This is a genomic window from Chitinophagales bacterium (assembly GCA_017303835.1).
Classification (GTDB): Bacteria; Bacteroidota; Bacteroidia; order Chitinophagales; family Chitinophagaceae; genus JAFLBI01.
The window spans coordinates 1-57,671 of record JAFLBI010000001.1; the positions used below are offsets into that span (position 1 = coordinate 1).

General features: G+C 42.7%; 48 protein-coding genes, 2 tRNA genes, 2 rRNA genes and 1 riboswitch (1 of these 53 running past the window's edge). Of the genes, 30 read left to right on the forward strand and 22 right to left on the reverse strand.

Translation table 11 applies throughout. The features are described 5' to 3' along the window. Both J0L83_00005 and rrf read left to right on the forward strand, forming a co-directional pair. A 23S ribosomal RNA gene (locus J0L83_00005) occupies positions 1-386 on the forward strand; the annotation flags it as partial. A 75-nt stretch (positions 387-461) separates the two neighbouring features. After that, positions 462-574: ribosomal RNA gene (gene rrf / locus J0L83_00010) — 5S ribosomal RNA — on the forward strand. Between the two features lie 406 nt (positions 575-980). Here rrf and J0L83_00015 read toward each other — a convergent pair. From J0L83_00015 to J0L83_00040, 6 genes are read right to left on the reverse strand one after another with little or no spacing between them, the layout of a single operon-like run. Further along, entirely contained in the window at positions 981-1,247 is a 267-nt protein-coding gene (locus J0L83_00015) for a SemiSWEET transporter (protein MBN8662929.1), read from the reverse strand. A gap of 47 nt (positions 1,248-1,294) precedes the next feature. Beyond that, complete coding sequence (locus J0L83_00020; GenBank protein MBN8662930.1) at positions 1,295-2,110, reverse strand: SDR family oxidoreductase; 816 nt, start codon at positions 2,108-2,110, stop codon at positions 1,295-1,297. 44 nt (positions 2,111-2,154) lie between these two features. Further along, positions 2,155-3,810, reverse strand: a complete 1,656-nt coding sequence (gene recN / locus J0L83_00025; GenBank protein ID MBN8662931.1) for a DNA repair protein RecN — start codon at positions 3,808-3,810, stop codon at positions 2,155-2,157. A 44-nt stretch (positions 3,811-3,854) separates the two neighbouring features. Continuing rightward, entirely contained in the window at positions 3,855-5,342 is a 1,488-nt protein-coding gene (locus J0L83_00030; protein ID MBN8662932.1) for a tetratricopeptide repeat protein, read from the reverse strand. A gap of 57 nt (positions 5,343-5,399) precedes the next feature. After that, entirely contained in the window at positions 5,400-6,155 is a 756-nt protein-coding gene (locus tag J0L83_00035) for a hypothetical protein (protein MBN8662933.1), read from the reverse strand. 27 nt (positions 6,156-6,182) lie between these two features. Further along, on the reverse strand, positions 6,183-7,280 hold the full coding sequence (locus tag J0L83_00040) for a Nif3-like dinuclear metal center hexameric protein (protein ID MBN8662934.1): 1,098 nt from the start codon (positions 7,278-7,280) through the stop codon (positions 6,183-6,185). A 42-nt stretch (positions 7,281-7,322) separates the two neighbouring features. Here J0L83_00040 and J0L83_00045 point away from each other — a divergent pair, with 42 nt between their 5' ends. Further along, entirely contained in the window at positions 7,323-8,174 is an 852-nt protein-coding gene (locus J0L83_00045; protein MBN8662935.1) for an aminotransferase class IV, read from the forward strand. Between the two features lie 39 nt (positions 8,175-8,213). Beyond that, the gene (locus J0L83_00050; protein MBN8662936.1) at positions 8,214-9,530 is read left to right on the forward strand and encodes a deoxyribodipyrimidine photo-lyase; all 1,317 of its coding nucleotides are present in this window, start codon (positions 8,214-8,216) and stop codon (positions 9,528-9,530) included. Here J0L83_00050 and J0L83_00055 read toward each other — a convergent pair. After that, positions 9,517-10,356: a 1,4-dihydroxy-6-naphthoate synthase gene (locus tag J0L83_00055; GenBank protein MBN8662937.1), complete on the reverse strand. Its 840-nt coding sequence runs from the start codon at positions 10,354-10,356 to the stop codon at positions 9,517-9,519. The genes J0L83_00050 and J0L83_00055 overlap by 14 nt on opposite strands. A gap of 10 nt (positions 10,357-10,366) precedes the next feature. Beyond that, positions 10,367-11,035: a futalosine hydrolase gene (gene mqnB / locus J0L83_00060; protein ID MBN8662938.1), complete on the reverse strand. Its 669-nt coding sequence runs from the start codon at positions 11,033-11,035 to the stop codon at positions 10,367-10,369. A gap of 90 nt (positions 11,036-11,125) precedes the next feature. On the opposite strand from mqnB, the gene J0L83_00065 reads away from it, so the two are divergent. From J0L83_00065 to fabD, 5 genes are all read left to right on the forward strand, one after another. Beyond that, complete coding sequence (locus J0L83_00065; protein MBN8662939.1) at positions 11,126-11,536, forward strand: 6-carboxytetrahydropterin synthase; 411 nt, start codon at positions 11,126-11,128, stop codon at positions 11,534-11,536. 319 nt (positions 11,537-11,855) lie between these two features. After that, positions 11,856-12,278, forward strand: a complete 423-nt coding sequence (locus J0L83_00070; protein MBN8662940.1) for a 6-carboxytetrahydropterin synthase — start codon at positions 11,856-11,858, stop codon at positions 12,276-12,278. Continuing rightward, entirely contained in the window at positions 12,241-13,005 is a 765-nt protein-coding gene (folE, locus tag J0L83_00075; GenBank protein ID MBN8662941.1) for a GTP cyclohydrolase I FolE, read from the forward strand. Before J0L83_00070 ends, folE begins: the two co-directional genes overlap by 38 nt. 66 nt (positions 13,006-13,071) lie before the next feature. Next, positions 13,072-13,569 carry a TlpA family protein disulfide reductase gene (locus J0L83_00080; protein ID MBN8662942.1) on the forward strand — a complete coding sequence of 166 codons (498 nt, stop codon included), beginning with the start codon at positions 13,072-13,074 and terminating at the stop codon, positions 13,567-13,569. Positions 13,570-13,609: 40 nt separating this feature from the next. Next, entirely contained in the window at positions 13,610-14,491 is an 882-nt protein-coding gene (gene fabD, locus J0L83_00085; GenBank protein ID MBN8662943.1) for an ACP S-malonyltransferase, read from the forward strand. Between the two features lie 10 nt (positions 14,492-14,501). On the opposite strand, the gene J0L83_00090 is transcribed toward fabD, so the two are convergent. From J0L83_00090 to J0L83_00100, 3 genes are read right to left on the reverse strand one after another with little or no spacing between them, the layout of a single operon-like run. Further along, the gene (locus J0L83_00090) at positions 14,502-14,957 is read right to left on the reverse strand and encodes a GNAT family N-acetyltransferase (protein MBN8662944.1); all 456 of its coding nucleotides are present in this window, start codon (positions 14,955-14,957) and stop codon (positions 14,502-14,504) included. Between the two features lie 60 nt (positions 14,958-15,017). Further along, positions 15,018-16,847 carry a serine hydrolase gene (locus tag J0L83_00095; GenBank protein MBN8662945.1) on the reverse strand — a complete coding sequence of 610 codons (1,830 nt, stop codon included), beginning with the start codon at positions 16,845-16,847 and terminating at the stop codon, positions 15,018-15,020. A 52-nt stretch (positions 16,848-16,899) separates the two neighbouring features. Next, a complete protein-coding gene (locus tag J0L83_00100; GenBank protein MBN8662946.1) occupies positions 16,900-18,117 on the reverse strand; it encodes an aminotransferase class I/II-fold pyridoxal phosphate-dependent enzyme in 1,218 nt (405 codons plus the stop codon). Positions 18,118-18,179: 62 nt separating this feature from the next. Here J0L83_00100 and J0L83_00105 point away from each other — a divergent pair, with 62 nt between their 5' ends. From J0L83_00105 to J0L83_00135, 7 genes are all read left to right on the forward strand, one after another. Then, on the forward strand, positions 18,180-18,668 hold the full coding sequence (locus J0L83_00105; GenBank protein MBN8662947.1) for a hypothetical protein: 489 nt from the start codon (positions 18,180-18,182) through the stop codon (positions 18,666-18,668). A gap of 48 nt (positions 18,669-18,716) precedes the next feature. Next, a complete protein-coding gene (locus J0L83_00110) occupies positions 18,717-20,387 on the forward strand; it encodes a formate--tetrahydrofolate ligase (GenBank protein MBN8662948.1) in 1,671 nt (556 codons plus the stop codon). Positions 20,388-20,773: 386 nt separating this feature from the next. After that, the gene (locus J0L83_00115) at positions 20,774-21,307 is read left to right on the forward strand and encodes a hypothetical protein (protein ID MBN8662949.1); all 534 of its coding nucleotides are present in this window, start codon (positions 20,774-20,776) and stop codon (positions 21,305-21,307) included. A gap of 260 nt (positions 21,308-21,567) precedes the next feature. Continuing rightward, a complete protein-coding gene (locus J0L83_00120; GenBank protein MBN8662950.1) occupies positions 21,568-22,143 on the forward strand; it encodes a hypothetical protein in 576 nt (191 codons plus the stop codon). 233 nt (positions 22,144-22,376) lie between these two features. Beyond that, positions 22,377-22,868: a hypothetical protein gene (locus J0L83_00125; GenBank protein ID MBN8662951.1), complete on the forward strand. Its 492-nt coding sequence runs from the start codon at positions 22,377-22,379 to the stop codon at positions 22,866-22,868. A gap of 362 nt (positions 22,869-23,230) precedes the next feature. Then, positions 23,231-23,806: a hypothetical protein gene (locus J0L83_00130; GenBank protein MBN8662952.1), complete on the forward strand. Its 576-nt coding sequence runs from the start codon at positions 23,231-23,233 to the stop codon at positions 23,804-23,806. Positions 23,807-23,996: 190 nt separating this feature from the next. Continuing rightward, the gene (locus J0L83_00135; GenBank protein MBN8662953.1) at positions 23,997-24,644 is read left to right on the forward strand and encodes a hypothetical protein; all 648 of its coding nucleotides are present in this window, start codon (positions 23,997-23,999) and stop codon (positions 24,642-24,644) included. Positions 24,645-24,891: 247 nt separating this feature from the next. Here the strand turns inward: J0L83_00135 and J0L83_00140 are convergent, their stop codons facing one another. Then, positions 24,892-25,878, reverse strand: coding sequence for a ketoacyl-ACP synthase III (locus tag J0L83_00140; GenBank protein ID MBN8662954.1), 987 nt, complete (start codon positions 25,876-25,878; stop codon positions 24,892-24,894). A 120-nt stretch (positions 25,879-25,998) separates the two neighbouring features. On the opposite strand from J0L83_00140, the gene ruvA reads away from it, so the two are divergent. Both ruvA and sprA read left to right on the forward strand, forming a co-directional pair. Continuing rightward, positions 25,999-26,589, forward strand: a complete 591-nt coding sequence (gene ruvA, locus J0L83_00145) for a Holliday junction branch migration protein RuvA (GenBank protein ID MBN8662955.1) — start codon at positions 25,999-26,001, stop codon at positions 26,587-26,589. 37 nt (positions 26,590-26,626) lie between these two features. Further along, positions 26,627-33,943 (forward strand): cell surface protein SprA, encoded by a 7,317-nt coding sequence (gene sprA / locus J0L83_00150; GenBank protein MBN8662956.1) that lies wholly within the window; start codon positions 26,627-26,629, stop codon positions 33,941-33,943. Positions 33,944-33,986: 43 nt separating this feature from the next. Here the strand turns inward: sprA and J0L83_00155 are convergent, their stop codons facing one another. From J0L83_00155 to J0L83_00165, 3 genes are all read right to left on the reverse strand, one after another. Next, positions 33,987-34,541 (reverse strand): transposase, encoded by a 555-nt coding sequence (locus tag J0L83_00155; protein MBN8662957.1) that lies wholly within the window; start codon positions 34,539-34,541, stop codon positions 33,987-33,989. Positions 34,542-34,623: 82 nt separating this feature from the next. Further along, positions 34,624-35,955, reverse strand: a complete 1,332-nt coding sequence (locus tag J0L83_00160; GenBank protein MBN8662958.1) for an ABC transporter permease — start codon at positions 35,953-35,955, stop codon at positions 34,624-34,626. A gap of 17 nt (positions 35,956-35,972) precedes the next feature. After that, entirely contained in the window at positions 35,973-36,908 is a 936-nt protein-coding gene (locus J0L83_00165) for an ATP-binding cassette domain-containing protein (protein ID MBN8662959.1), read from the reverse strand. A gap of 114 nt (positions 36,909-37,022) precedes the next feature. Here J0L83_00165 and J0L83_00170 point away from each other — a divergent pair, with 114 nt between their 5' ends. Further along, positions 37,023-38,012: a hypothetical protein gene (locus tag J0L83_00170; GenBank protein MBN8662960.1), complete on the forward strand. Its 990-nt coding sequence runs from the start codon at positions 37,023-37,025 to the stop codon at positions 38,010-38,012. A gap of 1 nt (position 38,013) precedes the next feature. Here the strand turns inward: J0L83_00170 and J0L83_00175 are convergent, their stop codons facing one another. Both J0L83_00175 and J0L83_00180 read right to left on the reverse strand, forming a co-directional pair. After that, on the reverse strand, positions 38,014-39,603 hold the full coding sequence (locus tag J0L83_00175; protein ID MBN8662961.1) for an FAD-dependent monooxygenase: 1,590 nt from the start codon (positions 39,601-39,603) through the stop codon (positions 38,014-38,016). A gap of 32 nt (positions 39,604-39,635) precedes the next feature. Next, positions 39,636-40,016, reverse strand: a complete 381-nt coding sequence (locus tag J0L83_00180) for a DUF3127 domain-containing protein (protein MBN8662962.1) — start codon at positions 40,014-40,016, stop codon at positions 39,636-39,638. Between the two features lie 350 nt (positions 40,017-40,366). Here J0L83_00180 and dnaA point away from each other — a divergent pair, with 350 nt between their 5' ends. The 4 genes from dnaA (at position 40,367) to J0L83_00200 (ending at position 42,868) form a co-directional block, all read left to right on the forward strand. After that, on the forward strand, positions 40,367-41,791 hold the full coding sequence (gene dnaA / locus J0L83_00185; GenBank protein ID MBN8662963.1) for a chromosomal replication initiator protein DnaA: 1,425 nt from the start codon (positions 40,367-40,369) through the stop codon (positions 41,789-41,791). Between the two features lie 160 nt (positions 41,792-41,951). Then, positions 41,952-42,040, forward strand: a tRNA-Ser gene (locus tag J0L83_00190). An 11-nt stretch (positions 42,041-42,051) separates the two neighbouring features. Next, positions 42,052-42,126 (forward strand) — tRNA-Pro (locus J0L83_00195). 91 nt (positions 42,127-42,217) lie between these two features. Continuing rightward, entirely contained in the window at positions 42,218-42,868 is a 651-nt protein-coding gene (locus J0L83_00200; protein MBN8662964.1) for an HAD family phosphatase, read from the forward strand. On the opposite strand, the gene J0L83_00205 is transcribed toward J0L83_00200, so the two are convergent. From J0L83_00205 to J0L83_00225, 5 genes are all read right to left on the reverse strand, one after another. Continuing rightward, complete coding sequence (locus J0L83_00205; GenBank protein MBN8662965.1) at positions 42,852-43,472, reverse strand: phosphatase PAP2 family protein; 621 nt, start codon at positions 43,470-43,472, stop codon at positions 42,852-42,854. The two genes, J0L83_00200 and J0L83_00205, sit on opposite strands and share 17 nt — an antisense overlap. A gap of 80 nt (positions 43,473-43,552) precedes the next feature. Beyond that, positions 43,553-44,809, reverse strand: coding sequence for a homoserine dehydrogenase (locus J0L83_00210; GenBank protein MBN8662966.1), 1,257 nt, complete (start codon positions 44,807-44,809; stop codon positions 43,553-43,555). Between the two features lie 5 nt (positions 44,810-44,814). Beyond that, positions 44,815-45,852: a homoserine O-acetyltransferase gene (gene metX / locus J0L83_00215; protein ID MBN8662967.1), complete on the reverse strand. Its 1,038-nt coding sequence runs from the start codon at positions 45,850-45,852 to the stop codon at positions 44,815-44,817. Between the two features lies 1 nt (position 45,853). Continuing rightward, a complete protein-coding gene (locus J0L83_00220) occupies positions 45,854-47,182 on the reverse strand; it encodes an O-acetylhomoserine aminocarboxypropyltransferase/cysteine synthase (protein ID MBN8662968.1) in 1,329 nt (442 codons plus the stop codon). 169 nt (positions 47,183-47,351) lie between these two features. After that, positions 47,352-47,467, reverse strand: a riboswitch (SAM riboswitch). Between the two features lie 122 nt (positions 47,468-47,589). Further along, positions 47,590-48,198: a hypothetical protein gene (locus tag J0L83_00225; GenBank protein ID MBN8662969.1), complete on the reverse strand. Its 609-nt coding sequence runs from the start codon at positions 48,196-48,198 to the stop codon at positions 47,590-47,592. Positions 48,199-48,645: 447 nt separating this feature from the next. On the opposite strand from J0L83_00225, the gene uvrA reads away from it, so the two are divergent. From uvrA to J0L83_00260, 7 genes are all read left to right on the forward strand, one after another. Continuing rightward, positions 48,646-51,513, forward strand: a complete 2,868-nt coding sequence (gene uvrA / locus J0L83_00230) for an excinuclease ABC subunit UvrA (GenBank protein MBN8662970.1) — start codon at positions 48,646-48,648, stop codon at positions 51,511-51,513. Between the two features lie 265 nt (positions 51,514-51,778). Then, positions 51,779-52,357, forward strand: a complete 579-nt coding sequence (locus tag J0L83_00235) for a Crp/Fnr family transcriptional regulator (GenBank protein MBN8662971.1) — start codon at positions 51,779-51,781, stop codon at positions 52,355-52,357. A gap of 53 nt (positions 52,358-52,410) precedes the next feature. After that, positions 52,411-53,682, forward strand: coding sequence for a glycosyltransferase family 1 protein (locus J0L83_00240; GenBank protein ID MBN8662972.1), 1,272 nt, complete (start codon positions 52,411-52,413; stop codon positions 53,680-53,682). 511 nt (positions 53,683-54,193) lie between these two features. Beyond that, on the forward strand, positions 54,194-54,853 hold the full coding sequence (locus tag J0L83_00245) for an ATP-binding cassette domain-containing protein (GenBank protein ID MBN8662973.1): 660 nt from the start codon (positions 54,194-54,196) through the stop codon (positions 54,851-54,853). Positions 54,854-54,959: 106 nt separating this feature from the next. Further along, complete coding sequence (locus tag J0L83_00250; GenBank protein ID MBN8662974.1) at positions 54,960-55,583, forward strand: Crp/Fnr family transcriptional regulator; 624 nt, start codon at positions 54,960-54,962, stop codon at positions 55,581-55,583. Positions 55,584-55,648: 65 nt separating this feature from the next. Next, on the forward strand, positions 55,649-56,488 hold the full coding sequence (locus J0L83_00255) for a hypothetical protein (protein ID MBN8662975.1): 840 nt from the start codon (positions 55,649-55,651) through the stop codon (positions 56,486-56,488). A 321-nt stretch (positions 56,489-56,809) separates the two neighbouring features. Continuing rightward, positions 56,810-57,671, forward strand: the 5' portion of a protein-coding gene (locus J0L83_00260) for a hypothetical protein (GenBank protein ID MBN8662976.1). The gene runs 32 nt beyond the window's last position; 862 of the gene's 894 nt are visible here — the first part of the coding sequence; the start codon lies at positions 56,810-56,812; the stop codon falls past the right edge of the window.

Here is a 57,671-nt window from a genome sequence, read left to right on the forward strand (position 1 = left end):
CGATGTCGGTTCGTCACATCCTGGGGCTGGAGAAGGTCCCAAGGGTTCGGCTGTTCGCCGATTAAAGTGGCACGTGAACTGGGTTCAGAACGTCGCAAGACAGTTCGGTCCCTATCTGTGGTGGGCGCTAGTAAATTGAGTGGACATGCTCTTAGTACGAGAGGACCGGAGCGTACGTACCGCTGGTGTATCTGTTGTGCCGCCAGGTGCAATGCAGAGTAGCTATGTACGGCCAGGATAAACGCTGAAAGCATCTAAGCGTGAAACCTTCCACGAGATGAGTTTACTTTTAAGGGTCGTCAAAGACGATGACGTTGATAGGCTATAGATGTAAATGTGGTAACACGTTAGTCGAGTAGTACTAATTACCCGTATGCTTTATTTTTTACTTCGGTTTTTCCGAATAGCTTTTGATGATAGCTTTCCCAATATGACAATATTCGAGCATAGCTCAACCTTCTTATGGTGGTTTTGCCGAGGGTGTTCACCTCTTCCCATTCCGAACAGAGTAGTTAAGTCCCTCATGGCCGATGGTACTTGGTCCTTGACCTGGGAGAGTAGGTAGCCGCCATATTTATTGAAAGCCTCAACTTGTGTTGAGGTTTTTTTTTGCTTATAACTGAGCATTAAAAGGTTTTCTAGAAGCGTATAAAAAGTTATAAGACTTGTGAGAATATCCCGAAGAGTCGGGACAGGGTCCGCCGCCATATTTATTGAAAGCCTTCCCGTACTTACGGGATGGCTTTTTTTTGCCTATAACTGAGCATTGAAGGTTTTCTAGAAGTGTATAAAAAGTTATAAGACTTGTGAGAATATCCCGAAGAGTCGGGACAGGGTCCGCCGACATATTTATTGAAAGCCTTCCCGTACTTACGGGATGGCTTTTTTGCTCGTAACTGATTAATTACAAATTGAAACTACTGTAGAAAATGAAAAAGCCCGTCCGAAGACAGGCTTTTGTAATTTGTATAGGATCGTGACTAGTTCTTAAAAGTGAATTTGAAATAGAGTAAGATCAAACTCAAAAAGAATATCACACCATTGGCAATAATCACCGGCCAAAGCATCAGATAGATACCATAAACCAGCCAAACGATTACGCTGGTAAACACAATCAATAGCATACCCAGACTAAGGTCTTTTACACTCTTAGTTTTCCAAGCCTGCCATACTTGTGGAATGAAAGTGATGGCACTCAGAAAAGCACCGAAATGCCCGATAAAATTGACCCACATTGGAACTTCCATAGTTGTCTAATTAAAAAGGCTGGCAAAGCCAGCCTGAGATGAATGATTTATTTTTCCATTTGTTCAATTACCGCCTGAGTAACACCGGTAAAGCTGAAGCCTCCATCATGGAATAGGTTCTGCATGGTAACCATTCTGGTCATATCGCTGAACATAACCGCACAATAATTGGCGCAATCTTCTGCAGAAGCATTACCCAGCGGACTCATTTTCTCCGCATAATTGATGAAACCATCAAAACCCTTCACGCCGCTACCGGCAGTAGTTCTGGTGGGCGATTGAGAAATGGTATTGATACGTACTTTTTTCTTCACGCCATAGTGGTAACCAAAGCTGCGTGCAATGCTTTCCAGCAAAGCTTTCGCATCAGCCATTTCATTGTAATCAGGAAATACGCGCTGTGCAGCGATATAGGTTAAGGCTACAATACTGCCCCACTCACTCATCGCATCCAGTTCATAAGCTACCTGGCATACACGATGCAAGCTCATGGCTGAAATATCAAATGTCTTATGCTGGAAATCATGGTTCAGTCCGGTGTACATATTGCCCTTGCGGATATTCATACTCATACCCACGCTATGTAATACAAAATCGATGGTGCCACCGAAATGTTCCATGGACTTTTCAAAGAGATTTTTCAGGTCGTCCATATTCGTAACATCTGCACCAATTACCGGTGCATTGCCACAGGCTTCAGCCAATTTATTGATCTCGCCCATACGCAAAGCGATAGGCGCATTGGTTAATACAATCTGTGCGCCTTGCTGGTAGCAGATCTCTGCTGTTTTCCAGGCAATGGACTGATCATTGAGTGCACCGAAAATGATGCCTTTCTTTCCTTTCAAGAGGTTTTGACTCATGGTATTCAATTATGAAACGTAAATGTAAAACTTCAAAACGAGAATCAGTTCATGATCATTTCACGGGCATTGGCCAATGCGGCAGCAGTTGGTTTTTCTCCGCTGAGCATTTGGGCAATGGTGGTAATGCGCTCGTCTTCAGTCAATAAGCGAATATTGGTTTTGATGCGATCGCCCTCAGCGGCTTTGTACACAAAGAAATGGGCATGGGCTTTACCTGCAATCTGCGGCTGATGTGTGATACAGATAATTTGTCTTTTGGCTGCCATCTGCTTCATGATCATGCCTACCTGCTTGGCCGCTTCTCCCGATATGCCTGTATCGATTTCATCGAAGATCATGGTAGGTAAGTCGATATGTGCTGCTACCAATGATTTAATACACAACATCAGCCTGCTTAATTCTCCACCACTCGCCACTTTACGGATGGATTCAAAACGTCCGCTTTTATTTGCATCGAACAAGTATGCAATATTATCTGCCCCGTCTTCCTGTAAATCAGTTGGCGTGATATTCACTTGAATAGCTGCATTGGGCATACCAACCTGATGCAGTCTGGTATTGACTTCTGATACAAAATTCTTTACAACCGACTGACGCTGCTTGGTGAGTTGTTTTGCTAATTCAGTTGCGGCAGCAAGTAATCTTGCAGCTTCTTTTTCTGCAGCGTTGATTTCATCATCAATTGCCAATACTGCTTGCAGTTTATCTGATAAGTTTTGCTGAATATTGAGTAATTCTTCAGTGGTTTGTACCTGGTGTTTCTTCAGCAGCTTATATCCTGCAGCCATACGATCATTGATAACTTGCATACGCTGCTCATCCATGTGTACAGAATCATTGATGGAATCAAGCTCATCAGCGATATCCTGTAATTCAATCTGGCTAGCTTGTAGTCGGCTAATGAGTTCAGGTAATTGCGTATGTAGTTCGCGGTAAGCTTGGAGTTGATGCACGAGTTGTTTGAGTTGCTGTACCAAAGGGGTATCGCTATTGCTCAGCACATTAGTTACCTGACCTAATGCAGTTTTAATATTTTCTGCATTGCTGAGTAATTGCAACTCTTGTTCTATGTTTTCTAGTTCGTTTGGTTGCAGACGTATTTCGTCCAACTCATCAAACAAAAACTGATGATAGTCTTTCTCCTTTTGGAATTGCTGTTGTTGTGCTTTCAAATCAGCTAAATGCTGGCGTGTGTTTTGCAAAGCATGAAAGAGATCGCGGTATTGTTTTAACAAAGCTTGATTACTTGCTAAAGCATCCAAGACTTCTCTTTGAAAATCTGCTTCGCCTAATTCCAGTGTATCAAACTGCTGATGCAGATCAACCAAAAGGCTGGCCAATTGCTTTAGCTGTTGTAAGGTTACCGGCGTATCGTTGATGAAGGCCCTCGTCTTACCATTAGGTGCAATCTCTCTGCGTAAAACCAGTTCTAAGTCCGCATCAATATCCTGTTCTTTCAGAAACAGGTTAACAGCTTCGTTCTGGCTTACTTCAAAAAAACCCTCAATCACACATTTCTTGCTATTATTCAATAACACACTGGTGTCAGCGCGCTCACCCAAAATCAAGCTGAGTGCGCCCATCAGAATACTTTTACCCGCACCGGTTTCGCCGGTGATGATATTGAGGGCAACCGAAAAATCTATCCCCAGTTCCTCTATGATGGCATAATTCTGTATGTGAAGTTTACGAAGCATGTTCTGACAGCAAAATACTGAAAAGCATGGTTGAACTGAATGCTTTAATCATTAGTTTTTTTGCAACGGGCAATACCAGCTTTTGCGCGCTGATCCAATGAATTCTTATAACTATGGCCTTCCATGCTTAAGCATTCCTCATAAGCGCTGATGGCTTTGTCTTTTTGCCCCTTTTTCTCGTATATCATACCGGTTTGCAGGGCCGCTCTAGCTGCAAAATATTCAGGTCTGTTTCTGCCCATATCGATAACCATTCCATAATACTTGATGGCTTGATCATCTTGTTCCAAATCATCGAGAATACGTGCATATCGGTAGATGAATTCCAGTTTCTCCGTTGTGGAGGTAAAATCATTACTGCTTTTGCCGGCCATCAATGCAAGTGCTTCTTTGTGGTAACCACCATCATTCAGTATTCTGGCTTTTAAGAGTAATGGATTGGGCCAAGCTTGTTTTGCTTCTCGTACAGCTTGTTTATCTGCATCACTATCTGTACTGCCCTTACTTAGGACGAGTTGCTTAGTTTGTTCTGCGAGTTGTTGTTTGCCTTGCAAATAATAACACCAGCTCAGTTTGAGTAAAACATCCTTTCGATAAAAATTGCCTTTGAAGTTTGCTAAATATGTTTCAAAGTATTTAGCAGCTTCTGACAGATTGAGTTTGTGTAAATGAATAAAGCCTAATTGGAAATCCCAGATTGATGTAGCGAAGTATTGTGTTGATTTGTCTCTGTTCTGTACAACAGATAGGGCGTAATCATTTCTTTTATGCTGGATTGCAAGATTGGCCGCCATAAAAGTGAAGACTTGCGTATGAACCAGATCCAGATTTTTCGATTGCATAAATTGGAAAGCGGCATCCTTATTATTGCCGATATAGAACTGCAGATAGCAATAAATGAATGCCGCATCGTTCTGCATCAGCTTCTGCCAGAATCCATTCCCATTGGCAAAATTGGATACTCTTTGTAAGCCCTTTTGCAGATTGCCTTTGATGCCAAAGATGCCAGCCAACCATTGGTAACCTTTTGGGATGGTTCCGGCTACAGCCTGCATGCTTCCATACAATAAATCATTAGGTGGAAAGCCCGGGAATTTATCTTCATTCTCTTTCAATAAACGATATGCTTTCCATCCATCAAAACCGGCACTGCGCATGGCGCCGAACCTAACCTGAATAGCTGCTCGCTGCAGATACATGGCTGCTTGTGCTATTCGATGAAAAGCGTGGTTATCCGGACCTTCTTCAATTAGATCCAGCCTTTTGCTGATAAGCGCTTTGTGTTGTTGATAATAGTTAGGATCCTCATTTAGAAATAGGACAAAGAAGTCGGCATAGTTCTCCAGTAAAACTGGGATCAGGTTATCCGGCTTTTCCTGCTTGGCTTTTCTGATTAGTTGTAATCCATTGTTGATTCGCAGCGAAAAAATTTCCTGATAAGCTTGCTGACAGGTGGCATCAAAATCATATACTTTTTCAGCCTTTGTACAAAGACTGATCAGTATGGCTACCACCAGCAAGAGTTTTTTCATCGCCCTAAAATAAGAAAGGGCAACCATTGGTTGCCCTTTAGATGAAATACTTATCAATTATTTTGCTTCTACACTGTCGTTCAGATCGCTGTCAACCAGAATACGACCGCAGTTTTCGCAAACAATAATCTTCTTGTGTAAACGAATTTCGCTCTGACGCTGAGGCGGAATAGAGTTAAAACAACCACCACAAGCATCACGCTCAACAGGTACTACAGCCAAACCATTGCGGTAGCTCTTGCGGATTCTGTCGTAGCTGTACAGCAGACGCTCGTCAATAGCACCACGCGCATTATTGCTCATTTCACCGAAATGCTTTTCTTCTTTCTCGGTGTCAGCAATAATTTTTTCCAGTTCACTCTTCTTGTGGTTGAGTACACCTTCTTTGGTAGCGATGGTTTTCTTAGCGGCTTCCAGCACTTTTACTTTTTCAGCTAGTTCTTCGTTCGCATCACGGATGTGCTTTTCAGCCAGTTTGATTTCCAGCTGCTGCATTTCCATCTCTTTGTTGATGGCTTCGAACTCGCGGTTATTCTTTACATCAGTGCTTTGCTTTTCATACTTCTGCACCAATGCCTCAGATTCCTTGATGGCATTTTTTCTTTCCTCGATATACTGTGTGATACCGTTGATCTCTTCTTCAACACGGGTTAATCTGCTTTGCAGACCCAGCAATTCATCTTCCAGATCTTTTACTTCCAGCGGTAATTCACCTTTGAGAATCTGAAACTCATCCAGTTTGCTGTCAATCTTTTGTAAACGAAGGAGGTTTACCAGTTTTTCCTCAACAGAGAAGTCTTTCACTGTGGCCATAAATTGAGATAGATTTGAATGGATTCCTCAACTGTAGTAATAAACCGGATTGGTTCTTACTCTTGATTGGAGGACGGCAAAGGTAGGGAATTTAGCCTGTAAAATGTACACCAGCAAATCGATTGTATACTGTTCTGATTCCCAATGCCCAATATCTGCCAAAAGCAGCTTGTTTTCCGCATCAAAAAACTCATGGTACTTGATATCAGCCGTTACATAGGCATCCGCACCTGCTGCAATAGCGGCTTTGGTTAGAAAGCTACCGGCGCCCCCACATAAAGCAATGGTTGTCAATGTCTTTTGGGGTATTTGGGTGTGGCGAATGACCTCCAGTCCAAAGCTGGTCTTGAGCATGGATAGAAAGCCTTCCGCCGTCATAGGTTCTGGTAACTGGCCAATCAATCCGCTGCCAACTTCTTGATAATCATTGTTTAAGGGGTAGATATCGTAGGCCACTTCCTCGTAGGGGTGTGCCTGTTTCATGGCAGCGATAATCCTGCCCTCCAACCAAACAGGGTAGATTACTTCCACCTTATTTTCAGGTTCCAAGTGGCGCTTGTCTTGTTCTCCTACAAAGGGATTGGTGCCTTCACCAGCCTTAAAGCTTCCAGTACCAGGGCTTGTAAAACTGCATTCGCTGTACTGACCAATATGGCCGGCGCCTGCTGCAAAAAGGGCCGATTGTACTGCTTCGGTTTGTGCGTGGGGCACAAAAACACTGAGTTTGCGTAACTGCCCGCCCTTTGGTGCGAGAATTTTTCTATTGATCAAGCCCAGCTTATCGGCCATCATGGCATTGACGCCATGGAGCACATTGTCCAGATTGGTATGGATGGCATAAATAGCGATATCATTTTTGATAGCAGCGATCACGGCGCGCTCTACATAGTTCTTACCGTTGATTTTTTTCAAGCCACCAAATACAATGGGGTGGTGGGCAACCACCAGATTGCAGCCTTTTTCTTTTGCTTCCAGCATCACCGCTTCAGTAGCATCCAATGTGCATAACACACCTGTGCAATCCCAGCTTGCATCACCTGTAATCAATCCTACATTGTCGTAAGATTCCTGTAATGCCGGTGGGGCTTGTGCTTCTAATTCGCGAATGAGTTCGGCTATTTTCATGATGGACTCTTGAACGGCTAAATTAGCATCTATCTTTGTGAAATGTCTGCAGGCGCATTTGTTTTCCTTGATGGTCAATTATTGAAGGCTGATAAAGCTAGTGTTTCAGTGAACAACCGCTCTTTTCGTTATGGGGATGGCTGTTTTGAAACGATGAAAGTGGTAAAGGGAAAACTGGTCTTGTCGAAATTCCACATGGAACGATTGTTTACAACATTGCATAGGCTGCAATTTGATCTACCCGGTTATTTTACGGCTGAGTATTTGGAAGATTGGGTGATCAAATTGGTAGAGAAGAACCAACAGCAAAAATTAGCGAGAATTCGCTTGATGGTTTTCCGCGGTGATGGTGGTTTGTATGATCCGGTGAATCATTTTCCGCATTGTTTGATACAGACCTGGAGTTTACAACCGGCTCAGCAAGCCTGGAATGAAAATGGTTTGGTGACCGATATCTATCGAGATGCAGTGAAAGCAGTAGATAGTTTTTCATCGCTTAAACACAACAATTATTTGCCTTATGCTATGGCTGCTTTGTGGGTGAAACAGCAACAATTGAATGAAGCCATTCTGATGAATCCATCAGGCAATCTTGCAGATGCCACCATTCACAATGTATGGATCATGCAGGGCGGTGTATTGAAAACACCAGCTTTATCTGAAGGCGCTGTGGATGGCGTAATGCGTCGTTACCTGTTGGAACAATTTCAACAAGCAGGACTGCCTGTAGAAACCAACAGTATTTCTTTGGAGATGCTGGAACAGGCAGATGGCTTATTCTTCACCAATAGTATCCACGGCATCCGCTGGGCTAGGTCATGTGGCAACACACAATACAGTGTACATCGTTTGCAGGAATTGTTTCAAGATTTTATATCGCCATTGTGGCGATGAACTTTTCCGAAAGGCCATTGTTATCATCAAAAATTTTCCATGCAGGCTGTTAGCATCATTTGGTTTAGAAGGGATCTGCGTTTACACGATAATGCCGCTTTGTACCACGCATTGAAAAGCGGTGCGCCTGTATTGCCCATCTTTATTTTCGATCAACATATTCTAGATAAACTGGAGGACAAAGCCGATCGTCGCGTAGAGTTCATTCATTTGGCTTTGCAGCAGATGCAACAGCAATTGGTGGAAATGGGCAGCACGATGGAAGTGCATTATGGAATACCTGAAAAAGTATTTGCTGACCTGCTTAGCAACTATACCGTTCAAACTGTTTATACCAATCATGATTATGAGCAATACGCCATCGATCGCGATGCACGCATTGCGTCAATGCTCCAAGAAAAAGGTATTGGCTTTCACACATTCAAAGATCATGTGCTGCAAGAGAAAGGCGAGGTATTGAAAGACGATGGCAAACCCTATACGGTCTTCACACCTTATAGCAGAAAATGGCGTGCTTGTCTAACGGAAGACAAGCTGCAGTCTTATCCAACAGAAAAATTGTTCAGTCAATTTCTGAAACAGCCTGCTAAAGCCCTGCCTAGTTTGGCATCCATGGGCTTTCAGGAAATCGGTCAGGCTTTTCCTGCTGCAACACCTGATGAACTGATTATCAAACATTATAGCGAGCAGCGCGATTACCCTGCCATCAACGGCACATCCAGACTAGGTGTGCATTTGCGTTTTGGCACCATCAGTATCCGCGACCTCGCCAAAAATGCCATGCAATTGAACCAGACTTTTTTGAACGAATTGATCTGGCGTGATTTTTACCACATGATCCTTTGGCATTTTCCGCATGTGCGTGTGGGCAAAGCCTTTCGCTCGGAATACGATTTGATTCCTTGGCGCAATGATGAAAAAGACTTTGCAGCATGGTGTGCAGGCAAAACCGGTTATCCCATTGTGGATGCAGGTATGCGTGAGTTGAATGCAACTGGCTTTATGCACAATCGTGTGCGCATGATTGTGGCTTCTTTCTTAACCAAGCATTTACTGATAGATTGGCGATTGGGTGAAGCCTATTTTGCTGCTAAGCTGCTCGATTTTGATTATGCTGCGAATAATGGTGGCTGGCAATGGGCCGCAGGTTCTGGTTGCGATGCAGCACCTTATTTCCGAGTGTTCAATCCTAGTTTGCAGACAGAAAAATTCGATAAGCAACTCAAGTATACCCAACACTGGGTACCTGAGCTCAATACATTTAACTATCCCAAGCCCATTGTGCCACATGATGCAGCTAGAAAACGTGCATTGGAAGTCTATGGCTCAGTACTGAAAAGCGTTAAAGCTTCGTAAGAAAAACATCATTCGAAAGTGTATTCGCAGGATGTTGTTGCTGATATACTTGTAATAAGGTTTGCACAGCTGCTTGTCCCTTTGCACCAAGCGAACGCGAATAATCGTTTACATACAGATCAATGTGCTGGCGCATCACCGCGGGTTCCATTTCTTGGGCGTGACAAACAACATAATCTGCTAGAGCAGCATAGTGATGTTTGTACGCATAATCAACACTTGCAGTAATCAATGCATCCAAATCTTTCGCGATTGTTGTGTCAATGTCTTTACGCACTACAATCCCACCCAATGGTATTGGTGAACCCGTTACCTGCTCCCAATGATCACCTAAATCCATCACTTTATACAAGCCTTTCTGCGCGTAAGTGAATCTGTTTTCATGAATGATCACACCGGCCTCTACTTCACCATTTAATACAGCAGATTCAATTTCATGAAAGACTTTGAATACTTTGTTTCCTGCATTGGGATAAGCCAATGAAAACAGTAAGTGTGCTGTAGTGTTTTGTCCCGGTATAGCAATACACATCTCATTGATTGCTTCCGGAGCAGTAGGTTTTTTGGTAATCAATAATGGCCCAACTCCTTTACCCAGCGCACCACCTGCATTGAGTAATTGATAGCGCTCAGTAATCAAAGGCAAAACACCGTAACTGATTTTAGATATGGCCAACTTGCCCTGTAATGCCCATTCGTTCAGGGTTTGTACATCTTCCAACACTACATCAAACTGATAAGCACCGGTATCAATTTTGCCGTTTACCAATGCATCAAAGATGAAAGTGTCATTCGGGCAGGGGGAGAAGCCAAGGGTCAATCGCACAGTATCAAGTTTATGGTAAGTCGTACAGTTTTTCCAACAACTGCAGAATGGTTTGGTTGAGTGTTGCAATGGATTCGCCAATCAGCCATTTGCTTTTATCTCTTTCACCGATATAATTAGAGATTGCACGCAACTGCAGAAATGGTGTTTTTGTTTCGCGGCACACATAATGCAATGCTGCGCCTTCCATGCTTTCGATAACCGGTGCATATTTTTTCTGAAGCCGCGTAATCTCATCAGCGCCAGTGGTGATGCGGTTAATGGTGATGGCATCTACTTCAGGCAATTGCAATAGGTTGTATTGTTTGAGCCAGGGATTGGGCAGTTTTCTCTTTTCATAGGGATGATAGCTGCTCTTTTCCAGTTTCAGATCGAAGATGTCTTTCCATTTTCCATCTTCCAGAACACCGGTATCACCTAATTGCTCATTGTTCACCACCACAACTGTGCCCAATGGCAAGTTGCTATCAAAACAGCCTGCAATACCCACCTGTATCACCAGATCAGGCTTTTCTGTGAGTATGGCCTGGGTGAGCGATACTGCACTTGCCAGCATGCCTACACCGCTTTGGTGAAAAACCGGCTTAAAGCGGATGCTGTTTTCGGCCAAACGTTTATCCAGTTCGGCAAAAGCGGGCATCCATTCGCCCGTAGTGGCTGCAGTAATGATGATTCGCATGGGGCACAAATGTCGGCAATATCGCCCGAAGGGCAAACCTGCTAAATAGCAGGTCTTTTCCTACTTTTGCGCAAAATCTGAGGAGCTGAGATGTTGTATTTAACGCGACTGGAGCATTTTAACGCCGCCCATAAACTTTATAACCCCAACTGGACCAAGGAGAAGAACGAAGAAGTATTCGGGGTTTGTGCCAATGAAAACTGGCATGGGCACAATTTTGAATTATACGTAACGGTGAAGGGCCATCCTGATCCGGATACGGGTTTCCTCATGGACGTAAAAAAGCTCAGTAAGCTCATTCAGGAACATGTGATCAAAAAGTTGGATCATAAAAACCTCAATCTGGACGTGGATTTCATGCGCGGTAAAATGTGCAGCACTGAAAATCTGGTGCTGGGCATTTGGAACGAGTTACGACCCCATTTACCCGCTGCTGTTACCCTGCATTGCATCAAACTCTATGAAACACCCCGCATTTACGTGGAATACTTCGGGGAGTAATTGTGACAGTATTGTCTGCTAATCTGCCGTTTTTGTTAAACGTTTAACTTCTTGCCAAAAGATTTTAAACAAAAACAAATCCATTTCGTTAATTTCATCGTATGTAGCTTTGAATGACCATCATGGTATGGTATTCGATGCTGATACCGAATCAAGCTCTGTTACCGATTATTCGCTCTCATGATGCCGGGCCACTTGAGCAACTCACTTTTGCCGCAGTGCCAGGCAGTCGGATAACTGAACCACTTGACGTATTAATAAGTAAATAAACATCCTTTTTGTCTGGACCATGTTCAGGCAGGCCGGATTGTCTGAACAAATGAACTTGGAACGTAAAAAAGTTGCTGTTTTCAGGAAAGAGCATTTCAATGCAGCCCACCGTCTGCACAATCCCAACTGGGATGATGCAACCAACACGGCTGTATTTGGCAAATGCAATAACCCCAATTACCATGGGCATAATTATGAGCTGATCGTGCAGGTAACCGGTTACCCCGATACGCTGACAGGTTATGTGATGGATATGAAGGTTTTGAGTGATCTGATCTGGGAACACGCATTGAATTTATTCGATCACAAAAACTTGAACGAAGACACAACCGCATTCAAACACCTTAACCCTACAGCAGAAAATATTGCTGTGGTGATCTACGACCTGCTGAGACCGCAAATTGACGCAGCACTGGATCTCAAAATCAGATTATATGAAACCGAAAGAAACTTTGTTGAATACCCAGCATAACGGTAACGGTCATCACAATGGTCACCACAACGGGCATCATCATGGTCCTACTTATGTAGAACTGAGTGATGTAACCATTGATGAAATTGGTGAAAACCACGTGAGTACTTCTTACGATACACCTTTGCGTGCAGATGCATTTGAGCTGAGCGATGCAGATAAGATTGCACAGATTGAACAGCATTTCAGAAGCATCATGGAGATCATGGGTTTGGATCTGACTGATGATAGCCTGAAAGGCACACCCAAGCGTGTTGCTAAAATGTATGTACAGGAAATCTTCAGCGGCTTGAATCCTGCGAATAAGCCATCGGTTACTTTGTTTGAAAACAAATACAAGTACAACCAGATGCTGGTAGAGAAAGACATTTCTTTCCATAGCAATTGCGAACACCATTTTGTGCCCATTTTTGGTAAAGCCCATGTTGCTTATATCAGCAGCGGACAAGTGATTGGTTTGAGCAAACTGAACAGACTGGTGCAATATTTTGCCAAGCGTCCACAAGTGCAGGAAAGACTCACTATGCAGATTGGTAAGGAATTGCAGCGCGCATTGAATACAGAAGATGTAGCAGTAGTATTGGATGCCAAGCATATGTGTGTTGCCAGTCGTGGCGTGAATGATGTAACGTCTTCAACTATCACTGCCTTCTATGGCGGTAAATTCAAGGAAGAAAAAACAAAGTCAGAATTCCTGAAATACCTGGAGTTGAAAACTGAATTTTAAATTGATTATAACCAATAGTAATAACCCCGAATTTTCGGGGTTATTTTTTTCAGGAAATTAGTTGATATGAAAAACTACCTGATGGCCATTTGCTGCATGCTTTCATTAAGCGCAGCAGCCCAATACCAAGTAGGGGATACCATTCCCGCCTTTTCCATGAAATCCATTGAAGGGCATCAGATTGAAAGTAGCTGGCTAAAAGGCCATCCCATGGTGATTGATTTTTGGGCTTCCTGGTGTTTTCCTTGTAAGATCAAGATGCCTTTTTTAGCAGAAACAGTTAGGCCGTATATGGATAAGGGTCTCTTGGTAGTAACAATAGCCACAAACGACAAAGATGCTGATTGGCGTAAATCCGTCGATAAGCTAAACATTGAGGACTTCATGAATCTATTTGATACAGATCGTTCTAAGCCAGAAGGATCATTGCTAATTAAAATGGGTTATAACGCATTACCAACAACACTCTTGGTGGGTGCCGATGGAAAGATTCTGTTGGTGAATCCAAGGCCATCAATGCTGTCAGCTACCCTGCAGAAGATGTTTTCTCAAAAAAAGGGCTGATTTTCTTTTTCCGCTACATTTACGCCCTAAACCATTTTTCATGAGTAAACACGCTTTTGTTTTTCCCGGACAGGGCGCGCAATTTCCCGGCATGGGTCAGAGCCTGTATGAAAATTATCCGCAGGCCAAAGAGTTGTTTGAACAAGCCAATGAAGTATTGGGTTTTCGCATCAGTGATGTGATGTTCTATGGAACAGAAGCGGAGTTGAAGCAAACCAATGTTACCCAGCCTGCAGTATTCCTGCATTCGGTGATTGCTTATAAATGTCTGGTGAAAGAAAAGCCTGATATGGTTGCCGGTCATTCACTCGGTGAGTTTTCTGCACTCGTAGCAAACGAATGTTTGGAGTTTGCTGATGCGTTGAAGTTGGTGAGTGCACGTGCCAATGCCATGCAGCATGCTTGCGAAACAGATCCCGGTACCATGGCGGCCATCATCGGTTTGGAAGATGAAGTGATTGAACGTATTTGTTCAGAGATTGATGAAGAAGTAGTGCCTGCGAATTATAACTGTCCCGGCCAGTTGGTGATTAGTGGTTCTTTAGAAGGGATCAATATAGCCTGTGAAAAATTAAAAGCTGCAGGCGCCAAGCGTGCATTGCCCTTGCCTGTTGGTGGCGCATTTCACAGTCCGCTCATGATCCACGCAGAAGAAGAATTGATTGCAGCTATTGAACATACCGTTTTCCATAAGCCTATTTGCCCCATTTATCAGAATGTGGTGGTATGGCCTGTGAGTCGTGTTGCTGATATTAAAGTAAACTTGATGCACCAATTAACCGGTGCAGTAAAATGGAGTCAGAACGTAAGAGCCATGGTGGCTAATGACGCAACGCATTTTACAGAAGTGGGTCCGGGTAAAGTATTACAGGGACTCATCGCTAAGATTGCGAAAGACGTTACCATTGATGGCTTAAGCTAAGCCTCGAAATTTATACCATGATGCTGCAGTTCACCCACTCGGGATCGAATGCAGCATCATATTTTTTATAGAATTTGATCGCAGGTTCGTTCCACTCCAATACCTGCCACACAATACCATTCAGTTTTCTTTCCTTGGCTTCCTCAATTAACTGATCAAACAACAGTTTACCCAAACCTTTGCCGCGCATGCTTTCTGTAACGAGGATGTCTTCGAGATACATTCTTTGTCCCTTCCAGGTGCTGTAACGAATATAGTACAGCGCAAATCCTTGCACTTTGCCATCTACTTCCGCTACAAAGGCCCACCAAACCGGATTGGCACCAAAACCACTTTCTACAAAATGTTCCAGTGTAACGGTAACTTCCTGTAGTGCTTTTTCATATTCAGCTAGTTCTTGTACCAGCTCTAATAGTCTTGGACAATCAGCTGCAACAGCTTTTCTGATTTGGATGGAGTGTGACATGGACCAAAAATAAAACATCCTGCAGTTTGTGCAGGATGTTTATACAAGTGGGTTGCTCACTTATTTTTTCTTCACGGCTTTGAAATTGCCATTGGGTTGTTTGAAAGTGAGTGATAGTGCTTCACCCTTCTCGTTTACTTCAAACAAAACACTATAGCCTGCCGCTACTTTCAAATCAAACTGGTGATTACCGGAGGGCACCAATTCATAATCGGGCTGGCCCGGAACCAGTACAAACAAGGTCTTTTCGTTTTGAATATAGGTTTTAACTGTTGCACCGGCCAGTTCAAACTCGCCTACATAACGCTTCAGTTCAGCTCCGGTTAATGGCTTCATACGGTTGCTGCGTTTGTACACAATGGGATGATCCAACGCCGGTTCTAAACCATGAATAGCTACAGATTCAATATCGCCGGTAATGCTGGTGGTGAATTGAAAACGCATCGGACTTTTGTCAGCGGTATCAATACCTTCTTTGGTTTCCAACGGCATGAAAATATCATAGTGTACTTGCTGCAACCACCATTTTTGTTGTTGCAGTTGCGCAAAGAGTGAATCGCCCTTGGCAACTACTTCAAATTTACCATACGCATCATTCTTGTACACGCCATCATAATCAGCTAACGCATGTGAAGGTTTGGTGCCTTGATGTGTATTGGCACTTGCTGATTTGGCTGCTTCTTTCGCAGCGGCTTTGGCCTTGGCATCTGCTTTGTTTCTGTCTTCATTCCAATCGAAGAAAGGCAGACCCAGCATTCTGTCTGCAATCAAATTGCGTACAATACTGGTAACAGCAGAACCATTTTGGTTCACCAATACCACAATGCCGATACTGTCTGTAGGGAAGAAGCAGGTGCTGGCACTAAAGCCATCAATATTACCACCATGTTCAACACGATAGTGTCCTTTATAGGATGCTAAAAACCAACCGAAACCATAATTGCTGAAATGGATATCCGGTCTTTCAGTAGTGGGTGTGCCCGGTGCAATAATCATCTGAGAAGACATGGCTTGTGCATGATAAGCAGGTGGGATGATCTGTACGGTATCTAACTTACCACCATTGATCCACACACGTAACCACTGCGTCATATCCAGTACCGTACTGTTGATACTGCCTGCAGGGCCCATGCCATCAATATCGTAATAGGGTAATGGGTGAATGATGCTGTCTTTCTTTACACCATAACCAATAGCAGGCTCAGTGTACTTGGCCAATTGCTTTACAGAGAAATTACTCTGTTTCATACCCAGCGGGTTCAGGATTTTCTCCTGTACATTCTGCTCCCACTTTTTACCGGTGAGTTTTTCTGCAACCACACCTTGTAATAAGAACATGAAATTATTGTACTGCCAGCGCGTACGCAATGGCGCACTGGGTTCCATGTATTGAATGCGTTTTACCAAATTCTCCCTCGTATCCGGATCAATATACCAAGACAAATCATGTCTGGGTAAACCCGTGCGGTGGCTCATCATATCACGCAGGGTGATCTGATTGGTCATGCCATCATTGTAAAACTTCAGGTCGGGCAGATAAGTGGTTACGGGTTTATCAAAATCAATCGACTTATCCTTTTGCAGAATACCCAAAACAGCTGAAGTAAATGCTTTGGTACAAGAGCCAATGGCAAACTGTGTATTGGGTGTTACCAGCAGTTTGTTCGCATAATCGCGATAGCCAAAACCTTTGGCATAAACCATTTTGTTTTTTTCCACCACGGCAACGGCAACGCCGGCTGCGTGTTGGTCTTTCAATACTTTATTGATTTGTGCTTCCAGTCCGGCAAAACGCTTGTCTTCGCCGTCGTTAGCAGCTTTTGTTTTGGCTTTTTGTGCAAATGTGCTCGCGCTTAGGAGCAGCAGCAGGCAGAACAGTGTTTGTTTCATATCTGTTGATTTCAATGCTATTGGTTGCAGCTGCCCGTATTTTATTACAGCATCAGCTGAGTGCTTGTTCCAGATCGCTAAGAATATCTGCAATGTTCTCAATACCCACACTCATGCGGATGAGTCCGTCTGTAATACCAAAGCGGATTCTTTCCTCACGCGGCACACTGTAATGCGTCATAGAAGCAGGGTGAGAGATCAGTGTATCCACTGTTCCTAATGATACGGCCCGCACACACATTTGCAGTTTATTGATGAATTGCTTGCCTGCTTCCAATCCGCCTTTTAATTCAAAACTCAACATGGGACCGGGATGGCGCATCTGTTTCATAGCCGTATGGTAATCCGGATGCGAAGGCAGGCCTACATAGTTTACATGTTCAATATTGGGATGTTGTTCCAGATAGCTGGCAACTTCCATTGCATTGTGGCAATGGCGGTCCATCCGCACTTCCAAAGTCTTCATACCACTAATCAGCAGATATGCATCAAAGGGATTGGCATTACCGCCTAAGAGTGCATGCCATTTCCATGCTTTGGTTTTCATGAATTGAATATCTCTGCCTAACAAGACACCACCAATGGCCGTGCCATGTCCATTCAGAAACTTAGTTGTGGAGTGAAATACAAAGTCCACATCATAACGGAAGGGCTGTTGCAGATAAGGCGTGGCGAATGTATTGTCAACCGTTACAATCTTGCCGTACTGTTTAGCGATCTTAGCTGTAACCTCAATATCAATACACTGAATCGTTGGGTTAGCCGGTGTTTCAATATGCACCAGTTTGATTTCCGGATGGGCTTTCAATTCCGCTTCCAGCGTTGCTGCGTTGCGAAGGTCTGCGATATAGATGGTGATCCCATTTTGTCCAAGCACTTTGTGCATGAGTTCATAGGTGCCGCCATACAAAGAGTAATGCGATAATACCGCATCACCTGCTTGCAGGTTGCTTAAGAACATGGTGGCCATAGCCGCTTGTCCGCTCGCGTGTAAAAGTGCTTTCAGTTCCAGCGGACTACCATCAGCATTGGTTAAGCCAAATGCTTCCAGTGCAGCAATGGTTTGTTCTGCTGCTTTGAAAGTTGGGTTGCTCCAACGGCTATAGATAAATTCCTTATCAGTACTTTCAAAACGCTCCATGCCCTGATCTGCTGTGTCGAACACAAATGTGGATGTGGCATAGATAGGCGTGATATGCGAATAGTTATGTTCATCTGTGGCAGAATGCATGGCTGTAGAACTGATTCCGCTGAATTGTTTACCGGACATGTGCAAAAATTATCGGTTTGAAAAAGGCTATTGTACTAACTTAACAAAGCTAACAGAAAACCATGAAGGAACTGATTCAATCCCTCGCCGCTTATAATATTTGGGCCAATCGTCAATTATTTGATGCTGCATTGCAGTTAGACCCCGCATTGCATGAACAAACTGTGCCCAGTAGTTTCCCCACACTCAAAGCAACTTTCATGCATATGTGGGATGCAGAAAGCGGCTGGTGGCAAAGATTGCAGAACCATGAACATATTGTGATACCCAGCAAAACCTTTCACCCGCATTTGAAAGATGTGGCCAATGGTTTGTTGGGACAAAACCAGATATGGCAGGATTGGACACACGGCATTACCGAAGAAAGTCTGCATACCCGCTTCAGTTATACCAATACCAAGGGTGCACATTTTGAGCAGCCTGTTTGGCAAATGGCCCTGCATTTGTTTAATCATGGTACCTATCACCGCGGACAGGTGGTGACTATCTTAAGACATCTTGGTTTAACCAGTATTCCATCTACCGACTTCATTATCTGGAGCCGTTCTTAGCCTGATGATTGTCATGTTTTTTGCTGCTACTGCTGCTTAAGTTGCAGTATGCTTACAGATATTGAAATCGCACAGTCGGCACCCATTCGTCATATCCGCGATATTGCCGCAGCCATTGGTATTGATAAAGAAGATTTGGAATACTATGGCAAGTTTAAAGCCAAATTGCCGCTGACATTAATTGATGAAGCCAAAATCAAACAGCATCATTTGGTATTGGTAACAGCCATTACACCCACACCGGCGGGTGAGGGTAAAACAACGGTCTCTGTTGGTTTAACAGACGGACTCAACCGCATTGGTAAACAAGCCATGGCGGTGCTGCGCGAACCATCGCTGGGGCCAGTGTTTGGGATGAAGGGTGGAGCAGCAGGTGGTGGTTATTCGCAGTTGATACCGATGGAAGACATCAACCTGCATTTCACCGGCGATTTTGCTGCGATTGAGAAAGCCAACAATTTATTGGCTGCATTGATTGATAATAATCTCCAGAATAAGAAAAACAGTTTGCATATTGATCCGCGCACCATTGTGTGGAAGCGGGTGATGGATTTGAATGATCGTGCATTGCGCCATATCATTATTGGTTTGGGTGGCACAGCCGATGGTATGCCACGTGAAGATGGTTTCAACATTACGCCTGCATCAGAGATCATGGCGATACTCTGTTTGTGTACCGGTATGGATGATTTGAAAAGAAGACTCGGTAATATTTATATCGGCAGTACCATGGATGGCAAACCTGTGTTTGCGCGCGACCTGCATGCGGTTGGTGCGATGGCGATTCTGTTGAAAGATGCGATTAAGCCCAATTTGGTACAAACGCTGGAAGGTAATCCGGCCTTATTGCATGGCGGTCCCTTTGCAAGTATTGCACAGGGCACCAATTCTGTACTCGCAACAAAAATGGGTTTGTCATTGAGTGAATATGTAGTTACCGAAGCAGGCTTTGCAGCCGATCTAGGTGCAGAGAAATTTTTTGACATCAAATGTGTATCGAGCGGATTAAAACCTGCAGCGGCAGTTGTTGTAGCTACCATTCGTGCATTGAGACACCACGGCGGTGCGAAGAAAGATGCATATGCCATAGCTGATACAGAAAAAGTAAAAGCCGGTTTGGCCAATCTGGAAAAACATTTGGAAAATATCCGTCAGTTTGGTGTGCCGCCGGTGGTGGCGATCAATGCATTCCCGGGTGATACAGAAGCAGAAATCAAATTGGTGCAGGATTGCTGTGCCAAGCATGGTGCAAGAGCCATTGTGTGTACCGGTTTTGCAGAAGGTGGTAAAGGCATGGAGGCATTGGCGAAAGCTGTGGTGCAATTGGTGGAAAATAGCACCGGTGATTTCTCGCCCTTGTATCAATGGACTGATACGATTGAAAACAAGATACACAGCATTGCCACCAAGATTTACGGTGCCAAAGGCGTGGAATATTCTGTAAAAGCTAAAACGCATTTAAAGCATATTCAATCATTGGGTTTCGACCAGATGCCTGTCTGCATGGCAAAAACGCCCAAGAGTTTGTCTGACGATGAAAGAAAAATTGGCAGACCGGATAATTTTGTGGTAACCGTACGCGAATTTGAATTCGCCAGTGGTGCAGGCTTTGTGATACCCATTCTGGGTGATATGATGCGTATGCCTGGCTTACCCAATCTACCTGCCGCAGAGGGTATGGACATTGATGCAGATGGGGTGATTACAGGGTTGAGTTAGGGGTTAGTAGTTACTAGTTAGAGGTTAGTGGTTAGCCTGCCTAAACTATGCTGAAGCTTTGTTTAGCAGGCCACCGAAGCTTTAGCGTAGGAGGGTGGTTAGTAGTTTATGGGCCACTCAACAATTGACAATATTCAATTGACAATCGTCAATAATCATAGGCAACTATCAACCAGAAACTATCAGCCATTAACTATATGTCGATAGCCGGCAAGTATAAATACCTAGGCTGTATTCTTTTTTAAGCGAATGTTTTGGTGTATTTTAAGTGTATATGCATCAATATGAGAATTGCTAAGTCGCTTTCCTGTATGTGCTTGCTAGCAATAATTTGCTTTAGCTGTAACAAGCATAAGTCAAGATTGCCTTCGGTTTTATTTGACTCCTTGACCAATCAAGTTGTTTTTGTGACGGATAGTTCATGGAAGCAAACGGATGATTATATGTTGAATAAGTCAAGGCTGATCTTTTTAAATCGCGATATATACGCTATGGGTAAAGACTCATTTTTACTGAGGCTATTTATTGATGAGTCCAGAAGAGTTGAGAAACGTATCATTGAAATCAACTGCGATATGCACAATTGCTTTGGGAAGGAATTTGTTTTCAATGAATTTTATGATGGTAAAACGTATTTGCGACAAAATATTAAAGAATACAATCTTGCTGCAGATGACTGGAAACTATTTTTTGATTCACTGCTTGTAAATAAGTTATTGACTTTGCCTAATAATACTGAAAACAATAATTGTTTTAATAGGTCAAAAGATGGGGCTACTTACTCTATTCAACTCTTGAATTATTCTGGAGAAAGATTCTATACTTATGAAAATCCAGAGTATTTTGACAGTTCCTGTGTTTCCGGATTGTATTTCAATAAGCTAGTCAAGCATATAAAGACTTTGCAAATTAAAAAGTAGGCAGGCTATGGACTTTATTCTGCTAAGAACTCGTATGCTATTACTTACCTCTTTCAGATGGAATTGTACATGTTTGAGATTAGTATAAGCCGTTTTTAAACGGTTATAAACGTTTAGTTAAAACAAAACGGTTTGTATTGACGCAATTACAATGCAAAAGGTAGAATGCTAGTCGATTGATTTTCAATCATCATTTTTTGCTATATGCAGTTAGTCTAGGTAATTCTATTGCGTATATTTATGTGTTGCAAGCAATTTTAATGACCAACATTAATATGAAAGAAAATAATAAAATTGAGATTCTTTTAAGCAAAGCCAAGTTGACAAAACTTTTAATTTTTAGTGTTTTGTTTTTATCAGGTGGACTTTGGATGATTATTTCAAATCCACAGACAAGCAACCCAGTTTTCAATAATCCAATTTTAAAGACAATTGCTTCTTATGGCTCGACAATTATGGGATTATTAGGAATGTACTTTTTTACCAAAAAAATGTTTGACAAAAACCCTGGACTTGTTTTGAGTGACCAAGGTATTTATGACAATACAAGTGTTTTTAAATTCGGACTCATTCCTTGGACAGACATTTCAGAAATTTACGAAAAGACAGTGCAAGCATCTATTGCTTCGAAACAATATTTTGTTACTATTGGACTAAATAATCCAGACAAATACATTTCTAGGGAAACAAACGCTTTAAAGAGAAAGTTGTTAATAGCTAATGCAAAAAATTATGGTTCGCCAATTCATATTTCGACTAATGGTTTAATGACAAATCATAAAGACTTATTGAAGTTGGTTAATGAATATTTTGAAAAGTATAAAAGTGCAAGTTGACAAAAAACTGCTTGCAACAAAAGGTTTGGCAATATTGGGGCAGACGTAATAAGCATCAACATTTGTAATTCTATTTTCCTTTCGTCACTGGCTCGACAGAACTCGCCTCAACATTTGTAATATCAATTAGCAACAGTAACTATATTTGGCTTCAGTTCAGGCGTGACGTAACGCAGTTGCCCCAACATCGCCAAGCCTTGAACGTTATAGGGCATTTTAAGACGACCGAAACAATGATAAGAACGATAACAATTTTGACTTTTTTACTGCTGACAACTTGTAGGGTTTTCGGGCAGACAGACACGACTTTTAAAAAGGCAGACCACTACAAGACAAAGCAGTTTGACGTGGCAATTTTCCCTTCAAATTATTTTGACCTTATTCCCGGACAGCGTTTTACTCCAACAAGACAGGAAATTGACCAAGCAGAAGCTTCGTTGGCGACAGACTTAAAGACCTTAAATAATCAGTTGATAAACCAATCCTCTACACCTATTATTCATAAAAATTTGCATAAATATAAGCGACAGTATTTTGGCTACATTGATAAAAATGGTGACAGGATTTTGCTCATTAACTGTTTTTGGTCAAAAGACAAGGACGACACAGATGGTTGGTTAACAGGTAGAGTTATGGTGCTTGACGGTGGTAGTTATTATTGGAACATAAAATTCAATCTTGACAAAAAACAACTCTTTGACCTTGATGTAAACGGTTACGCATAAAATGGACTTACTTGGACAAATATTATGGTTTGCTATGTTCGTAACCCCAATCTTGACAATACCTTTGGCTTGGCGCTTGTTGGACACGAAAAAGATTTATCGAGTAATCGTTGGACTGCTCTTCGCATTGACACTTTCGTTCTTTCTTTATCATATCAGTTTAGCAATTATTTTTAGAGATGGAATGGGACCAGGTTGACAAAGGAAAAACGCCCTATAACACGGGTTTTCCGTCAGGCGGGGTGATGTGCAAACTTGAAGCTTTGTGCTTCTATTCAAGTTCAGTGCAGGTTGACAGTTTTGCGCTCCGAAACCCGCCCGAACGCAAAGCCCGAAAACGTTGGGCGTAATTCTTTTCAATTTTGGAACTATTAGAATCTATCCATCAAAAAATAATAAGCGAACTAGACACGCGTGGAAAAGTAAGCCAATTCTTGCTTGCGAATGCAACAATAAGACCGACCTCATCAATATATAAGAACAATCAATCTCCATCCCTCAAGTCTAGAGCATTTAGACCAAGTAGACCGATCAAGATATTTTACATAGTATTTGCTGTGTCGATATGGGCAGCTATTTTCTATGCAATAAGGGTACAAAAAGATATCAATCAAGGTGGATTAGCAATTGTAATGATTGCGTCACTTATAATTACAATAAACGTGTTATGGCAATTTTTTTATGATAACACATTAAATTTTTCCATACAAATAGACCCCTTAGGGATAACCGTCGATGATCAGTTTCTTGAATGGGAAAAAATAAGAGAAACATCAATATTAAATATCCCGGGGCGAGGGCGAGGACTGAATTATTTGATTATAATTTTAGAAAATGACGAGTATCTAAGCTTTGAATTGACAAACTTCTATACGTCAAGAGGAATAGTCAAATCCCTGTCAAAATATATCGAATATTTTAAAGCTCATGCGGCTTAGAACTACGCCCAACATCAGCTTTGCAAAAGTTGGGCTGACGAATATCGCCCATCGGCTGTAGGAATTCTGACCGGGCTTCAGTAATTTGGCTTTAGCTAATCGGGGCTTTAGTGGCCAAGCGAGCGATAGATCACCTCCTCCCACCTTCGCAAAGCCCAAGCCGTTAGCGGCTTTAAAATGACCGACCACGATGAAGGAAATTCCAGATAATAAGTTTACACGACATCAATTCAATGCCTTCTTAGGACACCATTTAACCTTTGCAAATTACTTTGGTAGTTATGAAAGAGCCTTTGAAGCTTTAATGGAAAATGTATATCAATCGGGAAATCATGTTGACAGACTTGCTTATCCAATTTTATTCATTGCTAGACATTGCATGGAATTAGGATTTAAGACGAACATCAGATACTTTCTGAAGTATTCAGAAAAAGATGATTTTAAAAAGGCAGGAACTCACGATTTAGAAAAATTGTTCGGAGCTTTTAAGTTGCACATTGCCGAAACGATAAAGAACCTTAAATCAAAGCATGGAATTGAGGTTGACAAAGCAGATATTGAAGAGTTCAATAAATATTGCGAAGAGGTTAACAAGCTGACAAGCATTTTTCATCTACTTGATAAAAACTCAGACAGTTTTCGTTATCCCGTTGATAAAGAAAACAATAACTCTTTTGAACAAAAGGATACTATAAACTTGCTTGATGTTAGAGACCTTTACGAGAAAACTTCAATTCTACTGACCCATACAGCAGACGTATTTGGGAAATATACCGACTACGCTGACGAAATAGAAAATATGTATGAACAAGAAATGAGAGAAATTTACGGGTACTGAAATTACAGCAGCTAACAAAAGGTTTGCCACAAAGCTGGTCTCAACGATAGCCTTGTTGGTCGTAACCCAATAATGCCAGCAACAATAACTTATCGTCAGTCGCCTGCCCCGAGAATTCGGGAGCCTGCCCCGAGCATTCGGGGTCAATAATCAAATGATAATCTTCAATCAACAACTATCAATCGTCAGTCGTCATACGTCAATCGTCAATAATCAATTAACAATCAACAATAGCCAATCATCAATATCAATACGCCCACTTCACCCAGGTAGCGCCCCAGGTAAAGCCACCACCGAATGCAGCGAGTACGATATTGTCGCCCTTCTTCAGTTGGCTTTCCCACTCCCACAAACAAAGCGGAATAGTAGCTGCGGTAGTATTGCCATAACGTTGAATATTGATCATTACTTTTTCCTTGGGTAAGCCCATGCGGTTGGCTGTTGCATCAATGATGCGGAGGTTAGCTTGGTGTGGTACCAGCCAGGCAATGTCTTCACCGGTAAGTCCATTACGTTCCAGCAATTCAGCACTTACATCGGCCATGCCTTTTACGGCAAATTTGAAAACAGCCTGACCTTCCTGATAGGCAAAATGTTCTTTGGCTAATACAGTTTCCATGGTAGCTGGCTTCAAAGATCCACCGGCTTTCATATGCAAGTACTGACGGCCACTGCCATCGCTGCGGAGAATACTATCCAATACACCTGCACCATCTTCGTTTGGTTCCAGCAAAACAGCGCCGGCACCATCCCCAAAAATGATACATGTAGCACGATCGGTATAATCAATAATCGCGCTCATTTTATCTACGCCTACCACAATCACTTTTTTGAAACGGCCACTCTCAATATACATGGCACCCGTAGTAAGCGCATAGAGAAAACCGCTACAGGCAGCACTCATATCATAACCCCAGGCATTGTTAGCACCCAGTTTATCGGCAATGATATTCGCGGTAGCAGGAAACACCATATCCGGGGTTACGGTAGCACAAATGATACAGTCAATTTCTGTAGCATCCATATTGCGCTTGCGCAGGATTTCTTGAACAGCAGGCACGGCCATATCGCTGCTGGCTTTGCCCGGCTCTTTCAGAATGCGGCGTTCTTCAATGCCGGTTCTGGTTCTGATCCACTCGTCGTTGGTATCCACCATCTTCTCCAGATCAAAATTGGTGAGTTTGGTTTCAGGAACATATCCGCCAACGGCGGTGATGGCTGCTCTGGTGCTCATACTGGGTTTTCTTTGAGGGCGCAAACTTAATCCTTTTTAGACAGGATTAAGGCCAAAATAAGCTAACGCAGGTTAGTCAAACCACGCTTACTTCATGATTTCCATGTACTTTTAGGCTCTATGATCGCTTTTGTTAGAGGCCATTTTGCAGTAAAAACACCGGCTCGGGTGGTGGTGGATGTCAATGGTGTGGGTTATGATCTCCAAATCAGCCTGCATACTTATTCGGCTATCAGCCAGAAAGACAGCGGCCTGCTCTTTACCTATCTCCATATCACCGAGAATGCCCATACATTGTTTGGCTTTGCCGATACGACGGAAAAAGACCTTTTTCTACTGCTAATCAGCGTCTCCGGTGTAGGTGCTACTACTGCCAGAATGATGCTCTCCGGCATGAAGCCAGATGAGATAATTCAGGCCATTGCACAAGGCAATACAGCTCAATTGGAGAAAATCAAGGGTATCGGCAAGAAATCTGCCGAGCGTTTGGTGGTGGAACTGCGCGATAAAGTAGGCAAGCAAATGGGCGATAAAGCATTGAGTGTCACAGGTACTGCAGCGCCCATTCCGGGTCAGGATGCTATTCAGGCCCTCATAGCCCTGGGCATTGCCCGTAATGCAGCTGAGGCAGCGGTACAAAAAACGCTCAAAATGATGGATGGAGACGTATCTTTAGAACTCATTATTAAACAAGCACTTAAAAATATCTGATATCGGCCCAACGTTACTTGACCAAGCAGACTGACTTTTGATTTTTTCGCGCTGGAAATATTTGCTTTCGGGCCTCATCACCATCTTGTTTTGTTGTTGCGGTAACCTGTTGTTCGCTCAACGGACAGATTCTTTGCGTTACCCTATTAGCGACAGAAGAACCGATCTGTTCAGCGCCGGTAAATCGCATGCTTTCGATTTCAATGATTCACTCTACCTCAAGCGGGAAGTGAAATACGATCCCAAGACCAAAACCTATTATGTTGAAGAGCGTATAGGCAGCAAAACCTATCGCAAAGCGGTACCCATTTCTTTTCAGCAATTCTACCAGCAACAAAGCAGACAGGCTGAAGTGGATTATTTCCGCAAGCGTGCAGATGCCATCACTTTACTCAATAAGAAAGTAGCCCGGCCAAAAATGCGTGTGTATGATCAGTTGTTCGACAGGATGTTTGGTCTCGGTCCCAATGGTTTGAAAGTAGATATCCGTCCACAAGGTGAAGTGAATATCCTCGCCGGTTATCAAGGGCAAAACATCAAGAACCCCACACTCGCAGAAAGAGCACGCCGCAATGGTGGTTTTGATTTTGACATGAATGCCAATCTGGGTGTGAATGCCAGCATTGGTGATAAGCTGCGCTTTCCCATCAACTACAATACCTTATCCAACCTGAATTTCGATAATCAGATCAAACTGGATTATAAGGGTATGGATGATGAGATGATCAAGAGTATTGAAGCCGGTAATATTTCTTTTCAATCGAAAGGAACACTGATACCCGGTGCGCAAAACCTCTTTGGTATCAAAACACAATTACAGTTTGGAAAATTATTTGTTACAGCTGCTATTGCCAACCAGCGTTCGCAAAGACAATCTGTTGCTTTGCAGGGTGGCGCATCTACCAATACATTCCAGAAGAAGCTGGATGATTATGAAGAGAATAAACATTTTCTCTTAGCCCAATACTTCCGCAATAATTTCAATAAGTCCATGTCGCAATTGCCGATTGTGAACAGTCAGGTACAGATTCTGCGTATGGATGTTTGGGTAACGAATAGAACAGGTGCTACAACAGAATCGCGCGATGTGGTGGGTTTGATGGATTTGGCAGAAACCAATCCGCATAGAGTAGGTGTGGTGAATCCTTTAACCACCAATCAACTTCCTGATAACCGCGCGAATGATTTGTATGCTTACCTCACAGCTAATCCTGCCAACAGAAATCCGGTGCAGATTACGAGTCAGTTATTGGCAAAGGGCTTAAGGCCGGTAGAAGATTTTGAAAAAACTTTCGCGAGAAAATTATCACCCAACGAATATTATTTCAATCCACAAATTGGTTTTCTCTCACTGAATACACAATTGCAACCAGATGAAGTGCTGGGTGTGGCTTTTCAATACACATTCAATGGACGGGTTTACCAAGTAGGTGAATTTGCGCAAGATGTTGGGTTGGATTCAACACAGGGCGTACAAAAGGTCTTGTTCCTGAAATTATTGAAAGCTACTTCGCAAAGACCGTCATTGCCGATCTGGGGTTTGATGATGAAGAATGTGTACACGCTCGATTTATTTGGGGGTATTCAGCGTGAAGATTTTAAGTTGAATGTTCTGTACGAAGAACCCAGTGGTGGTTTGAAAAGATATTTACCGGAAACTGCACCCGCGGTGGAAGGTCAGCCTTTGTTGCGCATCCTGAATTTAGACCGTCTTAATAACCGAAATGATCCACAGCCGGATGGGGTGTTCGACTGGATTGATGGCTTCACCATTTTACCACAACAGGGTCGAGTGATTTTTCCGGTGTTGGAACCATTTGGTCGGGATTTGGACAGGCTTGCTTATAACGGACAAGCTGCTGCGCTGAAGCAGAAATACATTTACTATCAATTGTACGATTCAATTAAAGCCATTGCCCAGACCTATGCCAATGTGAATCGTTTTGTGATGCAAGGCCAGGCCAAGGGAACGGGTGGTTCTGAAATTTTCCTCAACACATTCAATATTCCGCAAGGATCAGTCACTGTTGCAGCTGGCGGACAATTACTCCGTGAAGGAGCAGACTATGTGATTGATTATAATCTGGGTAGTGTAAAGATTTTGAATCAGGGTATTTTATCATCTGGTATTCCTGTGCAAGTATCATTTGAAAACAATGCCGGCTTTGGTTTACAACAGCGAGGCTTCTCCGGTTTGCGTTTGGATTATTTGGCAAATAAAAAACTGGCTTTGGGTTTTTCAACTGTGCGTTTGGGTGAGCGTCCCTTCTTTACCAAGATGAATTACGGTGATGATCCCATTCGAAACACCATGTTTGGATTGGACTTTAGTTATCGCTCAGATTTGCCCGGCTTAACACGTGCGTTGAATAAGCTGCCTTTCTATTCAACTAAAGCCCCATCGAGTATTACAGCTTATGGTGAAGCAGCTTTATTGAAACCCGGTCACCCACCACAGATTGGTCGTGCAGAACAAGGCTTGATTTATTTAGATGATTTTGAAGGCACACGAAACAATATTGATTTGCGTTTTCCTTTTGTTGCATGGAATCTTGCTTCCACACCACAGGGTAATCCCAAATTTCCTGAAGCTACATTAACCGATTCGGTTGATTACAATAAGAATCGCGCCAAATTAGCTTGGTATCAGATTGAACCCAACCTGCAGGATAAGAACAGTCCGAATAACCCCTTGCGCAGAAACCTTGCTGAATTGAGCGATCCGCGTGTACGTCAGGTATTCACGAATGAATTGTTCCCGCAGCGTACCACCAATATCACAGATATACAAGCTTTCACTTTTGATATGGCTTTTTATCCGCGTAACAAGGGTCCATACAATTTTGAAAACAGAATTGGTCAGATCACAGACAGTGGTCATCTTACCAATCCCGCTGCTCGCTGGGGTGGTATCATGCGTGCATTGGATCAAACAGATTTTGAAACAGGTAATATTGAATTCGTTGAGTTCTGGATTCAGGATCCATTTATCCGTAATACCAATAGTCGCGGTGGTAAATTATTCTTGAACCTCGGTAATATCAGTGAAGACATCCTGAAAGATGGCAGAAGATTTTACGAGAACGGTTTGAATACACCAAGTATTCCGGCTGCTGTAGATAGTAGCAACGCATGGGGTAAAGCACCGGTGAACCCAATTCAGATTACGCAAGCATTTAGTAATGATCCTGCCGACAGACCATTTCAGGATGTGGGATTGGATGGGGTGGATGATGCTGCAGAAAGAAGAAAGCGTCAGAACTACCTGAACAGACTGGCACAAAACTTTGGTACAAACTCGTTCATCTATCGTCGCGCATTGAACGATCCATCAGATGATAACTATGTCTGGTTCAGGGATGCGAGTTATGATGGATCTGCTACAGGTATTTTAGGACGTTACAAGAATTTCAATAACCCGCAGGGCAATTCACCTGTGGCTACAACGGGCGGACAGTTTACGCCAGCCGCAACCTTGTATCCAGATAATGAAGATTTGAACAGAGACAATACGCTTAATGAATCGGAAGAGTATTATGAATACCAGATTGATCTCTTCCCCAATATGAATGTGGGCAGCAATAAATACATCACTGATAGAAGAACGGTTACCGTGAATTCTGCGGATGGTATTCGCAGAACCGAGAACTGGTATTTGTTCCGTGTGCCGATTCGTGATTACAGCAGAAAAGTGGGGAATATTCCTGATTTCAAATCCATCCGCTTCATGCGCTGGTATATGACAGATTTTGAAGACTCTGTTGTGCTGCGTTTTGTGAAGATGGATCTGGTGCGTAACCAATGGCGTCAGTTCACGTACAACTTAGATACAGCAGGTAATTATATCAAGCTGCCCAATAACTCGCCAACAACTTTTAATACACTGGCCGTAAACCTGGAAGAGAATAGTGCACGCCAGCCGGTAAACTATGTGATTCCACCGGGTATTGAACGCGTACAACAGCTGAGTAATAATGGTGTGAACTTATTGCAGAACGAGCAGGCATTGAGTGTACAAGTACGCAACCTGCCTCGCGGTGATGCGCGTGGTGTATTCAAGACTGTGCCATTTGATATGCGTCAGTATGGTAAGCTCTCCATGTTTGCGCACATTGAATCCATTGTTGGTCAGGCTGCATTAAGAGATGGTGATGCCAATCTGGTGGTGCGTTTGGGACAGGATTTCTTGAACAACTATTATGAAATCAAGATTCCGTTGAAAGTAACACCGCCGGGCACGTACACGCCGGGTCAGGCCAATATTGTCTGGCCCGATGCGAATAATTTAGATTTTAGTTTGCGTGAATTGGTGGATTTGAAATTGCGGCGTAATCAAACGAATCAATCTTTCACGACCATTTATCGAGAGCGTATCGGCAATAAAACCTTCTCCGTTTTTGGTAACCCGAACTTGGGAGAAGTAAGGGGTATTTTGGTGGCAATAGAAAATGCCAATCCAACCAGCACAGCGCCCATGCATGCAGAAATGTGGGTGAATGAATTGCGTTTGTCTGAATTAGATGAGAAATCAGCATGGGCTGCATTGGGCAGGGTGGATATGAACCTTGCTGATCTCGGTACATTATCTGTTTCAGCGAATACCTACACACAAGGTTTCGGTACCATTGAACAAAGGGTGAATGAACGTGCGCGTGATAACTTGGTGCAGTTTGATATTGCTACCAATTTGAATGCAGGTAAATTAACGCCAGCCAAGTGGGGTTTGTCCTTACCGGTGTATGCGAGTATTAACAGAACCATTCGTGCGCCACAGTACGATCCTTATGATCGGGATGTACTGTATAAAAGCAAACTCAATGCAGCAGGTAATAAACGAGATTCTATTCGTAATGCAGCATTGGATCAAACCACGATCAAGACCATCAATTTCACCAATGTGCGTTTGGCGCCTTCAGCGCGTAAGCCTCAGCCATGGCGCTTAAGCAATTTTGATTTTAGTTATTCTTTCACGCAGACAGAGCAGAGTAGTCCGCTCATTACTGAAAATAAAATTACCCGTCACCGCGCAGGAATGGGTTATACGTTCAGCGGACAGCCCAGATACATTGAGCCGATGCGTTACCTCATCAAGGGGAATAGCAATTGGTTGAAATGGCTGAAGGAATTCAATTTCAACCTGACGCCATCCTTGATTGGTTTCCGTGCAGATGTGAACCGACAATTTGGACAATTCATACCACGGATTGTTAATACTGTTGATAGCAAAGTTGAAAGAGTAGATACCACATACGACAAGTTCTTCACCTTCGATCGTTTCTATAACCTGCGTTGGGATTTGTCGCGTTCTTTGAATATTGATTTCTCTGCAACCAATAATGCGCGTGTAGATGAGCCATTCGGCAGAATTGATAGGGGTCCCAAGCGAGATTCGGTAAGAGACAATTTCCTGAAGGGTGGTAGAAATACTTTGTATCAGCAAACAGCTAACCTTACCTATACTTTGCCATTGAATAAGATTCCATTGGTAGATTGGATTAATGCGCGGTATAGTTATAAGACCACCTACAATTGGGTGGGTGCTAGTTTGATTGCCCGCAGTTTGGGTAATGTCATTGAAAATGGGCAGGACAATAACCTCACCGGTGAGTTTGATTTCAGAAGACTCTATGCTAAATCTAGATGGTTACGTGCTTTAGAGGATTATACCGTTCCTGTTCGTTCAGATGCAGATGTGCAGGATAATAAGAACAAGCGTAAACGTAAGCCTACACCACCGCCACCGGGTCCGGATTTACAGCAATCAGTTTTGGGCAGCACATTGCCATCAAAGGAAGAAGTGGTGAAAGATTTGAAGGGTAAAGCACGCAGAGAAGCTTTGCGCAAATGGCGTCAACAGAGAAGGGATGAGCGTTTGGCCCGAAGACTATCCAAGCAAAATGAACCGGTAGAGATGAATGATTTTGTGCGTGCTGGTGGACGACTATTGACGATGGTGAAGAGTGTGAATGTTAGCTATACAGAAAATCTGCGCAGCAGATTGCCGGGCTTTATGGATAGTTCAAGAATCCTGGGTAATAATTTCAGCAGTATGGCACCGGGCCTGGGTTATGTTTTTGGCAAGCAGCCCGATACCAATATGCTGAACAATTTTGCCAGCAGGGGTTTGATGAGTAGCGATAGTAATTTCAATTTCCTTTTCCGTCAAAATTTTGAGCAACGTTTGAGTATCACTGCACAGGCAGAGCCCATACGAGAATTCAATATCAGTATCAATTTGGATAAGTCCTTCAATAAAGACTATTCAGAATTGTTCAAGGACACATTGAGTAATGGCAAGTTTGCGCATTTGAGTCCGCTTGCATCAGGTGGCTTTAGCGTATCATATATGGCCTTGAATACTTTATTCAGAAAACAAAACCCCAACGAGATATCACAAACATTCCGTGAGTTTGAACAGAATCGACAGGTTATCTCACGCCGTATTGCGGCAACCAATCCATACTGGCAATCCTTGCCACCAGGACAGCAGTTTACATCAGATGGTTATGCGCGTGGTTATGGCCGTTATTCGCAGGATGTGCTGATTCCTGCATTCCTTGCTGCTTATACCGGTAAAGACCCGAATAATGTGCCTTTGATTGGACAGAATAACAGCTCAATCAGAACCAATCCATTCAGGGGTATTCTGCCCAAACCGAACTGGCGCGTGACCTACACGGGTTTGACCAAACTGCCGGCCCTTGCTGAGAAATTCAGCATGATTACTTTATCGCATGGCTATAATAGCACATTAAGCATGAACAGCTTTGCCAGTGCATTGCTCTATCGCGATCCATTTGGTTTGGGTGCGCCAGGCTTTGTAGATACGGTGAGTGGTAACTATATACCCTATTTCCTGGTGCCGAATTTATCGATGCAGGAAGCATTCACACCTTTGATTGGTGTGGATATTACAACAGTGAATCAGCTTAACCTGAAGTTTGAATACAAGCGAAGCCGACAGCTGAGTTTGAGTCTGGTGGATTTTCAGTTGGCTGAAACAAGAAGTACCGAGTGGGTATTTGGATTCAGTTGGCGTAAGCGAGGCATCAAGCTGCCTTTCCAATTACCTTTCATGAGAGGTAAGACCATGGAGAACGATCTTAGTTTTAAACTGGATCTGTCTATGCGTGATGAACAACAGAGCAATAGTCGCTTAGACCAGAGTAATGCCTATGGTACTGGCGGACAAAAAGTCATCACCATTCAGCCTGCGATCGATTATGTGTTGAATAACCGTATTAACCTGAAATTTTTCTTCGATCAGCGTAGAGCGATTCCTTATATCTCTACTTCGGCGCCAATTACCAATACGCGAGCGGGTGTTCAGGTAAGGATTAGTTTGGCGCAGTAAACAAATGCAGTTGGCCTAAGTTTTAAACTCAGGCCAACTGCATTTAAAGCAATTCTAGTTTTAAAAGTCCGCAGTTTTTGCCATAGTAGTAATCTCTTGCAGAGCTATAGATATACTCTTCTGATTTCTCAACTATGCCGGCAGCAACTGGATTATTATGAATGTAATTTAGTTTCTGGCGTATGAAGCGTCTGCTGAATATTTCTATTGGATGATTATCTTGTTGCCAAAATTGATACTGCTTGTTACGGCTATTTGCCTGGCCTTTCTGTCTGAAGACCTGTAACATCCATTCTTTTCGGCTTTCTCTTGGATTCGCAATAATTGCTTTAATGATTTTTTTGCTGGTATATTTTTTGAAATCTCTTAAAATATCACTTGGGTTATTATCTCTTGCAGAGATTACTAAATGAACATGATTGCTCATGATGCACCAGCTATGTAGTATTAAACCTTTTTCTTTTTGGCAATATCGTATGCTATCTAGCAGTAAGTCTCGATATACTTTTCTTGTAAAGACATCAATCCATTCAACTACTGCAAAAGTGATAAAATGAATGGCTTCTTTGTTTCGAATTTTATAGCCGCCAACAGCCATTGGTTTTCTATCATTAACAACAAAACTTATATTATAGTAGTTATCCTGAGTTTTAAACTCAGGATAACTACAAATTATTTATTTAGTATTTCCGAAAAGCCCATTTCCACATTTCCTTCCAAGTCACTTTCTTGCCATACATCAGGATGCCTGTTCTATAGATTTTGCCTGCCAACCATGTTGTGGCAATAAAACCTGCAACCAATAAGGCCATACTTAATAATAATTGCCATACAGATACCCCTTCAGGAATGCCATGACCAATACGAGCCATCATTACAATTGGTGATGTAAGCGGGAACAAGCTACCGAATACTGCAATCGGACTGTTGGGGTCATTCACTGCTTTGGTCAGAATCACAAAAGCAAAAATGATGGGCATGGTAATAGGCAGTAATAAGCTTTGTGCATCTTGTGGATCTTCATTTACAGCACTACCTACAGCAGCAAATAATGATGAATAGAGGAAATAGCCGCCCAGGAAGTAGAAAATGAAACAACCAATAATCAATGGGAAATTAATCTGACTCAAGCCGGCCATTAAACCATCTAATGCACCACTCTGCTTGGCTGCATTCATGGCACCTGCTGCACCTGGCTGTATTGCCTGTGATTGCATAGACTGCGCCAGCTCAGGGAAAATTACTGGTAAAAGGAATTGTAAGCCGATAATCAGTATGCCCCAGATGATGAATTGGGTTAAGCCAACTGCACCAATGCCAATGATTTTACCCATCATCAGTTGGAAGGGTTTTACACTACTTACAATTACTTCTGCAATACGGCTCACTTTTTCTTCCATCACGCCACGCATTACCATCGTACCATAAATAAATAGTACCATGTAGATAAGAATGCCACTGATGAAACCCACACCATAACTGATGCCTGCTTTAATGCCACTATCGCTTTTGCCAGCTAGTGTTGTATAGTTGATATCACTGTCTTTACGCAGGCTGTCTAACAATGTCTTTGAAATATTCATCTTGGCCATGCGCTTCTCTTCCAATCGCTTATTGATGCTGCGCTGGATATCTTCACGCGTCATGATGCCAGTAGCTTTACCAGATTTAAAGTACAGCTCGCTCTCATCACTATCGAGTGTGTAGTTCTCAGGAACGAATAAGTAGGCGTCGTATACTTTTTTCTCTAACTGCGTTTTCAGTTCTGCAGTATCAGACTGTACGATTTTAAAGACAACTTCTTCCTTTTTCGATTCTAGTTTTCCTTCAAAAATATTGGCCTTGTCAACCACCGCAACTGTGTAATCATCAGATCCCTTTACAGAGAAGAAAATGATGGCTGCGTAGAAACCAAAGATCAAGAGGGGTAAACCGATTGTAGTGAGTAGGAAGGTTTTCTTTTGTACACGAGTGAGGAATTCTCTGCGTGCAACAATCCATATTTTATTCATAATACTTTGTGTTGAGGTTATTGAACTGGTTGAAATGCGCGGGTGGTTGACTTAGTGCCTTCCACCAGTCTGATAAAGATGTCGTTCAGTGAAGGCAATATTTCATTAAAGCCCTCTACTGTCAGATTTTGCTGAATCAGGTATTGCAATACATCATTGCTCTTGAAGCCCTGCTGAATCTTTACCGTTAGTTGATTGGCATTTTGTTCCAACACATCAAATGCAGCATGGCTCAAACCATTGGGCACTTCTGATAATTTAATGCTGAACTTGTTTTCCTTGAATTGTTGCTTCACATCATTTACAGTACCATCCAGAATTTTCTTACCAAGGTTTACTAATACAATATGGTCACAGATTTCTTCTACCTGCTCCATTCTGTGTGTACTGAAGATAACGCTGCAGCCACGTTGTGCCAGACCGTAGATTTCATCTTTGATCAAATTCGCATTTACAGGGTCTAATCCACTGAATGGTTCATCCAGAATGATGAGTTTGGGCTCGTGCAGTACCGTTGTCACAAACTGGAGTTTCTGGCTCATACCCTTACTGAGGTCTTCCACTTTCTTATTCCACCAGCTCTCCATTTCCATGCGTCTGAACCAAAACTTGATTTTTTCCATTGCTTCTGCATGGTTCAAGCCTTTGAGCTGGGCCAGGTACAAAGCCTGTTCCCCAATCTTCATTTTCTTGTACAAGCCTCTTTCTTCGGGCATGTAACCAATCTTCAATACATCTTCAATGGGGTTGAAGGATTGGCCGTCGAAAATAATTTGTCCGCTATCGGGGTAAAATATCCCCGTGATCATGCGCAGGAGGGTGGTTTTACCGGCACCGTTGGGTCCCAGCAAACCAAAAATGCTACCGGCCTTCACCTCGAAACTGATATCATCCACCGCTTTCTGCGTGGCATAATATTTCTTCAGGTTTTGTAATTCCAGGATGTTACTCATTGGTCTTGGTTTTGATAAATGTAGGAAACTGCCCACATTGGTAGCAGTACCCGTGTAATTATTACAACAACGGCAGGTTTTATGGTTATTTTGCGCTCTTAACCTCCAAGAAGTATGAAACGTGTTTTGGTTGGCATTTTTGCGCTTGCAGTAGTGATGAGCCTGTCTAGCTGGGGCTTTCTGGTACATAAGACAGTGAATCAGGTAGCTATCTACCAATTGCCCTCAGGTATGCGCCCTTTCTTTTATAAGAACATGGATTATCTGGTGTATAACGCGCCAAGACCCGATATACGTCGCAATACAGATAGTACGGAGGCAACCAAGCACTTTATTGATATGGAAGCTTATGGTGATTCTGCAGCTTGGAAAATGCCGCTTGACTGGGAAGCTGCCGTGCAGCAGTTTACCCGCGATACATTAATAAAGTATGGTTATGTGCCTTATCATGTGGTGTATATGCAGCGTAAACTTACTGAAGCTTTCCGTTCAGGTAATGCAGATAGCATTCTATTCTACGCAGCTGATTTAGGCCATTATATCGGCGATGCGCATGTGCCTTTGCATACTACTATTAATTATGATGGTCAGCTCACCAACCAAAAAGGCTTGCATGCTTTGTGGGAAAGCGTGGTGCCTGAGATTGAGTTGGATCAATACCAATTGAATAGCGGCCACAAAGCCAAATACCTGAAAAATCCTGCTGAAGCGATTATGCAGGGTGTGCGTGGTGCTTTTCAATTATTGCCTGATGTGTTTGCTGTTGAGACCAGACTCACGCAGCAATTTCCGGATAGTGTCAAGTACAGAACACAGATGCGTCGCGGCACACCGGTAAAATATTATACCACTGCTTTCGCCAAAGCCTATGGCGAAGCGTTGAAACCAACCATCAACACACAATTGTTGCGTTCAGCAGATTTATTGGCTGATTTCTGGTACACAGCCTGGGTAGATGCGGGCAAGCCTGATCTGAAGGCCATCACTAAGAATTGGACTGAGGCTGATAAAGCTGCTTTAAAAGCACATCGCAAATCATATCAGCGTAATGGCTTGATTGCAGAGAAGAAACTGCAAGCCAAAGCTGGTGCTTCTGGTGAGTAAATCAGGGATGTAAAACTGCGGCCAATTGATTGGCAACTTTTTCTCCGTCCATCGCAGCGCTGACAATACCCCCTGCATAGCCGGCACCTTCCCCGCAAGGGTAGAACCCTTTGATTTGCGGATGTTGGAGATTATCAGGGTTTCTGGGAATCCGCACCGGTGAAGAAGTTCTGCTCTCTGTTGCTACTACTACTGCATCATTGGTGAGATACCCGCGCATCTTTTTACCAAATGCACGGAAGCCTCCTTGTAGGCTTTTGAATATAAAGTCGGGTAATACTTGCGATAAGTCAGCACTATTCAAGCCGGGCAGATAACTGCAGTCGGGCAGGGTAGTGCTGGTTCTTCTATCACAGAAATCTGCCATGCGTTGTGCTGGTGCTACAAATTTTCCTCCGCCTGCTGCAAATGCTTTTCTTTCTACGGCTTCCTGAAACTGCATCAATAATAAGGGGTCGTCAGCACTGGCTTTTTGTTGCTGTTGTTTCAAGTAGCGTAATGCATCTGCTGCACTTACTTCCGCCACCATGCCGCTATTGGCAAAAGCATTGTTGCGTTTACTTGGGCTCCAGCCGTTCACCACCAATTCTTCGGGGTTGGTTGCGGCTGGCGCGATGATGCCGCCCGGACACATACAGAAACTGAAGACACCTCTTTCCTGCACTTGCTCTACCAATCCGTAAGAAGCAGGTGGTAGGTATTCATCCCTGATGGCGCAATGGTATTGAATAGAATCAATCAATGCCTGCGGATGTTCGATGCGCACACCCAATGCAAATGGCTTGGCTTCTATCAGCAAGCCCTGATCACGCAGCATGCGGAAAATATCTCGGGCTGAATGCCCGGTAGCCAGTATCACTGCATCAGCCATTAAGCTATCGCCATCAGCAGTGGAGACACCTTTAATGGTATCCTTTTCAAGAATCAGTTGCGTTACTTTCTTTTCAAACAAACATTGTCCGCCCATGGCGATAATGCATTCCCGCATAGCGGTAATGATATGGGGCAGTTTATTCGTGCCAATATGCGGATGTGCTTCGTAGATGATTTTCTCCTCAGCACCAAATTCCACAAAGCGATGCAGAATACGGTTGATGTCGCCACGCTTATTGCTGCGGGTATAGAGCTTACCATCACTGTACGTGCCTGCGCCGCCTTCACCAAAGCAATAATTGCTTTCCGGGTTAACGACGCCTTCTTTATTTAAGGCAGCCAGGTCCCTTCTGCGGGCACGAACATCTTTACCTCTTTCCAGGAGAATGGGTTGAATGCCCAATTCTATCAGTCTGAGTGCTGCGAACAAACCTGCTGGTCCGGCGCCAATAATAATAACCCGGTGCTTGGCTTGCTGTACAGATTGAAAAACTCCTTTTTGGATGTTTCTGCCGTTAGGCGTTTCATTGATGAATGCTTCCAGAGTCAGATTCACCCACACCTGTTGGCGACTTCTGGCATCTATCGATTGTTTGAGCCTGTAAAAGCCATTTACTTGTGCTTCGGGTACACCAGCATGCGCAGCAATATAACTGCGGAGCAGATCATTATCGGCAGCTTCTGCCGGTTTGAGTTTGAAACTAAGCTGTGTAGGCATGTCAGGTATTGATCCTAAAAATGGTCAGCAGTTTAGAAAGGCAGATCGTCTACCATATCTCCTGGTGGTGGTGCATCTGCTGGAAATGGATATTCATTGTCGCTGCCTGCGTCTTGTCCTAGCTTCACTGTCTCCATTCTCCAGGCGTCCAGATTCGTGATATAGTTCTCACGACCATCTTTTACCCACTTAGTGCCTTTAATATTAAATAAGACTTTTACTTCATCGCCAATATTGAAACGATCGGGCATAGCCGTCTTATCTTGTACACATTGAAACTTTACATAGTTTGTAATACTGCGACCGTTAATGTCTTCAGTTTTCTCAATCACAAACTCTCTTGTTTTGAAGGTTTCTGTGCGCTGCACAATATCAAATCTGGCTACCAGTTTACCGATGATCTCGTATGACATGTGGATGTGGAATGTTTATGTTCGCAAATGTAGACAAATCAAACCCGCGAGCGGGAAAATTCTGTCAGAGGAGTTTACGACTTTTTTGCAGAAACGTGGAAATATTTTTTGTAAAAATTGCGCCTTTTTCATGCCTAAATCAGCAAAAAAAATTTGGTGGTATGGAGCAAGTTGATTTGGTTCTTGAATGGAGAAATTCATCTTCCAAAAAAATTTTTTTTTCAACAAGATTTGTCCATATTCGCACTCCTGTCCCAAAAATTTTTCAACATGTGTGAATATGGAAAATAAGGGATAACTTAAGGTTTGAGAAAATAAACATAACCCATTATAAAGCGCTGATTGTTGATATGGCTAAAACTGCTGAATCTGTCTGGAATAATTGTTTGAAGATTATCAAAGACATTGTAGAATGGCAACACTTCAAAACATGGTTTGAACCAATCACACCCGTAGAGCTCAAGAACAATGTGTTGATGATTCAGGTGCCGAGCCAATTCTTCTACGAGTACTTGGAAGAGCATTATGTAACACTGCTTGCCAAAACATTGAAAAGAGAGTTGGGTAAAGAAGCCCGTCTGGAATACCGCATCATGGTTGACAGTGGTAACCGTAATGGTTCTGTTGATCTGCCTGCTGGTAATATCAAAACTTATAGCAATAACGAGATGAATTTTCCACTCGTTATTGAAAACCCCGTTCGAAATCCTTTCGTGATTCCCGGTCTGAAGAAAATGCAGATCGATCCACAGCTGAATCACAACTATACATTCGATGCATTTATTGAAGGTGATTGTAACCGTGTTGCCCGCCGTGCCGGTAAAACCGTTGCGGAAAAGCCCGGAGCCAACTCTTTCAACCCACTGGTGGTGTATGGCGGTGTTGGTTTGGGTAAAACCCACTTAGCTCAGGCAATCGGTAATGAAGTAAAGCGCTTACACCCCAATAAGGTGGTATTATATGTAAGCAGTGAGAAATTCATCAACCAGTTTCAGGACCATAGTCGTAATAACGCCATCAACGACTTCATCCATTTCTATCAGCTGATTGATGTACTCATCATTGATGATGTGCAGTTCTTCAATCGTGCTGAGAAATCTCAGGATGCATTCTTCGCCATCTTTAACCACCTGCACCAGAGTGGTAAGCAGTTGGTACTTACTTCAGATAAGCCGCCCAAAGACCTGGATGGTTTACAGGAAAGACTGCTTAGCCGTTTCCGTTGGGGATTGAGTGCTGATCTGCAGGTGCCTGATTACGAAACCAGAATCGAGATTCTTGAGCGTAAGATGAAGAACGATGGCTTGGATATGCCGAAGGAAGTAGTGAAATACGTGGCATATAATATTAATACCAATGTTCGTGAACTGGAAGGTGCGTTGATTTCCCTCTTAGCACAGTCTTCACTGAACAAGAAAGATATTGATCTGGAACTGGCCAAGAAAGTGCTCCGCAATTTTGTGAAGACCAGCAGTAAGGAAATCACCATCGAAGCCATCCAGAAAATGGTTTGCGAATACTTCGATGTGCCTTACGAGAAGCTACTGCACAAAACCCGTAAGCGCGAGATTGTTCAGGCCCGTCAGATTACCATGTTCCTGGCCAAAGCTTTCACCAAAAACTCACTCAAAACCATTGGGGAGCATTTCGGTGGCCGCGACCATACCACGGTAATCCACAGCTGCCAGACGGTAAAAGACCTGATGGATACAGACTCCATCTTCCGCGAAAATGTGATGGAACTAACACAGAAAGTACAGCTCGCGGCGATGTAAGCCATAACGATACAAACGATTGGAACCCAGACAAACAGTCTGGGTTTTCTTTTGGCAATTTCTTTTTCAATTTTGTTATTGGATTTTCCCGATTGGCTGTTATATTTGCAGCCCTTTCGTGAGAACAATGCTTCGTTAGGTTGCAATTGTCTCTGGCGACGGTGAGGTGGATGAGTGGCTGAAATCAGTAGTTTGCTAAACTGCCGTACGGGTAACTCTGTACCGAGGGTTCGAATCCCTCCCTCACCGCTCAACAGGCTCGGGATGTAGCGTAGCCCGGTTATCGCGCCTGGTTTGGGACCAGGAGGTCGCAAGTTCGAATCTTGCCATCCCGACAAATCCCCGCATTGCTGCGGGGATTTTTTATGCCCCTAATTGAGCAGCTAGATAATACGCATCCATTAAATATTTACTATCATTGCCCGCATGCAAGCCAAAGCTTTTTTATTTGATCTCAACGGCACCATGATCGATGATATGCATTACCATATCTCGGCCTGGCATAAGATTCTCAATGATCTCGGCGCAAACATTACATACGAAGAATCCAAAGCCAATTGCTACGGGAAGAGTGCTGAGCTCATTGGTAGAATACTGCCTGGTAAATTCACCGATGAAGAAGCTTATCAAATTGGGTTTGATAAGGAAGCCGCTTACAGAGATATGTTTCGGCCACATTTGAAATTAATGCCGGGGCTGGACGCATTTCTTGAAAAAGCGCACCAGGCTGGCATCTTAATGGCGATTGGTTCAGCGGGTATTATGCCCAACCTTACGTTTGTGACAGAAGGACTCAACATCGGCCACTATTTTCAAACCTTAGTGAGTGCTGATGATGTGGTGAACAGTAAGCCCGATCCGGAAACTTATTTGACTTGTGCAAAAAGATTGGGTGTGCAACCAAGTGAGTGTATTGTATTTGAGGATGCTTTAAAGGGTGTGGAATCAGCGCAACGCGCGGGCATGCCCTGTGTGGTCATTACTTCTATTCACGAAGCAGCAGAGTTTGCAGGCTTCGATAATATCATTCGTTTTATCAAAGATTACGAGGGGCTGAATCCTATGCAGCTTTCGTGAACAATCTTCTCTGCACCTGTACCGAACAAAATACAGCTAGTACCGCGGCCAGCATACCGGAGCCAAGGTCTAATGGAAAATGCTGCGCCAGATAGACTCTGGAATAAGCTACCAATGCTGCGAGTATAAATCCAATTACTACAGTTCTTCTACGGGGAAAGAAAAGTACCGCTAAAAGAAAAAGGGTAAACGCGGTAGCCGTATGTCCTGAAGGGAAGCTATTGGTATGATGCAATTCAACACTGGTTACTGTGTGCACCTGACTCAAATCTGCAATGGCTTTGGTCGGTCTTGCCATTTCAGGAAAGATGAGTTTCTTAGGCACTTGCGTAAAGAGGGTTGAAAAAGCAAAAGCCGCAATATAGAGTGGTAATAAGCTTTTCTTGAAACGCCACACCAAAGGCAGTAAAATGAGCCACCAGATGCCATCACCTGCATAAGTCCAGTAATGAAAAAACAGATCCATCCAAGGGCCGCCATCGCCATTCAGGAGAAGGAATAATGGAATCTTACCATAGACCATGGAATTGATGATCAAGGCCAGTCCGGTTAAACTTGTGATAATACAAGCAGCAATACATGGCTTGTAATGGAGTTCCTGCATGGCGTAAAAGTAAGGGTTGGTGTCTTAAAGCAAAAATCCCCTTTCGGGGATTTCGTTTGCTTGCTCATTTGCAGTATTCATTAAAGAATTCCTGCCAGTTCTAAACTGCGCTTCTTAACTGAACGCAATTCAACATTTTCGATAATGGCTTCAGGTAGTACGATTAGCGAAACGCCATGTTGCTTCCACCAGTTGTGTTGCACCAGCTTGTCGAAATGAATCACACCGGCCAGATAACTGCGTTCTTGTCCGCTATGCCACTCTTCTATCCATTCAAAATCTTCCTTCTGCAGTTTTTTTACATCATCAAAGCTTACATAGACTTTGAGGTAGAAGTCATTGCTCAGTTCAGAAGGGGTGTGGTAGTATTTTTTCTTGTATTCATAACGATAATCGTAACGTAATGCGGCAATATCGCTCAGCACAGCAGAAGCAGTAGGGAAGCTGCCCGCACCCTTGCCATAGAAAAACTGCTGATCTGCAAAACCACTTTCAATGATCACACCATTGTATTCATTGGCTACATTATAGAGCTGAGATTCTTTACCTACAAAATGCGGTAATACAAAAGCGGCAATCTTCCCATTCTTCAGTTTGCCTGCACGCGCAATCAGTTTGATTTGATAATCACGCTCAGCAGCTACTTTGGCATCACTTAACTGAATATTCTGGATACCATTGTGCAGGATATTATTTGGCTTAGTAAGAATACCATATGCGTGTGCAACCAGAATCGTGTGTTTGTTTACTGCATCAATACCCAAGACATCTAGTGAGGGATTGCTTTCCGCAAAACCCAGTTGTTGTGCCTGCAGTAAGGCATCCACAAACTCTACCTGATCCTGGAACATTTTAGTGAGGATGAAATTGGTAGAACCGTTGATGATACCGCTAACAGATTGCAGCAGATCATTGTCATAATATTCTTCCAGGTTTCTAATCACAGGAATAGAAGCACATACAGAAGCTTCATACAAGAAGGGTACTTGATATTGCTGCTGTAATTGCAATAATTCTTCCAGGTGCTCGGCAATCATTTTCTTGTTGGCGCTCACCACAGCTTTGCCATTCCTCAAGGCTTTTGTAACGATATGATATGCTGCTTCTGCATCATCAATTACTTCCACCACCACATTGATATTCGGATCTTCTAGAATATCGTCTGCTAATGTGTTGAAGATTTCTGGTGGGGCGCTACGCTTTTTGTCAGGATGCTTAATCACTACTTTTTTGATGCTGGCTTGCAGTGAAGGTGTTTGCTTCAATACTTTGTAGAGGCCTTCACCTACTACGCCAAAGCCAAATAAACCAATGTTCAAATGTTTGTTGCTGCTCATATTGCTTAATTGAATATCTCCGTTTCGAGATCGTTCGGAATAAATGTTTTCTTGAGGTAATTGCGGATAATGATTTCTAATTGTTCATACTCTAGTAAGAAACCATCATGTCCATATACAGAGTGAATTTCTTCGTAAGTAGCATCAGGTATCCATCGTGCCAATATTCTTTGCTCTGATGGCGGGAATAAGATATCTGATGAAATACCCACACACAATGCTTTTGCTTGTACACCACTTAATGCTTTGCGTACACCACCTCTGTTTCTGCCTACATGCTGACTATCCATGCCCTTACTCAGAAAGTAATAGCTGTAAGCATTGAAACGTTGTGCCAGTTTCTCGCCCTGATAGCGCTGATAGCTGGCTGCATCACGCTGCTGTGTAAATGGATCATCGTTTGATGCTTGCTGAAAAGTGGTATAGGTCGTATAGTTTCTATAACTGATTAATGCCACACTGCGTGCCAGTTTCATGCCTTCAATACCTGCTTGCGGATTTGTTTGTTTCCAAGTGGGATCATTTTCGATGGCCCATCTTTGGCTTTCATTGAAAGCAATGCCCCAAGAGGAATGTTGTGCATTGGTCGCAATAGGAATAATGTATTCAAACAATGCCGGTTCTGCTACAGCCCATTCCAGTAATTGCTGTCCGCCCATAGAACCGCCAATGCCAATATGAATCTTTTCAATACCCAAAGCTTTGCGCAATGGTTGATAGGCACGCACCATATCCTGAACGGTGAACCAAGGGAAAATAGCATACCAATCTTCACGGTCGAGCGGACTGATGCTACCATAATGACTGCCGGGCATGTTCACACAAACAATGAAATATTGTGCAGGGTCAAAGAGCTTGCCTTCACCTACTAAGCCGCTCCACCAATCGGTGGCATTCGCGTTAGCGGTAAGTGCATGAAACACCCAGACTGCATTGCTCTTTTGTGCATTGAGTTTTCCCCAGGTATTGTAAGCAAGGTGATAACCGGGTATCACCTTGCCGCTTTCCAAAGTAAAATCTGCTGTATGTTGATAGATGGCCATATTAGTTCAGTACAGAAGCTGGTACAAATACTTTTTCAAAAGCTTGTTCAAAATCAGCTTTGATGTCTTCGATGTGTTCAATGCCTACGCTTACACGAATTTGATTAGGTGCAACACCTGCAGCTTCCTGCTCAGCGGCACTCAATTGTTCGTGTGTAGTAGAAGCGGGGTGTATCGCCAATGTCTTGGCATCACCTACGTTAGCGAGATGACTCACCAATTGCAGTGCATCAATAAACTTGGCTGCTTTTTCTTTGCCACCCTTGATGCCGAATTGCAGCACACCGCCAAAACCATTGCTCAGGTATTTCTTAGCCAGTTCATGGTATGCATTGCTCTTGAGACCGGGATAGAGTACAAACTCCACTAAAGGATGTTGCTCCAGCCATTGTGCCAAAGCCAATGCATTGTCAACATGGCGTTGCACACGCAGTGAAAGCGTTTCTAATCCTTGCAATAACAAGAAAGAGTTGAACGGACTTTGTGAAGCACCGAAATCACGTAAGCCTTCTACTCTTGCACGAATGGCGAATTGAATATTGGGCAGGCCCAGTGGATTGTTCTCACCAAACACTTCGCTAAACTTCAATCCATGATAACCTTCTGCTGGTTCACTGAATTGTGGAAACTTGCCATTCCCCCAGTTGTAATTACCGCCGTCAATGATCACACCGCCAATGCTGGTGCCGTGGCCGCCAATCCATTTAGTGGCAGATGCAACAACTACATTAGCGCCCCATTCAATCGGACGGAAGAGATAACCACCTGCGCCGAAAGTATTGTCCACCACCAATGGCAGATCATATTCTTTAGCCAGCTGGGCAAATTTTTCAAAGTCGGGAATATTCAATCTTGGGTTGCCGATTGTTTCCAGATAGATGGCTTTGGTGTTTTTGTCGATCAATGGCACAAAGCTTTCTACATCATCGCCATTGGCAAAGCGTGCATCAATACCCAGTCTTTTGAATGCGACTTTAAACTGATTGTACGTGCCGCCGTAGAGATAAGATGTGGTGATGAAATTATCACCTGCTTGCAAAATATTATTCAGTGCAATAAACTGTGCTGCTTGTCCGGATGCAACAGCCAATGCAGCTACGCCACCTTCCAGTGCTGCGATGCGTTGCTCAAACACATCAGAAGTTGGGTTCATGATGCGGGTATAGATATTGCCAAATGCTTTCAGGCCAAACAGATTGGCTGCATGTTCAGCATTATCGAATCCGTAAGAAGTGGTTTGGTAAATGGGTACTGCACGGCTCTTGGTGGTTGGATCAATTTGTTGGCCTGCGTGCAGTTGCAGGGTTTCAAAACGGTGTTGCTTGCTCATCTTTTTGGTTTTTAAGTTTGATGAAAGTGTTTGTATGAATTCTTTCATCGCTTACCAAGAAGGGCTTATCGGGCGAGCATTTATTGCTTGATGAGGTGCAATAAAAAAGCTCATCCGATAAATCAGATGAGCTTACTATGTTGTGTTGTTTCTAGCAAACTATGTTTCTGACTTATCTTTCCAGTTTACTCAACTGGATGGAGTTGGCACCTTCTGACGCTCCAAGATCCGTCAGGGTTGCCAAGGCTTCATCGGGCCATTACCCTCTGCCTTTCTTGATAAGAGATTGTAAAGAACTGTTGCAAATGTATAGGGCAGTCAATCAATCAGCCAAATTATTTTTTGTGCTAACAATTGTTTGCTTTTCTGAAACCCTTTGCTGTATTGCGTTTTAGTGGATAAAATTTTTATCGTTTACGGTTGGTTGGCAAAACTTTATACAAGCCTAAACGCAAACCCATATTGCTGAGGTTGAGATCAAGTGAGCCTTGCTTACCAAAATAAGCCATACCAAAACCAATGCTGCCATCCAAGTTAACTGTGTTATCGCTATTGGTACCAATGATCGTACCGTTGTTGTTCTTTATCTGGGTTTTGTAATACCCGTAAGCCAGTTCCATAGAGGCCATGCCAAAAAGTTTGATCTTTTGGTTACGCGTGATATCGATATAGTAACGTGTAAAGGGTGCAATGCCCAAGTCATAATAATTATTTCTGGCTGTGGCTACACTTACACCATTCGACCAATTGGAAACGTATTTATCGCGCGCCCAACCCAAGGTTACTTGTCCGCCAATCACCCAATTTTTTTCTACTACCCATCCAAGTGTGGGTACGATATTGATGCCAATATCTGAATAGTCTTTATTGGCACGCAGCATCAAGGAAGAATAGTAGAGATCACCTTCGGCGATATTGGTTTGTACACCCACGATTCTGGCACCTTTTTCTAATTGTGCATTGGCTGTAGTGATGATCAGCAGGCTCAATGCGAGTAAGAATTGTCCTTTTTTCATAGCAGAGATTTACCATACATTTTCAAATATGATGCCAAAAAATCAACAAGATGAATTCTTCCTCAGACTAAAGTCTACGGGTAATGAAGGTTCCTGAAAACTAGGGCCTCAGAACATTGTTAGATGTACTTTTTGGCTTGACCCAAAAAGTACCAAAAAGGTCAAGGCTGCAGAAAAAGGTCGATACATGCTACAGCTCGCTTCGGAGCAGAAAGGAAACTTGTGCTAACGCACTCAAACAGCCTTTCTGCATTGCCTACGCTCGCCTTGATGTATACCGATCTTTTTCTGAGGCCATTTTTTGAGGATAGTTTCTTTATTTCCTTAGACTTTAGTCTAAGGGAAAAGGCACTTGTTTATTGGAGACATTGATAAAAACCTCCTGTAAATCAGCCCCATTCCAAACCAAAACCAACCGCCTTTGTTTGTACATTTGATTCCTTACCCATGGCAAAGCAAGCAACCAAAAATACCCCCGCAGATACAGTATCCGAAGCCATTGAAGTCTTTGGTGCCAGAGAGCATAATCTGCGCAATATTGATATCAGTATTCCCAAAAATAAACTGGTGGTTTTCACCGGTGTGAGTGGTAGCGGAAAATCATCCCTGGCTTTTGATACCATTTACAACGAAGGTCAGCGCCGTTACATGGAAAGCTTTAGCGCTTATGCCCGTCAGTTCATTGGCGATATGGAAAGGCCTGATGTGGACAAGATCACTGGACTCTCACCGGTCATCTCCATTGAACAGAAAACCACCAACCGTAACCCGCGTTCTACTGTAGGTACGGTTACCGAGATTTATGATTTTCTGCGTTTGTTGTATGCGCGTATCGGCGAAGCTTATAGCTATAACACAGGTAAGAAAATGGTGAAGTTCTCAGAAGAAGAAATTGTTGAGAACATCACCAAGAAATTCAAGAATAAAAAAATCAGTTTGCTTGCGCCATTGGTGCGTGGCCGTAAAGGGCATTACCGCGAACTGTTTGAAGATATCCGCAAGAAAGGTTTTGTAAAAGTGCGCGTGGATGGTGAAGTGAAAGACTTGGTGCCTAAGATGCAGGTAGATCGCTATAAGATCCACGATATTGAAGTAGTGATAGATAGACTGCAGGTGACGGAAGACATGAAAGTGCGCCTGAGCCAGAGCGTGCAACAATCACTGAAAACCGGTAAAGACCTGATGTTTTTGTTGGTGAATGATACCGATCAGGTAGTGCAATACAGTAAGCAATTGATGTGTGAGGACACAGGTATCTCTTATGAAGAGCCATCGCCTAATGCATTCTCATTTAACTCGCCCTATGGTGCTTGCCCAACCTGTAAAGGTTTGGGTAATGTATATGGGGTGGATTTAGAAGCCGTAGTACCTGATTGGAATGTGTCGATCAACGATGGTGGCATTGCGCCTCTGGGTGAACAGCGCGATGCGCATATTTTCCGTCAGGTGGAACAATTGGCTAAGGCTAAGAAATTTAAGTTGAATGTGCCGGTGAAGGAATTGCCCAAGCCCATCATGAACTTGTTGCTCTATGGCAATGAAGCAGGCAGCACAGAAGATATTTTAGATTTTGAAAATATTCCTGAGGGAGATTGGTATAGCGGTCCTTTTGAAGGAGTAGTGCCCATGCTCAAACGTTGGTTTGGTAGTTCTGGCATGAGTGATAGCGTGCGTGAGTGGAGTGAGCAATACATGCAGCTCAAAACCTGTCCTACTTGCAACGGCGCCAGATTGAAGCGCGATAGTCTTTGGTTTAAAATTGGGGAGCGTAATATCTCTGAATTAAGTGAGCAGAATCTGGATCAACTCATGATTTGGTTTCAGCAAGTAGATAAGCAACTCAGCAGTAAACAGCAAGTGATTGCTAAAGACATTCTCAAAGAAATCAAAGAGCGTTTACAATTCTTGTTAGATGTGGGCTTAACCTATCTCACCTTGAATCGCCCCTCCAAGTCTTTGAGTGGGGGCGAATCGCAGCGTATTCGTTTGGCAACACAAATTGGTTCCCAGTTACAAGGTATCACGTATATTTTGGATGAGCCTTCTATTGGTTTGCACCAACGCGATAACCATCGTCTCATTGAGGCTTTGCAGAACTTGCGCAATATCGGCAATAGTGTATTGGTGGTAGAGCATGATAAGGATATCATGATGGCGGCTGATCATCTGGTGGATATTGGTCCGCGCGCGGGTAAGCATGGCGGACAAATTGTTGCAGCCGGCACGCCACAGGATGTATTGAGAAGTGGCAGCGAGACTGCGATGTACCTCAATGGTAAAAAATCTATTGCCATACCTGCAGAAAGAAGAAAGGGCAATGGTAAATGGCTGGAGCTTACCGGAGCTTGTGGCAATAATTTGAAAAATGTAAGTGCCCGTTTTCCATTGGGTAGTTTGATACTGGTAACAGGGGTGAGTGGTAGTGGTAAATCAACACTCATCAATGAAACGCTTTATCCTTTATTATCCAAGCATTGTTACAATAGCCGCATGGCGGTACAACCATACAAGAGCATTAAGGGCTTGGAACAGATTGATAAAGTGATTGAGATAGATCAAAGTCCGATTGGAAGAACACCGCGCAGCAACCCGGCAACCTATTGTGGTTTCTTTACGGAGATCAGGCAATTGTTTGCTGCAGTGCCCGAAGCTAAGATACGTGGCTATAATGCAGGTCGTTTTTCTTTTAATGTAAAAGGTGGCCGTTGCGATGTGTGTGAAGGCGGTGGTATGCGTGTGATTGAAATGAATTTCTTGCCCGATGTCTATGTGCATTGTGAGAAATGCAATGGCAAGCGTTATAACAGAGAGACTTTAGAGATACGCTACAAGGGCAAGAGTATTAGCGATGTGCTGAACATGACGGTGGATGAAGCTTGTGAGTTTTTCCAACCGGTACCTTATCTCTATCGCAAGATTAAAGTGTTGCAAGATGTAGGCTTGGGTTATATCACTTTGGGACAATCAGCGGTAACCCTCAGTGGGGGTGAAGCACAGCGGGTGAAGCTGGCAACGGAGCTGGGTAAGAAAGATACGGGTAAAACATTCTATATACTAGATGAACCTACAACGGGTTTGCATTTTCAGGATATCCAGCATTTGCTGGAAGTATTGAATAAACTGGTGGACAGGGGCAATACCGTTTTGGTCATTGAACACAACCTGGATGTGATTAAAGTAGCCGACCATATTATTGACCTTGGTCCTGAGGGTGGAAGCGGTGGCGGTACGATATTATTTGCCGGCAGTCCGGAAGAAATGGTGAAAGTGAAGCAGAGCCATACGGCGCGGTTCTTGAAAGAGGAGTTGAAGTAATTGAAAGGGCCTTTGGCCCTTTTTTATTTTGTCCCTGCAGCGGCTTAAGTTTAGGGACTTTGTGCTTTTGCAGTGGTGAGGAAATTGCACTAAGCGCTTGGCTGTTTTTTACTGTAGCGGCAAATAAAGTATAAGTAAACATGCTTATAGATTATTTTGTATCTGAAAAGTCATTTTTGAACTTTTGCACCTTAAATTGAGTATATAGCAGGATTAAGTCATGCCTAATTATATCCTGTCAAGCTAATCTTTTCAGGTCAATCATATGATAAATTCAGCAGCGAAATCTTTTATCGAATACCTTACTAGTGTTTCACCGCTAAGTGCAGGTGCTATTCATGATATTGAATCTTGTATTTCGATTCTGGAAGTTCCCAAAAAAGAAGTATTCATTGCTGATTTGGGGAAGTCAAAGTATCTATATTTTATTGCTAAGGGAATTGTGAGGGCATATTTTAGTCACGATGGAAAAGAGATTACAGATTGGTTTGGGATGGAAAACATGGTGATAGGTCCTGTGATCAGACAATTTCCAGTAAAAGACACACCGCATCGTGTTGAAGCTTTAGAAGATGGGGTATTTGTTCGCGTATCATTTGCTGATTTGGATAAATTATATCAGCGTCATCATGAAGTTGAAAGATTGGGTAGGCTCATTGCTATACATACAATGCTTCATCTGCAATACAAAATTGACTGTTTACAATTATACGGGGCAAGAGAAAGATATGCAGATTTTCTGGTAAGGTACCCTGACTTGATCAATCGTGTTGCACTAGGTTTTATTGCTTCATTCTTGGGGATGAACCAAGTTACGCTGAGTAGAATAAGAAGACAGCAGTAGTTTATTTAGTCTATGTTAAAAGTCTTCAGCTTTTTCATTCATTTCTTTGTGTGATGAATATTGGCATTTTTACTTACGGAACTAGAGGTGATTTACAACCATATATAGCTTTGGCACTTGGGTTAATGCAAAGAGGTCATAATGTGTCTATTGCTGCAACACAAGATTTTCGAGATTTTGTTGAAAGTTTTGGTATCCGTTTCCAATCACTTTGGGGAAATGCTGAAGCGATGATGAATTCCGCGGAAGGACAAAGAATCTTAAAAACACAGAATGCTGTAAAGTTAATGCAATATTATTTTAAGGTATTGCATGACAATAGGGGAGTGCTTAGAGAGAGTTATTACAAGGCAGTGTCGGAAGTAGATTATATCATCGCTAATTCTATGACAGTGCCTATCGTAAGTGCCATTGTCGAAAAACAGAAGAAGCCGCTTGCTTTAACCTATTTTATGCCTCCAGTAGTGCCTACACGAGATTTCCCCTTAGGAGATTTCGATTTTTTCAATTTTCCTTGCTATAATAAATTGACTTATCAGCTTGCGCATTTTTTTTTCTGGCGTTTCATCAAGCATGATGTTAATGAATACAGACGAGTGCTTGGATTGCCGGAATTAAAAATGAATTTGATCAAACATCTTGACAGGCAAAGAATATTGGACTTATACTGCTTAAGTCAGCATTTGATTCCACAGCCAAGTGATTGGGGCGAGCATCATAAAATTTCAGGGTTTATCCAAATGCCGCCGCAAGTAGGTGGTAAGTATGCTTACGATCAGACATCTGCCGAGTTATCAGCGTGGTTGGAAAGCGGAAGTAAGCCTATTTATATAGGTTTTGGAAGTAACGGTGTTGGTAATACTGATAAAATTGTTTCTGTAATATTGGAACTGCTTAGTAAAGCCAATGAGCGTATTTTATTCTGTACTGGCTGGTCTTTATTCAGTGATTTACCTAAACATGAAAATCTTTATATAACAAAGTATGTGAACCATGAAGCTGTTTTGCCATATTGTAAATTGGGAGTTTTTCATGGTGGAGCTGGAACACTGGCTGCTATGTTAAGGCATAATCTGCCGGTTATCATTATTTCATTTTATACTGATCAGCCAACTTGGGGTAAAATAGTTGTCAGGAAAAAATTAGGCGTGCACATTCCGGTAAAGACTTTAACATCTGAAAAGTTTATTACTGCTATCAAAAAAGTACAAACGGAGGAAATACGAAGTCATGTTACTGAGATGGGGCAAAAAATCAATTTGGAGAATGGGCTTGATAATGCTATTAATGAACTCGAATGCTATTTTAAAATTAGTAGTACATGAGGTTAATTGTCGCGGCAGGGTTTTGCTTAAAACAGATTCTGGCCTTAGTTGGTCGCCCGACCAACTAAAATTGTATATCAACGGTAGGCAGTAATATTTCCTTAGGCAGCAGTCTGCAACTTTCTAAAAACCTGTTATAATTCTGTTTATTTGAATACAATTGCGTCAATGAGATTAAATTACTATTCAAATTGCGCAATTTGAATCTACGCCTTATTAGGACCTTACGGTTGGTGTTAACTTTCTATAGAAGCTTCTATCTCGCCACATGGCTGATAACAGCTTGTTGCGCATCTATTTTCTGGAAATATGGATTATCAACGATTGCTGCAATATGCTGGTTTAAGTTGCTTACATCAGGCCTGGTATATTATTTCATCAATCTTTACCAACATAAGCAACTCTATTATTACAGAAACGTGGGCCTATCTAAAGTTGTTTTATGGGGTTTCTCTTTTTCGGTTGATTTGCTGATTTTTATTCTCTCACTGATATTAATCCATCAGCTCAAATGAAATATCAACTGGAAGCAGACGGTATCATGCTGGATTTTGGTGCGAGAAGGATTCTGGCTGATGTGTACATGAAGTGCGAAACAGGTAAGATTACCGGTTTATTGGGCAGAAACGGTCAGGGTAAGACCTGCTTGATGAACATCATTTATGGTACCCTTCCTGCATTAAGCAAATCGGTTCGATTGAACGGTAAACCTATATATGATGCTTTTAAGCGTCCTAATTTATTAACGTATCTGCCTCAGTTCCATTTTATACCGGGGTTCTTAACCTTACAAAGAGTGTTTACTGATTTCACTTTGGATTATGCCACATTCTGCGAACATTTCCCTGAATTCAAACAGCCTATTCATACGCGGATTAGTGATTTGTCTGGCGGACAAAGACGATTGATAGAAGTGTACGTGGTATTGATGTCTCCATCACATTTCTCCATGTTGGATGAGCCATTTTCTCAGCTAATGCCATTATATATTGAGCGTTTGCAAGTGTTATTGCAGAAAGAAAAAGAGCGGAAAGGTTTCTTGATATCCGATCATTTGTTTCAACAAGTAACCGATATAGCCGATCAGGTTTATTTGTTATCAAATGGTAAAACGCACCTTATTAAAGAGCTGAGTGATTTAGATCGGCTACAATATGCTAAGATTTATTAACGCACTTCTAGCCTTTGTAGGTCGCCCGACCAGCAAAAAGTACATATTAATCTGATTCAATTATATACAAGCAATATGCAGAACAATCAGTCAGCTGCGTATCTTCATGCAAACACGCTGTGTTTTAGAGAAAACAAAATACACACCATTGAGCAGTGAAATAGTCAATCATGAGGTTATAGCGCATTTCAGGAAATATATTCCGGTTAGTGACGCATTAAAGGCAGAGTTGGATAAGCGGCTTTCCTTTGCTGAATATAAAAAGGGTGATTTGTTGCATGATGCCAGAAATATCTGCAAACAGAGCTTTTTTATACAGAAGGGCTTGGTACGTGTATACTTTCTGAAAGATGAAAAAGAGGTATCTGAGTATTTCAGCGCTGAGCATGAATGGGTAAATTCACCCAGAAGCTTTATGCAGCAACAAAAGGATATCTATTTCATTGATGCCATTGAGCCAACAGCGTGTGCTTGTCTGCATGTGGATGATCTTGTGTATTTGTTCAATCATTTTATTGAGATGGAACGTTATGCAAGACTTTCCATGGGTTCAGCTTTTGGGCATTTTATGGAGCGCATTACTTCCATGCGCTTTAGCACAGCCAAAGAGAAATACCAGCATTTTTGTACAACCTATCATGATATTCATCACCGCATTCCACTTGGTATGGTAGCTTCTTATCTGGGCATCGCTCAGGAAACCTTAAGCAGGTTAAGAGCGGAACAATGATTTTTTGATCTGGGTCAAAAATTTCGGAGAAGTGTAATTGCATATTTGCATAAATCATCACTGCTATGCAAGCAAAGCATGTAGCCATTTTTATTATTTGTCTTTTCCTTTCTATTAAACAGTTTGCTCAGATTACACTTTCAACACCCAATGTGGAAGCAGTCTTGTATCTGGGTGAGGGGCGTAAACAACCACTTATTGTTGGGCTTGGCGGATCAGAGGGTGGTAATGCATGGGCCAGTGACTATTGGAAAAAGACAAGAGATCAGATTATCAGCAAGGGCTATGCATTTCTTGCACTTGGCTATTTCCGTGGAAAAGGAACGCCGGCTATTTTGGAGAAAATTGCTATCGAAGATGTGTACAATGCCATCCGATTAGCTGCCCGGCAAAAAGGTGTAAACGGTAAGCGTATTGCGATTATCGGAGGATCGAGAGGGGCCGATCTAGCATTGTTATTAGGCAGCTATTATCCAGATATCAACTGTGTAATCAGTATTGTAGGCAGTAATGCAGTTTTTCCCGGCAATACAATTCATTTTTCAAGTTCCTGCTGGACTTACGAGCAAAAGCAATTGCCTTTTCTGCCGGTAAATGATGCGGCTGTGCCCTTTTTGATGAAACGCAATTTGCGCGGAGCTTTTGAGGAAATGCTGAAAGACAGTGTTGCGTTGGCCAAAGCTGCAATTCCGGTAGAAAAGATCAAGGGGCCTATTTTGTTCATGTCTGCAACCAAGGATGAGGTTTGTCCATCCACACCCATGGCTGAGTCAATGATGGAGCGGCTAGGTCAAAGCCAATTCAAATATCCCCATTTGCATAAAGCAGTGGAGGGCGGTCATGCGGCGCCGCTGAAGCATTTTGATGAAGTCATTCGTTTTCTGGATATATATTTCCTAAGATAGGTATTAAGCTTGTTTCTATTCACCTGCTATACTTCGACTCACAGCTTCTTACGCTTATGAAAACTGCTTGGTATTTCAAGTGATAAAATAACTTTTGCCCTTTTTTGTCCCCGCAGGGTCTTCCGTATAGGAGACCCTGTGGTATTTTAGCGGTGAGGACACCATAGCATGGAGCATGGTATTTGTTGGTCAGGCGACCAACAAAGGCAAGAAATGGAAATCTTTTGTAAATTGACACATCAACCAAGCTGACTATCTGCTGCATCTTATTTATTCGTGCATAATGCTGCGCATTGTTGGCTAAATTGCTAATCACCCTTCATGGAATCAAATCATCAAGAGGAAAAGTTGAACAGTTTGGATGGAGAACCTATGTCTGAGACTGTATTAACTGAGCCTACTCAAGAACCACAATCACCTGAACCAATGGAAGTACATCATCACGCCCACCACGATCATGGTAAGAAAAACTGGAAAACTTATTTCTGGGAGTTTTTTATGTTGTTTCTAGCTGTGTTCTGTGGTTTTCTGGCGGAGAACTTTAGAGAGCATTATGTTGAAGAGCAAAGGGTTGAGCGGCAGCTAAATATAATGGTGGACAATCTCCGATATGATACCACAAGAATAGGGCGAAATCAAATGGCTAACCGTTTTGGAATCACTGTATTAGATTCTTTGCGTAAAGAAGTTATGTTGATTATTCAAGGAAAAAAGGAGTATTCAAATTTCTACAGATTGAGGGAAGGATTAAATGTGTACGGAGAACCACGATTTAACTCTTCTGCATATACACAGCTAACTACAACTGGCTTACTTCGCTTAGTGAAAAATGATTCGTTGATTATTCAAGTCAACGACTATTATGAGCGAGTAACTTATATGGTTAAATCAGCTGTGGAGGCAGCAAATCTAACAAGCGCTAAGGTTAATGAGCAGTTTAATATGCTTGCTGATCAAACTTCTTTTAATGAATTGATTAGCGCTTTTCGTGCAAGTTATCCTCCTCTTCAGGATACGGCTTTTGATCGATTAAAAGAAAAAGTATTCGCTACAGCTCAATTACGTCTAGTTAATAGTAGTCCTACTGAATTACATAAACTATATAATGATTTGGTACAACTTGAGGTGGCGGTTAAAATATTAGAATCCAGAATGGATTATGCGAAGTCGTCTGCCGTTAAGT

What these genes read in the sequence shown, in the direction of transcription:
- J0L83_00080 (MBN8662942.1), top strand. Translation starts at nt 13,072, where the DNA reads ATGAAAAACTACCTGATGGCCATTTGCTGCATGCTTTCATTAAGCGCA.
- J0L83_00245 (MBN8662973.1), top strand. Translation starts at nt 54,194, where the DNA reads ATGAAATATCAACTGGAAGCAGACGGTATCATGCTGGATTTTGGTGCG.
- J0L83_00120 (MBN8662950.1), top strand. Translation starts at nt 21,568, where the DNA reads ATGACCAACATTAATATGAAAGAAAATAATAAAATTGAGATTCTTTTA.
- J0L83_00045 (MBN8662935.1), top strand. Translation starts at nt 7,323, where the DNA reads ATGTCTGCAGGCGCATTTGTTTTCCTTGATGGTCAATTATTGAAGGCT.
- J0L83_00040 (MBN8662934.1), bottom strand. Translation starts at nt 7,280, where the DNA reads ATGAAAATAGCCGAACTCATTCGCGAATTAGAAGCACAAGCCCCACCG.
- J0L83_00140 (MBN8662954.1), bottom strand. Translation starts at nt 25,878, where the DNA reads ATGAGCACCAGAGCAGCCATCACCGCCGTTGGCGGATATGTTCCTGAA.
- J0L83_00020 (MBN8662930.1), bottom strand. Translation starts at nt 2,110, where the DNA reads ATGAGTCAAAACCTCTTGAAAGGAAAGAAAGGCATCATTTTCGGTGCA.
- J0L83_00125 (MBN8662951.1), top strand. Translation starts at nt 22,377, where the DNA reads ATGATAAGAACGATAACAATTTTGACTTTTTTACTGCTGACAACTTGT.
- J0L83_00070 (MBN8662940.1), top strand. Translation starts at nt 11,856, where the DNA reads ATGAACTTGGAACGTAAAAAAGTTGCTGTTTTCAGGAAAGAGCATTTC.
- J0L83_00030 (MBN8662932.1), bottom strand. Translation starts at nt 5,342, where the DNA reads ATGAAAAAACTCTTGCTGGTGGTAGCCATACTGATCAGTCTTTGTACA.
- recN (MBN8662931.1), bottom strand. Translation starts at nt 3,810, where the DNA reads ATGCTTCGTAAACTTCACATACAGAATTATGCCATCATAGAGGAACTG.
- J0L83_00175 (MBN8662961.1), bottom strand. Translation starts at nt 39,603, where the DNA reads ATGCCTACACAGCTTAGTTTCAAACTCAAACCGGCAGAAGCTGCCGAT.
- J0L83_00225 (MBN8662969.1), bottom strand. Translation starts at nt 48,198, where the DNA reads ATGAAAAAAGGACAATTCTTACTCGCATTGAGCCTGCTGATCATCACT.
- mqnB (MBN8662938.1), bottom strand. Translation starts at nt 11,035, where the DNA reads ATGCGAATCATCATTACTGCAGCCACTACGGGCGAATGGATGCCCGCT.
- J0L83_00155 (MBN8662957.1), bottom strand. Translation starts at nt 34,541, where the DNA reads ATGGCTGTTGGCGGCTATAAAATTCGAAACAAAGAAGCCATTCATTTT.
- J0L83_00235 (MBN8662971.1), top strand. Translation starts at nt 51,779, where the DNA reads ATGATAAATTCAGCAGCGAAATCTTTTATCGAATACCTTACTAGTGTT.
- J0L83_00250 (MBN8662974.1), top strand. Translation starts at nt 54,960, where the DNA reads ATGCAAACACGCTGTGTTTTAGAGAAAACAAAATACACACCATTGAGC.
- J0L83_00255 (MBN8662975.1), top strand. Translation starts at nt 55,649, where the DNA reads ATGCAAGCAAAGCATGTAGCCATTTTTATTATTTGTCTTTTCCTTTCT.
- J0L83_00160 (MBN8662958.1), bottom strand. Translation starts at nt 35,955, where the DNA reads ATGAATAAAATATGGATTGTTGCACGCAGAGAATTCCTCACTCGTGTA.
- J0L83_00170 (MBN8662960.1), top strand. Translation starts at nt 37,023, where the DNA reads ATGAAACGTGTTTTGGTTGGCATTTTTGCGCTTGCAGTAGTGATGAGC.
- J0L83_00135 (MBN8662953.1), top strand. Translation starts at nt 23,997, where the DNA reads ATGAAGGAAATTCCAGATAATAAGTTTACACGACATCAATTCAATGCC.
- J0L83_00105 (MBN8662947.1), top strand. Translation starts at nt 18,180, where the DNA reads ATGAAGGAACTGATTCAATCCCTCGCCGCTTATAATATTTGGGCCAAT.
- uvrA (MBN8662970.1), top strand. Translation starts at nt 48,646, where the DNA reads ATGGCAAAGCAAGCAACCAAAAATACCCCCGCAGATACAGTATCCGAA.
- J0L83_00110 (MBN8662948.1), top strand. Translation starts at nt 18,717, where the DNA reads ATGCTTACAGATATTGAAATCGCACAGTCGGCACCCATTCGTCATATC.
- dnaA (MBN8662963.1), top strand. Translation starts at nt 40,367, where the DNA reads ATGGCTAAAACTGCTGAATCTGTCTGGAATAATTGTTTGAAGATTATC.
- J0L83_00180 (MBN8662962.1), bottom strand. Translation starts at nt 40,016, where the DNA reads ATGTCATACGAGATCATCGGTAAACTGGTAGCCAGATTTGATATTGTG.
- J0L83_00065 (MBN8662939.1), top strand. Translation starts at nt 11,126, where the DNA reads ATGTTGTATTTAACGCGACTGGAGCATTTTAACGCCGCCCATAAACTT.
- J0L83_00205 (MBN8662965.1), bottom strand. Translation starts at nt 43,472, where the DNA reads ATGCAGGAACTCCATTACAAGCCATGTATTGCTGCTTGTATTATCACA.
- J0L83_00100 (MBN8662946.1), bottom strand. Translation starts at nt 18,117, where the DNA reads ATGTCCGGTAAACAATTCAGCGGAATCAGTTCTACAGCCATGCATTCT.
- J0L83_00200 (MBN8662964.1), top strand. Translation starts at nt 42,218, where the DNA reads ATGCAAGCCAAAGCTTTTTTATTTGATCTCAACGGCACCATGATCGAT.
- J0L83_00015 (MBN8662929.1), bottom strand. Translation starts at nt 1,247, where the DNA reads ATGGAAGTTCCAATGTGGGTCAATTTTATCGGGCATTTCGGTGCTTTT.
- J0L83_00165 (MBN8662959.1), bottom strand. Translation starts at nt 36,908, where the DNA reads ATGAGTAACATCCTGGAATTACAAAACCTGAAGAAATATTATGCCACG.
- J0L83_00095 (MBN8662945.1), bottom strand. Translation starts at nt 16,847, where the DNA reads ATGAAACAAACACTGTTCTGCCTGCTGCTGCTCCTAAGCGCGAGCACA.
- J0L83_00240 (MBN8662972.1), top strand. Translation starts at nt 52,411, where the DNA reads ATGAATATTGGCATTTTTACTTACGGAACTAGAGGTGATTTACAACCA.
- J0L83_00090 (MBN8662944.1), bottom strand. Translation starts at nt 14,957, where the DNA reads ATGTCACACTCCATCCAAATCAGAAAAGCTGTTGCAGCTGATTGTCCA.
- ruvA (MBN8662955.1), top strand. Translation starts at nt 25,999, where the DNA reads ATGATCGCTTTTGTTAGAGGCCATTTTGCAGTAAAAACACCGGCTCGG.
- J0L83_00210 (MBN8662966.1), bottom strand. Translation starts at nt 44,809, where the DNA reads ATGAGCAGCAACAAACATTTGAACATTGGTTTATTTGGCTTTGGCGTA.
- fabD (MBN8662943.1), top strand. Translation starts at nt 13,610, where the DNA reads ATGAGTAAACACGCTTTTGTTTTTCCCGGACAGGGCGCGCAATTTCCC.
- J0L83_00050 (MBN8662936.1), top strand. Translation starts at nt 8,214, where the DNA reads ATGCAGGCTGTTAGCATCATTTGGTTTAGAAGGGATCTGCGTTTACAC.
- J0L83_00035 (MBN8662933.1), bottom strand. Translation starts at nt 6,155, where the DNA reads ATGGCCACAGTGAAAGACTTCTCTGTTGAGGAAAAACTGGTAAACCTC.
- metX (MBN8662967.1), bottom strand. Translation starts at nt 45,852, where the DNA reads ATGGCCATCTATCAACATACAGCAGATTTTACTTTGGAAAGCGGCAAG.
- J0L83_00220 (MBN8662968.1), bottom strand. Translation starts at nt 47,182, where the DNA reads ATGAGCAAGCAACACCGTTTTGAAACCCTGCAACTGCACGCAGGCCAA.
- folE (MBN8662941.1), top strand. Translation starts at nt 12,241, where the DNA reads ATGAAACCGAAAGAAACTTTGTTGAATACCCAGCATAACGGTAACGGT.